A 49,801-nucleotide genomic window follows, 5' to 3' on the forward strand; every position below is an offset into this window, starting at 1 on the left:
CGGCCCCCCAAATCAATGTCGGATTACGGGCACACCGAGCCTAGGCGAGGTGCCGAGTGTTGGGGCAAGAGCCCTTTGGTTACTTTGGGGCTTTTCCAAAGTGACGCGCCGTAAGGGCGCAACCAATAGCAGCCGTTACCCAAATAAAAGAATGCAAACCCGACCGTCACCCCGGCAACGGAATAACCCGCAACGCCCGCACCGACTTGTAGGAAAAACTCGAATAAATCTCCTTCACACAAGGCAGCGTCTGCAACACCTCCCGCGCAAACTCCCCGAACGATTCAAGGTCCCTGGCCACCACTTCAAGCAAAAAGTCATACCGCCCCGACACGTTATGACACGCCACGATTTCCGGGATTTCAAGCAGCCGCTGTTCAAACGCGCGGGCAATTTCCTGGGTGTGGCTGTCCATCATGATGCTGACAAACGCCGTCACGCCATACCCCAGCGCCTTGGGCGACAGGATCGCCTGGTAACCACTGATCACGCCGCTCTCTTCGAGGTTGCGCACGCGGCGCCAGCAGGGCGAGGTGGTGAGGGACACTCGCTCGGCCAGTTCGGCTACGGTGAGGCGCGCATTGCCTTGCAGCGCGTTTAAAAGGGCCTTGTCGGTACGATCGAGACTCACGGGCATATCTTGCCTCTGATTGTTGTTTTTATCGGGTTTTCATCCCGGTACGCGGGATTTGGCAGCAAACTTTGCAACGTTCATCTTTGGTTATGAGCATAGCATTGTAGGAAATAAGGAGCGTCCGACATGAACAATAAACACAATGCATTCGGCTTTTCCACCCGCGCCATCCACCACGGCTACGACCCCAAGGACCACCACGGCGCGCTTGTCCCGCCTATTTATCTGTCGGCGACGTTCGCCTTTCCCACCGCCGAATACGGCGCCGCGTGTTTTGCCGGCGAAGCCAACGGGTACTTCTATACGCGTATTTCCAACCCGACCCTGGCACTCCTGGAAGCGCGCATGGCCAGTCTGGAAAACGGCGAGGCGGCAGTGGCCTTCAGCTCGGGCATGGGCGCGATTGCCGCGACGTTCTGGACCCTGCTGCGCCCCGGTGACGAGGTGATCGTCGGCCAGACCGTCTACGGCTGCACCTTCGCCCTGCTGCATCACGGCATCGGCGAGTTCGGCATCAAGGTACGGCACGTCGACCTGACTGACCTGGCCGCCCTGCAAGCGGCAATCAGCCCGGCCACGCGCATGATCTACTGCGAGACCCCGGCCAACCCCAACCTGCAACTGGTGGATATCACTGCCGTGGCCGCCCTCGCCCACCAACATGGCGATATCACCGTGGTGGTCGACAACACCTACTGCACGCCCTACCTGCAACGCCCCCTCGACCTCGGCGCCGACGTGGTCGTGCACTCGGCCACCAAGTACCTCAGCGGCCACGGCGATATCACCGCCGGTATCGCCGTGAGCGGCCAGGCACTGGCCCAGCGCATCCGTCTGCAAGGCCTCAAGGACCTGACCGGCGCGGTGATGTCGCCGCAGGACGCGGCCCTGCTGATGCGTGGCCTCAAGACCCTGGCCCTGCGCATGGACCGTCATTGCAGCAACGCCCAGGCGCTGGCCGAAGCCCTGCAGGCACACCCGGCCGTGCAGTCGGTGACCTACCCGGGCCTGCGCTGCTTCCCACAATACGCACTGGCGCAGCAGCAAATGAAAATGTCCGGCGGCATGATCGCCTTCGAGCTCAAGGGCGGCATCGACACCGGCCGGCGTTTCATGAATGCGCTGAAGGTGTTCACCCGCGCGGTCAGCCTCGGCGACGCCGAGTCACTGGCCCAGCACCCGGCGAGCATGACCCATTCCACCTACACCCCCGAGCAGCGCGCGCACCATGGCATCAGCGAAGGGCTGGTGCGCCTGTCGGTCGGCCTGGAGGATGTCGCCGACCTGCTGGCGGACGTGCAGCAGGCCCTGGCCAAATGCACCCGCGCCCTGCCCCGGCAGCCGGTGTTGGCGTCGCAGTCTGTGAGATAGGGCTTACGCGGGCTGTAGGGGGTTTAATGCGGCTTTTTGCGGATTGGATCCCCATCACCCCGCCAGGCTGTACTAGCATACGTCCTGCACCCGAAACTCATGGACGAACTGATGAACTCACACCTGTTCCCACATATAGGCAAGGTCATCGCAAGCACCGGCAGTCGCCATTTCCCACGCATGCTGCATGACCTGATCCTCACCCAACTGGCAGTGGACGCCACCCATATCACCCAACTGCGCGTCAGTCACGAAGGCCACACCCGTCGCCAGATCAGCCCGGTCTATACCGACTCCGTGGCGACCCTGGGCGTGGAACAACCGGCCGCACAATTGCACCTCACCCGCCACAAAGACGACGTGCGCTACGTGCTCTCGGTGTACCGCTCGCACCAATCCGAAAGCTTTTCGCCGCAGGAACGCAGCATGCTGCAGGACTTCTCCACGCTGCTGCTGCCCATGGTCGAAAAACACATCACCGCGCTCCACCCGTGCCGCCAGGACAGCGACCCGGTGCCCGCGCAGAACCAGGGCATCGACACCCTGCGCCGGCGCATCGAAGAACGGCTGGTGCAGTCGGGGTTGACCTTGTCCAACCGTGAACTGGAAGTGTGCGTGGGCCTGCTGGCCGGGCGCACGGCACCGGAACTGGCCGAGCAGTTGGCGCTGAAGGTCAACACCATCGAGAGCTACCTCAAACGCGCGGCGATCAAGCTCGGGATCAGCGGGCGGCACTCGTTGTTGCGGTGGATGTATGCCACCAAGGATGAAACGGCCCCTTAGCCCCCGACTGTGGCGAGCAGGCTTGCCCTGCCCGCCACAGATCACCGCCACCTCGGGCACTCAATCGCGCGCCAACGCCTCGATCGGATCCAGCCGCGCCGCATTCCTTGCTGGCACGAAGCCAAACACAATGCCGATCAGCGTCGAACAGGCAAACGCGGTGACGATCGAGCCCACCGAAAACACCATCTCCCACTCCTTCACAAACAGCGAAAACAGCAAGCCCAGCCCGTAGGACAGCAAGATCCCGATCACCCCGCCGATCAGGCACACCATCACCGCCTCCACCAGGAACTGCTGGCGAATGTCCGACTGTCGCGCACCCACCGCCATGCGAATACCGATTTCGCGAGTGCGCTCGGTGACCGACACCAGCATGATATTCATCACGCCGATTCCGCCCACCAGCAGGGAAATCACCGCAATCAACGACAGCAGCAACGCCAGCGAGCGGCTGGTTTTCTGCACGGTCTGCATGATGCTGTCGAGGTTGTTGGTGAAAAAATCCTTGGTGCCGTGGCGTTGCAGCATGAGCTTGTTGACGTTCTCCTCCACCACCTTGCTCGGCTGGCCGTCCTTGATGCGCACCGTGATGCTGTCCAGATGGCGCTGGCCCAGCAGCCGCCCCGCGGCGGTTTCATACGGCACCCAGACGTTCAGCGCCTTGCTGGCGGCGAACATGTTTTTATTCTCGGCCGTGACGCCGATCACCGTGCACGGCAGGTTGCCCACCAGGATCACCTGGCCCAACGGGTCGACAGTTGGCCCGAACAGGCGCTGGCGGGTGTTGTGGTCGATGACCACCACCTGGGCCTGGCGCCGTGCATCGCTTTCGCTGAAGGCGATCCCGGCCTCGAGCTTCAAGCCCTTGACCTTGAAGTAGCGATCACTGACGCCATTGACCTGCGCATCCAGGTCGATGTTGCCAAAGCGCAGCAACAGGTTGCGGCCCACCACCGGGGTCGCGCTGTCGACGTAATACAGCTGGTTCAACGCGTCCACATCCGACGGCATCAGCGTCTCGATGGCCGACGCGCGGCTGTCGCCAAAACTGGTGCCGGAAAAGATATCGATGGTGTTGCTGCCGATCGCCTGGATGTCCTTGAGCACATAGCGCTTGGCGCCCTCGCCGATGGCCGAGATCGACACCACCGAGGTGATGCCGATGACAATGCCGAGCATGGTCAGCAACGTGCGCATGCGATGGGACACCAGCGCGACCCACGCCATGTTGAAAGCTTCCTTGAACAACCCCAGGCTCGCCACCAGGCGCCGCGCACCGCTGCGCCGTGGCTCGACGGGCGCTTCCGCGGGCAGCTCCAGGCCGCTGCTCTGGTTGGCCTTGTCGCTGACAATCTCGCCATCGCAGACCTCGACGATGCGCTGGGCATTCGCCGCCACCTTGGGGTCGTGGGTGACGATAATCACCGTATGCCCGGCGGCGTGCAGCTCGGCGAGGATGCGCATCACCTCCTTGCCGCTGTGGGTGTCGAGGGCACCGGTGGGCTCGTCGGCGAGGATCACTTCACCGCCGTTCATCAAGGCGCGGGCAATGCTCACCCGTTGCTGCTGCCCGCCGGAGAGCTGGCTGGGCCGGTGGCTGGTGTGGCCGGCCAGGCCCAGCCGTGCGAGCAGCTCCCCCGCGCGGGCGTGCCGCTGGGTTTGCGCGGTACCGGCATAAATCGCCGGCATTTCCACGTTGTGCAAGGCACTCAGGTGCGCAAGCAAATGGTAGCGCTGGAAGATAAAGCCGAAGTAGTCGCGGCGCAGTTCGGCCAGTTGCTCATCGCCGAGTGAGCGGGTCTCGATGCCGTTGATCCTGTAACTGCCGGCAGTCGCGTAATCGAGGCCGCCGAGGATGTTCATCAGGGTCGATTTGCCCGAGCCCGAGGCCCCGATGATCGCCACCATCTCGCCAGCTTCGATGGTCAGGTCGATGCCCTTGAGCGCAATGAATTCACGCTCGCCGGCGATAAAACTGCGGGTAATGCCCTTGAGTTCCAACAGTGGCTGGGTCATGGCTCAGTTCCCCGCCACGGCCGGCGAGGCATCGCCGATCACGACTTTATCGCCCTCGGCCAGGCCCTCCAGGATCTGCACCTTGACGTTGTTGTTGATGCCGGTCTTCACCTGCCGCGACAGCGCCTTGCCGTTGGCGTCGAGCACCCGCAGCGGGTAGCTGCCATCGGGGTTGCGCGGGCCCAGCGCGGCCACCGGCACCATCAGCGCGGCCTCGGCGGTGTCGAGCACGATGCGCACCTGGGCGGTCATGGCGATGCGCAGGCGATGGTCAGGGTTGGGCACGTCGAACAGCGCGTTATAGAACACCGCCGTGTTCTGCTTGGGGGTGCCGGCGGTCTGGGTCTCGAGGAAGTTCTGCGGCGCCGGCTCAGTGCCGCGCAGCTTGGCGTAGTAGCGCTTGTCGGCCTCGCCGAGGATGGTGAAGTACACCTGCTGGCCGGGGCTGATATGAATCACATCGGCCTCCGAGACCTGGGCCTTGACGGTCATGGTGTCCAGGTCCGCCAGCTTGAGCAGCACCGGCGCCAGTTGGTTGGCAATGACCGTCTGGCCTTCCTGGGTGACGATGCCGACCACGTCGCCGTCGATGGGCGCGACGATGCGCGTGTAGGCCAGGTTGACCTTGGCCGTGTCGATCTGGATATGCGCACTCTTGATCTGCGCATCCAGGGACAGCAGGTTGGCCTGCTGCACCTGGAACGTGGACTCGGCGTCTTCGAAATCCTGGCGCGACACCGACTCATCATCCTGCAGGCCCTTGTAGCGTTCATACACCGACTTGGCCTGCTTGAGCTGGGCCGCCGTGGCACGGCGCTGGGCCTGCAGGTTTTCTTCGTCGACCTGGGCCTTGCGCAGGGTGTTCTGCAGGATCAGCGGGTCGATCTCGGCCAGCCACTGGCCCTTTTTCACCTTGTCGCCGACCTTGACTTTGAGCGACTTCAACTGGCCCGAAACCTGGGCGCCGACGTCGACCTGCTTGATGCCTTCAAGCACGCCGGTGGCCAACACGGCATTCTCGATATCGCCGCGTTCGACGCTAGCCGTGAGGTATTGGGGGGCGTCGGCGGGAGCCTGGACGGCATACACCACCAGGCCAATAGCGGCCGCCAACGCCAGGCACATACCGGTTTTGCGCCACTTCACGACACCACCTCCGCAACCACCACACCGTCCAGCCACCAACGTGCCAGCCCGTGAACATTCGGGGCCTTGAGCAACGTGAAGTGATTGCCGCCGCCGTACCACACCTGCAACCCGTTGCCCTGGCGTCGCCACCCTTCAATCATCAGGCCCTGCTCACGCTGATTGCCCGCTGCATCCAGCGCCGGGTCCTGGGCCAACACCAACCGCACCACCCCCTCGAACCGCCGCGCCGGCCGATACACCGTGCGCAACGCCGCCGCATAGGTACGCGCCGGACCGTCCATCGCGTCCACACTGGCCCGCGCCGGCAGCAAGCCGACGCCGACCATGCCCGCGTGCAGCCATTGCCGTTGCGCGATGTCATCGCGCGCGGCGAAGTCCAGGGGGTCAATGCCCAACGACTTGCCGGCCGACAACTGCATCGCTTCGATCAGGCGCAGCAGTGCCGCCGTGGTGGTATACGGCTTGCCCGCGCCGCCTGGCGCCTCGCTGTCGATCACCGTCAACGACGCCACTTCACGTCCGGCCGCCTGCAACTGCAGCGCCAGCTCCAGCGCCACCCAGCCACCGAAGGAATGCCCGGCCAGGTGCACCGGCCCGTGCGGGTACTCCTGCGCCAGCGCCGCCAGGTAACAGGCCGCCGCCGCTTCGACCTGGCTGTGCGGCACTGCCTCACCGTCGAGGCCACGTGGTTGCAGGCCGAACAGCGGCCAATCGCGCCCGAGCGCGTCGCTCAACCCCACGAAGCCGGTGACGCTGTCCCCCGCCCCCGGCACACAGAACAGCGGCGCATGCCCTTCCCGCCCGCTCTGGATGCGCAGCAGCGGCTGGTGCGGCGCCTGCTTCTGTGGCGAACAGGTCGCCAGGGCGGCGCTGATCGCCGCGCCCAACGTGCGGATATGCGGGGCCTGCATCATGCTCTGGTGATCGCCAGGCACCTCGATGCGGCGCAGTTGGCCCGGCGCCAGTGCGTCCTCCCAACCCAGCGATTCACTGCGCCGCGACAACTCGGTCGGGCGCTCCAGCGCGCTGAACAGATGCACCGGAATCGGCAGCGGGAACAGGCTGTAATGCGCCAGCGCATGCCCATGCCCGACTTCGCGCTCGATGAAGTTCAAGAGGTCCGCGTCCGTCGCCGCCGCCATTTGCGCGTACAGCAGACCTTGATCGCGACAGCGTTGCAGCAGGCCTGCAAAGTCCAGCTGTCCAATGCCCGCCGCCAACTGTTCAAGACTCGCCAACTCATGTGCACCTCCCTGTGCGTTCCAATAGGCCGTGCACTGCAACAACAGGTGCCGCTTGAGCGCGTCCGGCCCGCTCCAGCGCGCCTTGCCCTGGTCGGTCATGCGCGGCACGTAGCTGTCGATCAAGCCGAGAAACGCCACGGGCTCATCCAGCCCCAGCAATTGCATGGCGACCTCATAAGCCAGTACGCCGCCAAACGACCAGCCCGCCAGCCGATACGGCCCGTGGGGCTGGCGCTCGCGAATCAGCCCGACCATGCGCGCCGCCAGGCCTTCCATGCTGTGCAGATGCGCTTCACCCAAGGGCACGCCGGGCAGGCCGAAAATCGGATAATCACCGGGCAGGTGCTGGCCCAGCGCCGGGAAATAGACGTCCATGCCACTGAACTCATGGATCAGGAACAACGGCGGTTGCGTACCGCTGCTGCGCACCGTGATCACGCCGGTGTCGCGCAGCGGTGCCTGGGTGCGTGCGCGCAACAGCGCGGCGACGCACGCCACGCTGGCATGCTGGAACAGCTCGGCGAGGGACACCGGCAGACCCGCTTCCTCCAGCAGGTTTACCAGCCGAATCGCCAGCAGCGAGTGTCCGCCCAATTCGAAGAAGCTGTCATGCCGGCCCACCTGTTCCAGTTTCAACACCTCGGCCCACAGCCGCGCCAGGGTGTGCTCCAGGGCATCGCTGGGGGCTTCGAAGTCGCGGCGGTTCAAGGCGTCCCACTCAGGTGCCGGCAGCGCCTTGCGGTCGACCTTGCCGTTGGCAGTCAACGGCAAGTGCGCGAGCGCCACATAGGCCGAAGGCAGCATGTATTCCGGCAGTTGCGCCTGCAGGTGTGCACGCAGGGCGTCGATGGCGGCGGCACCGGTAAAGTACGCCACCAGGCGCTTGTCCCCCGGCGCGTCTTCGCGCGCCAGCACCACCACCTCCTGGACATCGGCAAAGGTTGCCAGGCGCGCTTCAATCTCGCCCAGCTCGATGCGGAAACCGCGGATTTTCACCTGGTCGTCATTGCGCCCGATGCACTCCAGCAACCCGTCCGCCGTCCAGCGGCCGAGGTCGCCGGTGCGGTACATCAGGGCGCCTGGGACAAAGGGGTCCTGGACAAATTTTTCCGCGCTCAGCTCAGGGCGATTCAAGTACCCCTTGGCCACGCCATCGCCGCCGATGCAGATTTCACCGCTGACCCCCAGCGGCACCGGCTGCAATTGCGCATCCAGCACATGGATCCGGGTGTTGGCGATCGGCCGTCCCACCGGCACGCTCTCGGCGTCATCGGCCAGCGCGCGCACTTCATAAGTGCTGGCATAGGTGGTGGTTTCCGTCGGCCCGTAACAGTGCACCAGCCGCAGCGCGGGGGCCGCGGCCAGCAGGCGGCGAAACGCGGCCGGGTCGGCCCGCTCGCCGCCGCACAACAGAATGCGCAGGCCCGCCAACGCCTGGGGAATCATCTGCACGTATTGGTTGAACAGCGCCGTGGTCACGAACAGCACCGTCACCTCCTGCAAGGCCGCGCCGAACGCGCTCGGGTCGAGCACGGTGGCATGGTCGATGACCTGCACCTGGCCGCCGTTGAGCAATGCGCCCCAGACGTCCATGGTGCTGGCGTCGAACGCCGGGTTCGAGGCGAAGGCCACGCGGTCGCCGGCATTGAAATCGGCATAGCCGTTGTTGAGCACCAGCCGTGTGATGCCGCGATGGGGCACCAATACGCCCTTGGGCGTGCCCGTGGAGCCGGAGGTGTACATGATGTACGCCACGCTGTCCGAGGATTGCGACACGTCCGGGTTATGGCTCGGTTGCGGGTCGAGCACCAGGGTGTCGAGGTCCAGGCGCCGGACCGGGTACCCGACCACCGCATCGCTGTGGGTCAGCAGCCAGCTCGCGCCGCTGTCCTGCACCATGAAGCCCTGGCGTTCGGCCGGCGCGTGGATATCCAGCGGCACATAGGCGCCCGCGCACTTGAGCACTGCAAGCTGGCTGACGAGTAAATCCAGGCAGCGTGGCAGCAGGATGGCCACGCTGTGCCCAGGCCGCACGCCAAGCTCGATAAGGTGATGGGCCAGGCGGTTGGCGCGGCTGTTCAGTTCGCCGTAGCTCAGGCTGTGTTCGCCCTGCAGCGCCGCCACGGCGCCGGGCCGTGCCTGCGCCTGGGCTTCGAACAAGCGCTGCACCGTGTGCTCACGCGGGAATGCCCGGGCAGTGGCATTCAACGCCAACAGCTGCTGGCGCTCGGCAGCGGGCAGGATCGGCAAGCGGCCGATGGCAATCTCCGTCGCCCCTTCCAGCGCCTGCACCACCTGCTCCACGGCGATCTGCAGGTAGTCGCACAACCGCCGCGCGCCCGGCCCCACGGCCTTCAAACCGAAGCTGTCGCCGAGGTCGTCCACACTCATCGACAAGCCATAGTTGCTGGACTCCTCGGCCTTGAGCAGTTGAATGCCCTGCCACGCCTCGGCCACACCCGCGCCGCGCGGCGCGCTATGGCGATAGTTGAACAACACGCTGAACAAGGGCGTGCTCGCCGGTACCGCGCTGCACCGCTGGGCCAGTGCCAGCGACGCATGCTCGTGGCTGAGCAGTTCGGTGAGGCGCACATGCGTGGCCTGCACGGCAGTGCGTACCGACTGTTCACCGAGGTCGACCCGCAGCGGCAAGGTGTTGATAAACACCCCCATGGCGCGCTCGGCACCCTCGCCGCCTTGCAGGCGGCCCAGCAGCACGGTGCCGAAGACCACCGACTCACGCCCACTGACCTTGCCGAGTACATGGGCCCACGCCAGGTGCATCAGGCTCGCAGTGCTGACCCCTGCCTGGCGCGCCTGGGTACGCAGGCGTTGACCCAACGCAGCGTCAAGCGTCACCCGCGCCGGTGCAGCGGGGCCCAGGTCCTGCACCACCGTTGGCTCATCGATGTCCCCCAGCATCGCGCGGAAAAAATCCTCGTGGGTCTCGGCGCCCACGCGGGTCTGCGCCACGTAGTTGCGATATGGCACCGCCGCACCCAGCTGATCCTGGGCACCCAACAGGAAGGCCTGCAGTTCATGCTGCAGGATCTCCAGCGCCAGGTGGTCCATTACCAGGTGGTGGAACAGCAAGGTCGCGACCAGCCGCTGCGGCGTCTCGGTATACACCAGGCGCATCAGCGGTGCCTGCCCGAGGTCGAGGCGCGGCGGCACCGGCCCGTTTTCGACGCGCAGGCTCGCCTCACGCCACACCACTTGCAACGGTTCCTCCAGGCCTTGCCAATGGAAGGAAGAGCGCAAAATGTCGTGCCGCTGGATCACCGCCTGCAAGGCCTGGGCAAACGCGTCGAAGCGCTGGCGACTGTCGAAGGCAAATTGCGCCTGCAGCAGATAGGCATCGGCGGCCTGCTCGGCGCGATGGTGATAGAGCATGCCGGCCTGCAACGGCGCCAGCGGGTAGAGGTCCTGCACATTCGCCACGCCACCGGGGATGCCGGCGACAATACGCGCGATGGCTGGCGAGTCCAGCGGGATCGGCGGCAACTGCGCGACTTGCGCGCTACCGCCCAGTGCTGCGGCGAAGGCACACAAGGTGGGTTGGCCGAACAGCACTTTCACCGGCGCCGCCAACCCCAGGTGGCGCAAACGGCCCATCAGGCTGACCGCCAGCAGCGAGTGCCCGCCCAGTTCGAAGAAGTGATCATGGCGCCCCACGCGCTCTACATCGAGCAGCTCGGCCCACAGCGCGGCGATGATCATTTCGCGCTCGCCCTGAGGCGCTTCGTACGCGCGCACCGCCACCGCATCCGCCCCCGGCGCCGGCAGCGCCTTGCGGTCGAGCTTGCCGTTGGGGCTCAACGGCAGCGCCTCCAGATGCACGAACACCGCCGGCACCATGAACGCCGGCAGGTGCCGCAGCAGCTGCGCGCGCAGTGTGTCGATCGGCGTGCGCACGCCGGTGTAGTACGCCACCAGGCGTTCATCGCGGGCGATCACGGCGGCTTCGCTGACCGCAGCACATTCGGTCAGCCGCGCCTGGATTTCCCCCAGTTCTATACGCAGGCCACGGATCTTCACCTGGTCGTCGTTGCGCCCCAGGTATTCGAGGGTGCCGTCCGGCCAATAACGGCCGACGTCGCCGGTGCGGTACATGCGCCCCTCGGTAAACGGGTCTTGCAGGAAGCGCTCGGCGGTTAGCTGCGGACGGTTCAAATAGCCACGCGCCACTTGCACGCCGCCAATAAACAGCTCGCCGACCACGCCCAGGGGCACCGGTTGCAACTGCGCGTCGAGCACGTACAGGCGTGTGTTGGCAATCGGCTTGCCGATCGGCGTGTTGTCCGGCGTCACGGCTCCCGCGCAGTTCCAGGCCGTCACGTCGACGGCGGCTTCGGTGGGGCCATACAGGTTATGCAACTCGCTGCCGGGCAACTGCTGCTTGAAGCGCCGCACCAGGCTGCCGGGCAAGGCTTCGCCGCTGCACATCACCCGCACCACGCCGGCGGCCTGGCTCACGTCGCCATGGGCGAGGAAGACGTCGAGCATCGACGGCACGAAATGCAGCGTGGTGATCTGCTCAGCCGCGATCACGGCGCACAAATAGGCCGGATCCTTATGCCCTTCAGGTCGCGCCATCACCAGGCGCGCGCCGGTGGACAGCGGCCAGAAGAACTCCCACACCGACACGTCGAAGCTGAACGGGGTTTTCTGCAGCACCGCGTCGTCGGCCGTCAGCGCATAGGCGTCCTGCATCCACAACAGGCGGTTGACCACCCCGGCATGCTCATTGATCACGCCTTTGGGCTGGCCGGTGGAGCCGGAGGTGTAGATCACGTAGGCGCTGACGGCCACAACCGTCGGGTTGTCGAGCGGCTGGTGCTGCCAGCACGGCTGGTCGAGGTCGACCACCGCCACGTCCCCCAGCACCCCACGCGTTGCCGCCTGGGCCAGCACGGCGACCGGCGCGCTGTCCGCGAGCATGTAGGCAAGGCGCTCCAGCGGATACGCCGGGTCCAGCGGCACATAGGCGGCGCCGGCCTTGAGAATCGCGTACAGGCCGATGACCATGTCCAGGCCGCGCTCCACGCAGATCGCCACCCGCGAACCGGGCTGTACACCCAGCGCCAGCAAGTGATGCGCCAACTGATTGGCCCGCGCATTCAGTTCGGCATAGGTCAGTTGCAGCTCGCCGGCCTTGAGCGCAATCGCGTGCGGAGTGCGCGCCACCTGCGCTTCGAACATCCCATGCAGGGTCTGTTCGAGGTCGTAGTCGACCGCCGTGGCATTGAAGTCGAACAGCAACTGCTGGCGCTCGCGCTCGTCCACCAGCGGCACCTGCTCAAGGACCGCCTGGTCGTTGTCGACCATGGCCCGCAGCAGGCGGGTGAAGTAGCCGACATAACGACGCACCGTCGACTCATCGAACAGTGCCACGGCGTATTCCAGCGCGCCGATAATCGTGCCCTGCACTTCGCCCAGGTCCAGCGACAGGTCGAACTTGGCAAAGTGGCTGTGTTCGACAATGCGCTCCAGGGCCAGGTCGCCGAGGGCCAGGGTCGGCGCACTGCTGTCCTGCCAGGTCAGCAGGGTCTGGAACAGCGGGCTGTGGGCCAGGCTGCGCAGCGGCCGGGTGATTTCCACCACCTGCTCGAACGGCAGGTCCTGGTGGTCCTGGGCCGCCAGTGTCAGGCCCTTGACCCGTGCCAGCAACGCCTCGGTGCTCAACGCGCCGGAGGTGTCGATACGCACCGCCAGGGTGTTGACGAACAGGCCGATCAAGCCTTCCACCTCACCTCGCGTGCGGTTGGCCACCGGCGAGCCGATCACCACGTCGTGCTGCCCGGACAGCCGCGAGAGCAAGGCAGCCCAGGCGCTCATCAAGGTCATGTACAACGTGCTGCCGTGGCGTTGGCTCAAGGCCTTGAGACCAGCGGTGAAGCGTTCATCCAGGCGTACCTCGACGCTGCTGCCGGCGTAGTCCTGCAGTGCCGGGCGCGGGCGGTCGGTGGGCAGTGTGAGCAAGGCCGGTGCACCGTCCAGGGCCTGCTGCCAATAGCGGCTCTGGCGCTGCAGCACTTCGCCGCTGAGCCACAGGCGCTGCCACACGGCGAAGTCACCATACTGGATCGCCAGCGCCGGCAACGGGTCTGGCAGGCCGTGGCTGAACGCCTGGTACAACGCCGTCAGCTCACGGGTCAGCACGCCCATGGACCAGCCATCCGAGACGATATGGTGCAGGGTCAACAGCAGCACGTGGTGATCGTCGGCCATCACCACCAGGCGCCCGCGCAGCAGCGGGCCGCGCTCCAGGTCAAAGGGGGCCGAAGCCTCGCCCTGGATCAATGCATCCAGCGCCTGCTGGGGTTGCGGGTGGCGACGCAGGTCCTGCACTTGCAGGGGCAGCACGTCTTCGGCCGGCACACTGAGCACCTGGGCCACGTCACCGTGCTGGGCAAAACGGCTGCGCAGGGTGGCATGCCGCGCGACAATCCGCGCCAGCGCGCGTTGCAACGCCTCGACGTGCAGCTGGCCGCGCAGGCGCAGGCCGATGGGAATGTTGTAGGCGGTGTTGGCGCCTTCCATCAACGCCAGGAACCATAGGCGCTGCTGGGCAAAAGACAGCGGCACCGGCTCATCGCGGTTGGCCGGCAGGATCTGCGGCAAGGTACTGCGGCCGGCCTGGGCCAACCCCTCGGCGACAGCGGCCAGTTCGGCATTGGCGAACACGTCGCTGAGCAGCAACTCCACGCCCAGGCGCTGGCGCACCTGGGAGACCATGCGCATCGCCAGCAACGAGTGCCCACCCAGCTCGAAGAAATGATCGCGGCGCCCCACGCGCTCGACCTGCAGCACCTCGGCCCAGATCTGCGCCAGCACACTTTCGATCTCGCCCTCGGGGGCTTCGTATTCACGGGTAAACACCGCGGCCATGTCCGGGGCCGGCAAGGCCTTGCGGTCGAGCTTGCCGTTGGCGGTGAGGGGCAGCGCGTCCAGCTTCACGTAGGCGACCGGGACCATGTAGTCCGGCAGGTGTGTCACCAGGTGGGCGCGGAGGTCGGCCACGGTCAGTGGGTCGAGCTGCGGGTTTTCCGTGTAGTAGGCGACCAGGCGCTCCTCACGCACCAGCACCACCGCTTCCAGGAGACTCGGGAGATGGTTGAGCTGGGCTTCGATCTCGCCCAATTCGATCCGCACGCCACGGATTTTCACCTGGTCATCGTTGCGCCCCAGGTACTCGAGGGTGCCGTCCGGCAGCCAGCGCGCCATGTCGCCGGTACGGTACATGCGCCCCGCGTTGAACGGGTCGTGCAGGAAACGTTCGGCCGTCAGCTGCGGGCGGTTCAGGTAGCCGCGCGCCACGCCCTTGCCACCCACATACAGCTCGCCCGCCACGCCCAGCGGCACCGGCCGCTGCTGCGCATCCAGCAGGTACACGCGGGCATTGGCGATGGGCTTGCCGATGTGCAGCGGCTGGCCGGCCTCGACCTTGCCCGAGGTGGCGACCACCGTGGCTTCGGTCGGGCCGTAGTTATTGATCAGTTCAAAACGTTGCGCACGCGCGAACTGGCGCAGGCGGTCGCCGCCGATCAGCAGCGTGCGCAAGGTCGGGTGTTCGATCTGCTGGCTGAACGCGTACTCGGCCACCGGGGTCGGCAGGAAGCACACGTCCAGCGGCTGCGCGCACCACCAGGCCAGCAGCGCATCAATATCCTCGGCGCCGTCCGTAGCCGGCGGCAGGTGCAGGGTCGCCCCCACACACAGGGCCGGCCAGATCTCCCAGGCCATCGCATCAAAGCCAAACCCGGCGACGCTGGCGGTGTGGCGCCCGGCGCACAGGTCAAACGTGCGGCAGTGCCAGTCCACCAGGTTGGCCACGGTGTGGTGTTCCACCATTACGCCCTTGGGCTGGCCGGTGGAACCGGAGGTGTAGATCACATAGGCGAGGTTCGACGCGGTCATCGCGACCATCGGGTTGCTCGCCGAATGATGCTGCCAGGTGTAGCGATCAAGGTTGATCACCGGCACGTCGAGCGCCGGCAGGCGGGCAAGCAACGCGTGCTGGGCCAATACCGCGACCGGCGCGCTGTCACTGAGCAGGTACTCAAGGCGCTCAGCCGGGTGGGACGGGTCCACGGGCACATAGCAGGCGCCAGCCTTGAGGATCGCCAGCAACCCGGCCAGGGTGTCCAGGCCCCGGCGCGCGACAACCGCCACGCGGTCATCAGGCTTGACCCCCAGGGCCAGCAGGTGATGCGCCAGCAGGTTGGCCTGCTGGTTCAGCTCGGCATAGGTCATCTGCCGCCCCTGGTGCACGGCGGCGATGGCGTCGGGCGCCAGCGCGGCCTGGGCTTCGATGCGGGCATGCAGCGTGGTGCCTTGGGGGAACTCCGCCTGGGTGGCATTGAACTGCTGCAACAAGCGCTGCTGCTCGGCGAGCGGCAGCACCGAAACGCGGTTGAGCGCGGTGTCCGGCGCCTGCTCCAGCGCGTCCAGCAGGTTTTCCAACGCGGTCTGCAGGTAGGCACAGACGCGGTGCGGGTCCACCAAGGTGCTGGCGAGCAGGCTCAGGCCGAAGCCTTCACCCAGGTCATCGACACTCAGGGTCAGCGGGTAGTTGGTGCGTTCCTCGGCACTCAGCGCGGCGATACCGTGCCAGGCCGAGACCGCCTCGGCGCTGGCGGCCGGGGCGCTGTGGCGGTAATTGAGCAACGCACTGAACAACGGCGTCGGCGCCACCACGCCACTGCAGCGCTGGGCCAGGGCCAGCGGCGCATGCTCATGGCGCAGCAACGTGGTGAGCCTTGCGTGGGTGGCCTTGACCCCGGCGCGCACGCCCTCGTTGCCCACGTCCACGCGAAACGGCAGCGTGTTGATGAAGATCCCCAGCGCCCGGTCCGTGTCATGGCTGCCCTGCAGGCGGCCCATCAACACGGTGCCGAACACCACTTGCTCCTTGCCGGACAACACCCCCAGCACCTGCGCCCAGCCCATATGGAACAGGCTGGCGGCGCTCACCCCTAGTTGCCGCGCCTGCGCCCGCAGCCGTTGCGACAACGCCGGCGCCAGTGCCAGGTGAACCTCGGCAATGCCGCGTGCATCGCCTTGTACATCGTGCAGGCCAAACGGCAAGGTCGGTTCGCTGATGTCGCCGAGCATCTGGCGGAAAAAGCTTTCGTGCTCCTCTTCGCGGGTCCCCAGCCGCGCCTGGGCCACATAGTTGCGAAACGGCACCGCCTGGCCGAGTGCCGCGCCCTGCCCCAGCAGGCACGCCTGCATTTCATGGCACACCACTTCCAGGGCACTGTGGTCGAGCGCCATGTGGTGGAACAACAAACTGGCGACGATGCGCTGGTTGGCCGGATCATCCGCGCGCACCAGGCGCAGCAGCGGCGCCTGTGTCACGTCGAGACGATAGTGGCGGGCATCGAACAGCGCATGCAATTGCGCGGCGATATCGCCCTCGGCCGCCGGCAATTGGAGGGCCTGCACCGGCAGGCGCGCGGTGCGCCACACCACTTGCGAGGGCTCTTGCAGGCCGTCCCACACCACGCCGGTGCGCAGGATATCGTGGCGATCCATCACCGCCTGCAGCGCCTGGGCAAAGGCGTCGAAGCGCTCCAGGCTGTCGAACGCGAATTGCGCCTGCATCACGTACGGATCGCCGTGCTCGGCGCTGACGTGGTGAAACAGGATGCCTTCCTGCAACGGCGCCAGCGGGTAGATATCCTGGATATTCGCCACGCCGCCGTCGACGCTGGCGACGACTCGGTCGATCTCCTCCTGGCTCAGGGTCGACAGGCTCAGCATGTCCGGTGTGATGCGCTCGGCGCCGGCCGGGATGCCATTGGCCGGTACCTCGACGGCGCCCGCCTGCGGCGCCGAGTACTCACCGGCCTGGATCAGCGCGATCAACGCCGGTTTGTGTTCACGCAGCGCGGCGATAATCGCCGGGTCACTCAAGGCTTGCCTGTTGCCCTGCACCGACAACTGATCGCCCTTGAGCGCCAGTTGGATGTCCTTGGTTTTCAGCGTCGCCAGCAGTTGGTTGATGCTCACAGGACGATCTCCATTCGTTCGGTCATTGCGGCGTAGCCGGCCAGTGTCGGCTGTTCGAACAGCGCGCGCACATCGGCTTCCATGCCTTCCTGGCGCAAGCGCCCGATCAAGCTCACGGCGAGCAGCGAGTGCCCGCCCAATTCAAAGAAATTGTCCTGGCGACCGACCCGCTCGACCTTGAGCAGTTCGGCCCACAGCCGCGCCAGGAGCTTCTCGGTGTCACCTTCTGGCGCCTCGTACTCACGCGCCACCAACGCGTCCAGGCCCGGGGTTGGCAGGGCCTTGCGGTCAAGCTTGCCGTTGGGACTCAGCGGCAGCGCGTCGAGGTGCACAAACAACGCGGGCACCATGAAGTCCGGCAAGTGCCGCAACAGCTGTTCACGCAAGCTGTCGACGGGCGTCTGCGTGCCGGTGTAATAGGCCACCAGGCGTTCTTCGCGGGCCACCACCACGGCGTCCTTGACCGCTGCGTGCTCGATCAGGCGCGCCTGGATTTCCCCCAGCTCGATGCGCAGGCCACGGATTTTCACCTGGTCGTCGTTGCGGCCCAGGTATTCGATATTGCCGTCGGCCAGGTAACGCCCCACATCCCCGGTGCGGTACAGGCGCCCGTCGCTGAACGGGTCCTTGATAAAGCGCTCGGCGGTCAGCTGCGGACGGTTCAGGTAACCCCGCGCCACCTGCACGCCGCCGATGAACAGTTCGCCGACCACGCCCAGCGGCACCGGCTGCAATTGCTCATCCAGCAGGTACAGGCGCGTGTTGGCAATCGGCTTGCCGATCGGCGTGTTGTCGGGCACCTCGGGGCGCGCGCAGTTCCATGCGCTCACGTCCACCGCGGCTTCGGTCGGACCGTACAGGTTGTACAGGCCGAGGCCCGGCAATTGCTGCTTGAAGCGCCGCACCAGGCTGCCCGGCAAGGCTTCGCCGCTGCACATCACGCGCCGCAAGCCGGCGGCCTGGCTGACGTCGCCATGCGCGAGGAACACGTCAAGCATCGACGGCACGAAGTGCACGGTGGTGATCCGCTCGGACTCGATCACCTCGCACAGGTACGCCGGGTCCTTGTGCCCGCCCGGACGCGCCATGACCAGGCGGGCGCCGGTGAACAGCGGCCAGAAGAACTCCCACACCGACACGTCGAAGCTGAACGGGGTTTTCTGCAACACCGCGTCCTCGGCCTTGAGACCGTAGGCGTCCTGCATCCACAACAGGCGGTTGACCACCCCGGCGTGTTCGTTGATCACGCCCTTGGGCTGGCCGGTGGAGCCGGAGGTGTAGATCACGTAGGCCTGATGGCGCGCATTGAGGTCGGCGACGTGGGGATTGGTCGCGGGCTGGTGCTGCCAGGTGCAATGGTCGAGATCGATCACCGGCGCGTCCCCCAGCAGCGCCAGGGTCGCGCCCTCGGCCAGCACCACCACCGGCGCGCTGTCCTGCAGCATGTAGGCGATGCGTTCCTGCGGGTAGGCCGGGTCCAGCGGCACATAACCGCCACCGGCCTTGAGGATCGCAAACAGGCCGACGACCATCTCCAGGCCACGCTCCACACAGATACCTACCCGCGCGTCTGGTTGGACGCCGCGTTCACGCAGGTGATGGGCCAGGCGATTGGCGCGCTCGTTGAGTGCCTGATAGGTCAAGTGTTGCTCGCCGGCGGTGACCGCCACGGCCTGCGGTGTGCGCACCACCTGGGCTTCGAACAGACTGTGCAGGGTCTGGTCGAGGTTGTACGGCACCTCGGTTGAGTTGAACTCGACCAGCAGCTTTTTACGCTCCTCGGCGTCCAGCACCGGCAGGCGGTCAAGCGCCCGCTGCGGCGCCTGCTCCAACGCGTCGACCAGGCCGGACAAGGCCACTTGCAGATAGCCGCATACCCGCTGCGCGTCGGTACGCGCCAGGGCGGTGATGGCATAGCCATCGCCCAGGTCATCCACGTTCAAGGTCAGCGGGTAGTTGGTGCGCCCGTCGTTGACCAGGGTCTGCATGCCTTCCCAGGCCTGCTGCGCCTCCTGCGAGCGCGTGGCCGCGCCGCGATGACGGTAGTTGAGCATCGAGCTGAACAGCGGCGCCGGCGCGGCCACCCCACTGCAGCGCTGGGCCAGCGCCAGGGACGCGTGCTCATGCCCGAGCAAGGCGCTGAGGCGCTCATGGGTGGTACGCACGGCAGCGCGGGCGCCCTGCGCGTCGATATCCAGGCGCAGCGGCAAGGTATTGATAAACACACCCAGCGCGCGGTCGGCACCCTCGCCGCCCTGCAGGCGGCCGACCAACACGGTGCCGAAGACTACGCTGCGCCCACCCGAGGTGGCCGCCAGCACCTGCCCCCAGGCCAGGTGGAACAGGCTCGCGGTGCTCACGCCCAGCAGCCGGGCCTGGGCGCGCAGGCGGCGGTTGAGGTCGCTGTCCAGGCGCAAGCTGTGTTCCTCGATGGCGCTGCCGTCGCCGCGCACATCCTGCCAGCCGAAGGGCAAGGTCGGCGCGTCGACATCAGCGAGCATGCCGCGAAAGAACGCCTCGTGTTCCTGCTCGCTCACCCCCAGGCGGGCCTGGGCCACGTAGTTGCGGTACGGCATCGGTGCCGTCGTTGGCGCGGGGTGACCCAGCAGGTAGCCCTGCATTTCGCGCAGCACCACGTCGAAGGCGGTGTGGTCGAGGACGATATGGTGATAGAGCAACACCACGACCACACGTTGGTTGGCCGGGTCCTGTGCATACATCAGGCGGATCAGCGGGGCCTGGCTGATATCCAGGCGATAGCGCCGCGCGTCGAAACGCGCATGCAACTCGGCCAGTACGTCGCCGTGCAGGTGCAGTTCCTGCAAGCTCAATTCGGCGCTGCGCTGCACCACTTGCAGCGGCTGTACCAGACCTTCCCAGACCACCCCTGTGCGCAGGATATCGTGACGGTCGATCACCTGTTGCAGTGCCTGGGCGAAGGCCTGCAGGCGCTCGACGGTGTCAAATGCCAGGTGCGATTGCAGCAGGTACGGGTCGCCCTGTTCGGCCGTGATGTAGTGGTAGAGGATGCCCTCCTGCAAGGGCGCCAGCGGGTAGATGTCCTGCACATTGGCGGCACCGCCGGGCACACGGCTCACCACGTGATCCAGCGTGGCCTGGTCCAGGCTCACCAACGTGAGCATGTCCGGGGTGATGCGTTGGCAGTCGACGGCAATGCGATTGGCCGGCACCGGCACTTCGCGGCCACTGCCGACGGCGGCTGCCAGCGCCGCCAGGGTGGGTTGGCTGAACAGCACCCGTACATCGGCGCTGAGGCCAGCCTGGCGCATGCGTTCGATCAGGCTCACGGCCAGTAGCGAATGCCCGCCCAGTTCGAAGAAGTGATCATGCCGACCGACCTGCCCGACCTGCAGCACTTCGGCCCAGATACGCGCCAGGGTGGTTTCGACCGCGCCTTGGGGCGGCGCATAGTCACGGCTCGACAAGGCGTTGTGATCGGGCTCCGGCAAGGCCCTGCGGTCGAGCTTGCCGTTGGCGGTCAGCGGCAATGCCTGAAGTTTCACGTACGCGACCGGCACCAGGGCTGCAGGCAATTGCGCTTGCAGCTGCGCACGCAGTGCGTCGATATCCAGCGGCTGCTGTTCGGTGAACCAGGCGATCAAACGGCCCTCGCGCACCAGCACCACGGCATCACCCACGCCGGGCAGCGCAGCCAGGCAGCTTTCGATCTCGCCCAGCTCGACGCGCACGCCGCGCACTTTGACCTGGTCATCATTGCGGCCCAGGTAGTCGAGGTTGCCATCCGGCAACCAGCGCACCCGGTCGCCGGTGCGGTACATGCGCCCCTGGTTGAACGGGTCCTGCAGGAAGCGCTCGGCGGTCATCTGCGGACGGTTCAGGTAGCCCCGCGCAATGCCGCTGCCGCCGACATACAGCTCGCCGGCAACCCCCACCGGCACCGGGCGCAAGTGCGCGTCCAGCACATAGGCGCTGGCATTGGCGATCGGCCGGCCGATATGCAGCGCCTGCCCGGCGCGCACGCGGCCGGAGGTGGCGACCACCGTGGCTTCGGTGGGACCGTAGTTGTTGATCACCGCAAAGCGTCGCTCCTGGCTGAACTGGCGCAGGCGATCACCGCCGATCAGCAGGATGCGCAGGGTTGGGTGTTGCAGGTTCTGACTGAAGGCGTACTCAGCCACCGGCGTCGGCAGGAAGCTCACGTCCAGCGGCTGCGCCAGCCACCAGGCCAGCAGCGCGTCGAGATTTTCATTGCCGACCTGTGCAGGCGGCAGGTGCAGGGTGGCGCCTACGCACAGTGCCGGCCACAGCTCCCAGGCCAGCGCGTCAAAGCCGAACCCGGCGACACTGCTGGTGTGGCTCCGCGCATCCAGGCCAAAGGCTTCGCAGTGCCAGTGCAGCAGGTTTTCGACGCTGCGGTGTTCGACCATCACGCCCTTGGGCTGGCCGGTGGAGCCCGAGGTGTAGATCACGTAGGCCAGGTGCGCCGGGGTCAAGGCACTGATGTGCGGGTTGCTGGCGGCATGCTGCTGCCAGCGCGGGTCGTGCAGGTCGATGCTGGCGACCGCGCCCAGCAGCTCGCGGGTGCTCGCCTCGGCCAGCACCGCCACCGGGGCACTGTCCTGCAGCAGGTAGGCGATGCGCTCGGCGGGGTACGCCGGGTCGATGGGTACATAGCCGGCGCCAGCCTTGAGAATACCCAGCAGCCCCACCAGCATCTGCGGGCCACGCCGGCAGCAGAGCGCGACGCGGTCGTCCGGTTGCACGCCCAGTTGCAGCAGGTGATGGGCCAACTGGTTGGCGCGACGGTTGAGTTGCGCATAGGTCAGCGATTCGTCGCCCTGCACCACGGCAATCGCCTCGGGTTGGCGTTCGGCCTGCACCTCAAAGGCGCCGTGCAGCGTCTGGCCCTGGGGGAAATCGTGGGCAGTGGCATTGAAGTCGCGCAGCAGGGTGTCACGCTCCGCCACCGACAGAATCGGCAGCCGGTTGAGCGGCGTATCTGGCGCACTTTCCAAGGCCGCGACCAACTGCTCCACCGCGCCGAGCATGTAGCTGCACAGGCGCTCGGCACCGATCTGCGGCAGCGCCAGGACATTCAGGCCAAAGCCGTCACCCAGGTCATCCACGCTCAAGGTCAGCGGGTAGTTGCTGCGTTCTTCACCGCCGAGCAACTGCACGCCCGTCCAGATGCCATGGCCGTCGCGCGCGATTTCGTCCGGCGTGGTGTGACGGTAATTGAGCAAGGCGCTGAACAACGGCGTGGAGGCCGCCACGCCGCTGCAACGCTGGGCCAGCGCCAACGATGCGTGCTCGTGACCGAGCAAGGCACTCAAGCGCGCATGCGTGGCCCTGACCGCCACGGCGGCGCTGGCCGCGACATCTACCCGCAGCGGCAAGGTGTTGATGAACATTCCCAGCGCCCGGTCGGCACCGTCGCCGGCCTGCAGGCGGCCCATCAACACGGTGCCGAACACCACGTCGTCACGCCCGGACACCAGCCCCAGCACCTGCGCCCAGGCCAGGTGCATCAGGCTCGCCGCGCTGACGCCCAACTGCCGGGCCTGCTCGCGCACGCGCCGTGCCAACGCTGCGTCCAGGGCTTGCTCGGCCTCCTCGATCGCACGGCCATCGCCCTGCACATCCTGTACGCCAAAGGGCAAGGTCGGTTCGTCGACATCGCCGAGCATGGCGCGAAAGAAGTGTTCATGCTCTTGCGCGCTGACACCCAGGCGAGCCTGGGCGACGTAGTTGCGAAACGGTGCGGGCGCCGGCAAGTCCTGCGCCTGGTTGAACAGGAACGCGCGCATTTCCTGGCCGACCACGGCCATGGCAGTGTGGTCCAGCGCCAGGTGGTGAAACAGCAGGATCGCCGCCACCCGCGCGTTGTCCGGGTCCTTGGCGTAGACCATGCGCAGCAACGGCGCCTGGGTGATATCCAGGCGGTAGTGACGGGCATCGAAACGCCCGTGCAACTGCTCGATGATGGCGCCGTCTGCCGGGTCCAGCTCGACGGCCTGCACGCTCAGCCGCGCCTCGCGCCACACCACTTGCACCGGGCTGTCCAGGCCTTCCCAGACCACGCCGGTACGCAGGATGTCGTGACGCGCCACCACCTGCTGCATCGCGCCCATAAATGCCTGCAGACGCTCGACGCTGTCGAATGCCAGGCGCGATTGCAGCAGGTACGGGTCGCCCTGCTCGGCGCTGATGTGGTGGTAGAGAATGCCTTCCTGCAACGGCGCCAGCGGGTAGATATCCTGCACATTGGCCGCGCCCCCCGGCACGCTGGCGACGATACGGTCGATGGCGTCCTGGTCGAGTTGCACCAGGCTCAGCATCGACGGGGTGATACGCGTACACCGCAATGGAATGCCGTTGGCCGGCACCCGCACTTCGCGCCCCTCGCCCACCGCTGCCGCCAACGCGGCCAGGCTCGGCTGGCTGAACAGCACGCGCACGTCGGCGCTGAGGCCGGCCTGGCGCATGCGCTCGATCAAACTGACTGCCAGCAACGAATGCCCGCCCAGCTCGAAGAAATGATCATGGCGACCCACGCGCTCCAGCTTGAGCACGTCCTGCCAGATCTGCGCCAGCAGGGTTTCCACTGCGCCCTCCGGCGCCTCGTAGCCACGGCTGAGCAGCGCGCTGTGGTCGGGCACCGGCAGGCCCTTGCGATCGAGCTTGCCGTTGGCGGTCAGCGGCAACAGCGCCAGCCAGACATAGGCCGACGGCACCATGTAGTCCGGCAACCGGCCTTGCAGATGGGCCCGCAGCGCTTCGATCTCCAGCGCCGCCTCGGCGGTGTAGTAGGCCACCAGGCGCTTGTCACCGGGCGCATCTTCGCGCACCACAACCACGGCGTCGTTCACGCCGGGGAAACTCGCCAGGCAGGTTTCGATTTCGCCGGGTTCGATCCGATAACCACGGATCTTCACTTGCAGGTCATTGCGGCCCTGGTACAACAGGATGCCGTCGGCCCGCCAGCACGCCAGGTCACCGGTGCGGTACAGCAAGCCCTCGCCGAAGGGGTTGGGGATAAATTTTTCGGCAGTCAAGTGCGGCTGGTTCACGTAGCCCGTGGCCAGGCCCGCGCCGCCGATGTACAGCTCGCCGACCGCGCCCAGCGGGAGCAAGTGCTGGTGCGCATCCAGCACAAAGGCCTGGGCGTTGGCGATCGGCCGGCCGATGGGAATACCGCCCTCGCCCGGCGCCGTGATCTCATAGGTGGTGGAAAAGGTGGTCGCCTCGGTCGGGCCATAACCGTTGAGCAGGTGTTGCGGTTTGCCGTGCGCGAGCACGCGGCCAATCACCAGCGGGTCAAGCACATCGCCGCCGACGATCAGGTAACGCAACTGGCGGAACACCGGCATCAGCGCATCGGCATACTGGTGGAACAGCCCGGCGGTCATCCACAACACGCTAACGGCCTGCTCCTGCAAGAGTGCGCCAAACGCGGCCTGGGACAACAGTTCCGCCGGCTCGACCACCACCACGCAACCGCCATTGAGCAGCGGCGCCCAGACTTCCAGGGTGCTGGCGTCGAACGCCGGGTTGGAGGCGAACGCCACGCGGTCCCGGGCGTTGAAGTCGGCATAGCCATTGTTGAGCACCAGGCGCGTGATCGCACGGTGCGGCACTTGCACGCCCTTCGGCGCGCCGGTGGAGCCGGACGTGTAGAGGATGTACGCCACACACTGGGCGGTCTGGAACAGGTCGGGATTGCGCGGCGACTGCGCGTCCAGATTCAGCTCGGCGAGATCGCCAAGCACCCGGTGCGCACCGCTGTCCTGCACAATGAACGCCTGGCGCTCGGCCGGCGCGTTGATGTCCAGCGGCACATAGACTGCCGCGCATTTGAGGATGGCCAGCTGGCAGATCAGCAAGTCGATGCTGCGCGGCAGCGCGATAGCCACGCTTTCCCCCGGCTGTACACCCAGGGTGATCAGGTGGTGGGCCAGGCGATTGGCGCGGCGATTGAGGTCGCGGTAGCTCAGCGACACACTGCCCTGCACCGCCGCCACCGCTTCAGGACGTGCCAGTACCTGGGCTTCGAACAACTGGTGTACGGTCAATTGCGACGGGTAGGCGCGCGTCGTGGCGTTGAACTCCACCAGCAGTTGGTGGCGCTCGGCCGCCGGGATGATCGACACCGCCTGCAACGGCGTGGTCGGCGCCTGTTGCAACGCACTCACCAGGTGGCGCAGCGCGGTCAGCAGGTAGTCGCCCACTCGCTGCACATCCAGGCTGGCTACGCCTTGCACCGTCAGGGCAAAACCGCTGCCGAGGTCATCGACATTGAGCACCAGCGGGTAGTTGCTGCGCTCTTCGGAACTGAGGATCTGGATGCCGCTGGCCGCAAACGGGTTATCCCCCGGCGCTTGGTCCGCAGCGCTGTGACGGTAGTTGAGCAAGGTGCTGAACAACGGCAGTGAGCCCGGCACGCCACTGCAGCGCTGGGCCAGGGACAACGACGCGTGCTCATGCCCGAGCAAGTGTGCGAGCCGTGCATGGGTGGCGCGCACACCGGCCAGCACCAAGGTGTTGCCGAGGCTGACCCGCAGCGGCAAGGTGTTGATGAACATCCCCAGCGCGCGGTCGGCGCCCGCGCCGCCTTGCATGCGGCCCAGCAGCACCGTGCCGAACACCACCTCTTGCTGGCCCGAGACCTGCCCCAACACCTGGGCCCAGGCCAGGTGCACCAGGCTTGCGGTGCTCACCCCGAGTTGCCGCGCCTGTTCACGCAGGCCCAGGTTCAAGGCCGGTTCCAACGGCAGGCGTGCCTCGAGAATGCCGCTGCCGTCGCGGTTCACATCCTGCAAGCCGAAGGCCAGGGTCGGCTCGTCAATGTCGCCGAGCATCTCAGTGAAGAACGCTTCGTGTTGCGCCTGGCTGACTCCGAGGCGCGCCTGCGCCACGTAGTTGCGGTACTGCACGGCCTCCGGCAGTTGCGCGCTGCTGCCGGACAGGCTGGCGCTCATCTCTTGCACCAGCACTTGCAAGGCGGTGTGGTCGAGCAGGATGTGGTGCAGCAGCAGGATGCCGACGAGGCGACCCGGTTCTTCGCAGTAGGCGAAATGCATCAGCGAGGCGCGCGTGAGGTCGAGACGGAAGTGCCGTGGGTCGAAGCGCTGTTGCAACTGCGCCAAGGCATCGGCGCCCAGCCCCTCTATGCGCTCGACCGCCAGTGGCGCCTGGCGACACACCACTTGCACCGGCTCGTCGAGGCCTTCCCAGAGGATGGCGGTGCGCAGGATGTCATTGCGCTCGATCACGCTGTGCAGCGCCTGGATAAAGGCATCGACCGCCGCTTGATCGTTGAAGCCGAACTGCACCTGCAACACATAGGGATCGCCTTCGCGGGTCGCCAGGTGGTGGTACAGAATGCCCGCCTGCAGGGGAGCCAGGCCGTAGATGTCCTGCACATTGCTGATGCCACCGGGCACGCGCTGGATGATGTGGTCGAGGGCGGCCTGGCTCAGCTCCACCAGCGGTACCATGTCCGGGGTGATGTGCTGCGTGGCCGCCGTGATCAGGTTGGCCGGCACCTGCACCTGCTGCTGCCCGCCGACTGCGGCAGCGAGTGCCGCCAGGGTCGGCTGGCCGAACAGCACGCGGACGTCGGCGCCCAGCTCGACCTGGCGCATGCGCTCGATCAGCTTGACCGCCAGCAGCGAATGGCCGCCCAGTTCGAAAAAGTTATCGTCCCGGCCGACGCGCTCGAGCTTGAGCAGGTCCTGCCAGATCGCGGCGATGGCGTTTTCCACCGCGCCCCGGGGCGCCTGGTAGCCCCGCCGCGCCAGGGCTGTGGCATCGGGCACGGGCAAGGCGTTGCGGTCGAGCTTGCCGTTGGCGGTCAGCGTAAAACGGTCCAGCAACACGAAGGCGCTGGGCACCATATGCTCGGCCAGACTCAGCAGCAGGTGGTCGCGCAAATCCGCGATATTCGGTGCGCCGTCGGCAATCACGTAGGCCACCAGGCGCTTGTCACCCGGTTCGTCTTCACGGGCAATCACCACCGCGTCACGCACGCCCGGAGCGCTGGCGAGGCGCGCCTGGATCTCGCCGAGTTCGATGCGGAATCCGCGGATTTTCACCTGGTCATCATTACGCCCCAGGTATTCGACGCTGCCGTCGGCGAGCATTCGGCCGAGGTCACCGGTCTTGTACAAACGCAAGCCGGTGGCCGGATCAACCAGGAAGCGCTCGGCGGTCAGCGCATCGCGGTTCAGGTAACCGCGCGCCACACCGGCGCCGCCGACGTACAGCTCACCAACCACACCGAACGGCAGCGGCTCGCGGCGCTCGTCCAACACATACAACTGCAGGTCGGGAATGCGCACACCAATCGGGCTGGCGCCGACCCGGTGCGCATCCGCCGCCTGCAATGCACGGTAGGTGACGTGCACGGTGGTTTCGGTGATGCCATACATGTTCACCAACTGCGTGCCGGCGTTGATCGCCCGGGCATACCAGGGCTTGAGCATCCCCGGTTCCAGCGCTTCGCCGCCGAAAATCACCTGGCGCAGGGAATGCGCCTGGGGGCTCTGGCCCTGGGCGGCGATCAGTTGACGGAAGGCGCTGGGGGTCTGGTTGAGAATGCTCACCCCCGCTTCACAGAGCAGCGTGTAGCACTCGTCCGGCGAGCGGCTGACCCGTTGCGGCACGATCAGCAGTTGCCCGCCATGCATCAGCGCGCCCCAGATTTCCCACACCGAGAAGTCGAATGCGAAGGAGTGGAACAGCGCCCACACGTCGGTGGGGTTGAAGCCGAACCAGTGTTCGGTGGCGGTGAACAACCGCGCGACCTGGCGATGCTCGATCATCACGCCCTTGGGCTGGCCCGTGGAGCCGGAGGTGTAGATCACATAGGCCAGGCTCGCTGGGCTCAGCGTGATCCGCGGGTTGACGATGGACTCGCCCCGCAGGCCGTTGAGATCGATCTGCGTCCGGTCACCCACCCGATGACGGGTGTTGGTCTGCACCAGCACGGCCACCGGGTCGCTGTCGGCCAGGGTGTAGGCGATGCGCTCAATCGGATAAGCCGGATCGATCGGCACATAGCCCGCGCCGGCCTTGAGGATGCCCAGCAGGCCGATGATCATCTCCACACCGCGTTCCACGCAGATCGCCACCCGATCATCCGGGCGCACGCCTTGGGCGAGCAGGCGATGGGCAACCTGGTTGGCACGTTCGTTGAGCTGGCGATAGCTGAGGCGTTGGTTGTCGAAGCGCAAGGCAATGGCTTCGGGCTGGGCGGCGGCGTGGGCTTCGACCTGCTGGTGGATCAGCGCGCTGTCGGCGAAGGTCTGCGGGGTGTGGTTGAGGGTGTGCAACAGGGCATGGCGTTCGGGGTCAGGCAGGATGTTCAGGCCGCTCAGCGGCATCTCCGGTCGTTGCTCCAGGGCTTCGGCCAGACTCGCCAGCGCCGTGTGCAGGTAGCCCGCCACACGCTGCGCGCCGATGGCCGCCGCGACCATCACCGTCAGTGCAAACGCTTCGCCGAGATCGTCCACGTTCACCGTCAGCGGGTAGTTGGTGCGTTCCTCGGCACCAAGGACCTGGATCCCCTCGGCGACGTCAATCACCTCGGCCATATCACCCGCAGCGCTGTGCCGGTAGTTGAGTATCGCGCTGAACAACGGCGTCGGCGCGGCCACGCCGCTGCAACGCTGGGCCAGCGCCAGGGACGCGTGCTCATGCTGGAGCAACGCGGTCAGCCGTGCATGGGTGGCCTTGACGCCGGCCCGCACACCCTGCGCGCCCACGTCCACGCGCAGTGGCAGGGTGTTGATGAACATGCCCAGCGCCCGTTCACCGCCCTCACCCGCGCCCATGCGGCCGAGCATCACCGTACCGAACACCACTGACTCGCGCCCGGACACCACGCCCAGGACCCGTGCCAACGCCAGGTGCAGCAGGCTTGCCACACTCACGCCCTGCGCCCGCGCCAGGCTGCGCAAGCGCAGGCCCAAGGCGGCGTCGACGGGGATGCGTACCTCGTCGATACCCTGGCCGTCGCCCTGCACATCCTGCAAGCCGAACGGCAGTGTGGGCGCCTCGATATCCGCCAGCATCTCGCGGAAGAACTGCTCATGGGCCTGCTCGCTGACGCCGTGGCGCACCTGGGCGATATAGCTGCGAAACGGCACCGGCGCCGTGGCCTGGTCCTGCTGGCCCGCCAGGTACAACTGGATTTCATCGCGCACCACATCCAGCGCGGTGTGGTCGAGAATGGTGTGGTGAAACAGCAACATGGCAACCACGCGCTGGTGGGTCGGGTCCTCGGCAAATACCAGGCGCAGCAGCGGCGCCTGGCCCAGGTCGAGGCGGAACGTGCGCGCGTCATAGCGGTTCAGCAAACGGTCGAACGCGTCGCCCCCACTGAAATGCGCCTCTTCACAGGCCAGGGTCGCCGTGCGCCACACCACTTGCAGCGGCTCGTCGAGGCGCTCCCAGGCCATCGACGTACGCAGAATATCGTGGCGGTCGATGACCCATTGCAGCGCCTCGGCAAATGCGTGCAGGCGAGGACGGCTGTCGAACACAAACTGCGCGTGCAGCACATACGGATCGCCCTGCTGCGCCGACAGGTGGTGATAGAGCATGCCCTCCTGCAACGGCGCCAGCGGGTAGATGTCCTGCACGTTCGCCGCACCACCGGGGATCGCCGCGACGATCCGGTCGATGGCCGCCTGGTCGAGGCTGACCAGCGGCAACATGGCCGGTGTGATCCGATAGGCCGGGCTCAGCCAATCACCGCCATGCTCGGCCACCAGTGCGAGCAACCGGGGTTTGTGGGCGATCAATTGATCCCACAGCGCGTCATCCAATGCCTCATCGTCACCCAGGACAATCAGGTCGTCTGCTTCCCTTTGCAGACGGATCGCGTGGGTGGAAATCGCTGCCAATAATTCGCTGAACTGCATGGAGGTAACCTGCCTGATAAGTCACGGTGGAGAAGAAAGTCCGTTTTCAGCTGCCGTTTGCAATCGTCTGTGCTGGGCGCCCGGTGAAAGAAACACGGGCACAGCCGGGGGCCTGGAAGGCTTCCGGCAGGGTTGGGAAATTAAGGGATTTGACCGCAGGGAGGTGACATGGGAAGCGGGGACAAGGGCGCCAGCCCTGGGATCGGGCTGAGCAGCAGTGTGGTTTTAACGCGCAGGCGCGCCAGCGATGGCGCGGTGTCAGGCAGCGACGAGGGTCAGGCTTCGCGCGCCTTGACCTTTAAATGCCGCGCATACCAGGGCCGCTTCGGCACGCGCTTGAACAAACCCAGCAGCGCATCGTCCTCGGCACCGAAGGTGATGCGCAGCGCGAGCTTCATGGTCTCCGGATCCATCTCCATCGACTTGCCCATCTGCAGCCCCGGCGTGGTGCTGCAGCCATGGGTGTCCGGGCCCAGCCACGGGTCACCGACTTCGACCCAGCGCCCCGGCGCAAACCAGGCCACGCCGTTGACCTGCATGCGGCTGACCTCGCCAGGATTGAAACGCTCATGGGCGCGGAACCAGTCTTCGATGCGGTCGTCGATCCAGCCGTGGAAGTGCCAGAACACCGGGTTCACGTGGGACGAAAACGGGTCGCCGAGGAAGTCGTTTTCCGCCGCATACCAGCGCGGGGCGAAGTCTGCCGGGTCGCGGGCCAGGGGCACGGGCGCACCGTTGGAAGGGTCACGGGGCACCGAGGCCCAGCGCATGTGCAGCCAGTCATGCAGGCCCAGCTCCATCTCCGAGCCCAACTGGCCGAGACTCAATCTGGCCAGGTAACGCGGGTCGCGGTACTGGGATTCCCAGACCTGGAAGTTGCTGTGGTAGGTCTCGGCGGCCTTGATGTCGCTGACCCACTGGGTGTATTCGCTGTCATCCGCGGCCCACCAGGTGGGCGGCAGGGCGAAGCCATCGTGGTTGTCGAAGTACCGCAGGAAGCCCAGGCGATCGCGCTCAAGGGGCGGTTGCGGCGCGGGGAATTGCGGCCATGAGGGCAAATCCTGCATTGAGCGCGCGGTGCCGAGCATGTGCCGGTGCATGAAGAAGAAGTCGATGCCCGAGCCGTTGCGGTCCTTGTGCTTGCCACGCGCATCACGCTCCTTGCCCCGTGGGCCGGGTTGCCAGCCGATGCCGCGCAGGGCCTCGCGCTTTTCTTCGGAGAGCTTGTGCCACTGGTCCCGGGTGGCGTGCCACAGCTGATGGAACAGGCGGTGCTCGGGCGCGATCAGCCAGGCCAGCAGCGTCGGGTTGAGGCCGATGCGTTGGCGCGCTTCGGGAAACCAGTGCTTGTGGGCAATGAAGCGGTTGTCGCGCTCGGTCAATGCCAGCGGGCGATCCAGATCAAGGATCTGCCCGCTGAGGGTGCTGCTGCCGGCGTTGGCAAAGTCCGCCCAGACCTGGTCGAGGGTCATCTTGAATTCATAGGCGGGCCTGCCGTCGGCGGAATCGCGGTCGATCAGGCGCCAATAGAGCAAGGCGCTGTCGCCGCTCACCAGGTCACCGAGTACGCGATAGCGCGGCTCGCCTTCAGCGCGCAGCTTGGCGGCAGTGTCCAGGTAGCCACGCACGCCGCGGCCACGCGGGGCAATGTCGAGCAGCAGTTCCAGGCCTTGCAACGGCAGGCCCTTGAGGCCGGCGTCGCGACCTTCCAGGCGCAGGCTCCACACGCCACGCAAGGTGTTGGCCAGGTGCTGGCCGGCAGTATCGGCCAGCGCCACCGTAGCTTCGCCGGGGGTGATGGGGAATTCTTCTTCGCGCGTCAGCTCGCGATGGGCATAAAAGGCCGCCGGCACAGCGGCGCCGGTGAGCGCCAGGCCTGCGAGGAACCCACGTCGAGAGATGGTCATTGTCTACCTTAGGAAACGGCTTTATCAGAGCTAGAACGTTTGCAGCCCGGGGAAATTTACCGCGCTGTCGGCGGCGCCTAAATTTGCGCGCCCATCACTCGTTCTTCCCTGATAGCGAAGGCCTCAACTGACTGAGATGGCAATGACAAAACCACGTTCGAAAAAGGCGCTGTATATCGGCCTGCCGCTGGCACTGGCCATCGGTGCCGGGGCCGGTTTCCTGGTCTGGGATCACTGGTTCAAGGGCAATGCCGGCTATCCGCTGGAGGTCATCAAGCAGGCCAATGAAATGCAGGACCGGCTGCTGTCGTTCGACAGCCATATCACCGTGCCGGTGGATTTCGGCACCGCCGGCAACGAGGCCGACAAGGACGGCAGTGGCCAGTTCGACCTGGCCAAGGCCGCACGCGGCCGCCTGTCCGGTGCCGCCCTGACGATCTTCGGCTGGCCGGAAATCTGGAACGGCCCCAACGCACCGCACAAACCCACCGACGGTTTTGTCGAAGCCGCGCGCAATGAACAGGAAGTGCGCTACAAAATCATCAGTGGCATGGTCCGCGACTACCCCAACCAGGTCGGCATCGCCTACACCCCGGACGACTTCCGGCGCCTGCATGGCGAGGGCAAGTTCGCGATCTTCATCAGCATGCTCAACGCCTACCCGCTGGGCAACGACCTCAACCAGCTGGACCTGTGGACCGCACGCGGCATGCGCATGTTCGGCTTCAGCTATGTGGGCAACAACGCCTGGTCCGACTCGTCGCGCCCGCTGCCGTTTTTCAATGACTCGGTGGATGCCCTCGACGGCCTCTCGGACATCGGCAAGCAAGCGGTGCACCGCCTGAATGACCTCGGCGTGATCATCGACGTGTCGCAGATGTCGACCAAGGCCCTGGAGCAGGTGGCGCAGTTGAGCCGTACGCCGATGGTGGCATCGCACTCGGCGCCACGCGCGGCGGTGGATATCCCGCGCAACCTCAGCGACAAGGAACTGCAACTGATCAAGCAGAGCGGCGGCGTGGTGCAGATCGTGGGTTTCTCCGCCTACCTGCGCCCGCTGAGCCAGCCGACCCAGGACAAGCTCAACGCCCTGCGCGCCCGTTTCGACCTGCCACCGCTGCCCAACCTCGCCGTGGCCTTGATGCCGGGTGACGCGATCATCGCCGCCTGGCCCGAACACAAGTTCGGCGAGTACGCCGGCGCGCTGTACGCGATCCTCGACGAAGAGCCCAAGGCCACCCTCAAGGACCTGGGTGACGCCATCGACTACACCGTGCGCAAGATCGGTATCGATCACGTCGGCCTGGCGTCGGACTTCAACGATGGCGGCGGCATCCAGGGCTGGAACAACGTCGGGGAAGTGCGCAACGTCACCGCCGAACTGATCCAGCGCGGGTATTCCGAAGCCGATATCGCCAAGCTGTGGGGAGGCAACTTCCTGCGTGTGTGGGACCAGGTCCAAAAAGCTGCCAAACCCTTGGCCAACCGCTAATCACCTAGAAGTATGTCCATGACCGACCGCCGTACTTTTCTCAAGCAGGCCGGTGTTTTCGCCGCGAGCTTGCCGCTGGGCACCGCCCTGCTCCCCCAGGCAATGGCTGCTGACAGCACGAACGACCCATGGACGGGATTCAAGCAACTGTTCAACCAGGACCCGAGCTACCTGCACTTTTCCAACTTCCTCGTGGCCTCGCACCCCAGGCCGGTGCGCGAGGCCATTGAACGTTACCGCGCACAGATCGACCGCAACCCGGGCCTGGCGATGGACTGGGACCTGCAGGAGACCTGGAAGCGCGAAGGCCAGGTCCGCGAATGGGCCGGCCGCTACCTGAAGGCCACGCCCGCGCAGATCGCCCTCACCGGGAGCACCTCCGAAGGCCTGGCGATGATCTATGGCGGGATCAAGGTGCGCGCCGACCAGGAGATCCTGACCACGGTGCACGAGCATTACGCCACCGAGTTCAGCCTGGATTTCCGGGTACGCAAGGAACAGACCCAGGTCCGCAAGATTCGCCTGTTCGACGATGCCCACCGGGTGTCCGCCGATGAAGTGCTGGGCAATATCCAACGCAATATCCGCCCCAACACCCGCGTGCTCGGCATGACCTGGGTACAGTCCGGCAGCGGTGTGAAGCTGCCCATCGGCGAGATCGGCAAGCTGGTCGAGGAACACAACCGCGAGCGTGATGACAAGGACCGTATCCTCTATATCGTCGACGGTGTGCATGGTTTTGGCGTGGAGAACCTCGATTTCCCGGACATGCACTGCGACTTCTTCATCGCCGGCACCCACAAGTGGATGTTCGGGCCGCGCGGCACCGGCCTGGTGTGCGCCCGCGACCCCGAGAACAAGTACGTGACGCCGATGGTGCCGACCTTCTCCGAGGACAAGGACTTCGCCACCATCATGACCCCTGGTGGCTACCACGCCTTCGAGCATCGCTGGGCGGCGGACGAGGCCTTCAAGCTGCACTTGCAACTGGGCAAGGCACAGGTGCAGGCGCGCATCCATGCGCTGAACAGCGAATTGAAAGATCAACTGCTAACGCACCCGAAGATCGAACTGGTTACCCCACGCAGCCCCGAGCTGTCGGCCGGCTTTACCTTCTTCCGGGTCAAGGGCCAGGACAGTGATGCCGTGGCGGCCTACATGATGAAAAACCGTGTGGTCATCGACGCGGTGGACCGCGATGTCGGCCCGGTGATCCGTACCTCCCCGGGCCTGCTCAATTCCAGCGAAGAGATCCAGCGCTTCATGACCCTGCTGAACCAGCGGGCCTGAGGCCCGCCCTTTTTCCTTTGAACGAGATGCCCACATGAATCCATCCCGACTCAAGCCCCTGGGCGCCCTGGCGCTCACCGCCCTGTGCGCCACGCTGCTGCCCAACCTGGCCCAGGCCGCCACGCCGCAACCCGGCAAAGTATTCAAGGACTGCAAGGACTGCCCGGAAATGGTGGTGCTGCCCGCCGGCACCTTCACCATGGGCACGCCGGAAGATGAAGTCGGCCGCGAGCCGGATGAAGGCCCGATGCACGACGTGACCTTCGCCAAGCCCTTCGCCATGAGCCGCTTCCATATCACCGCCGGCGAATGGGACAGCTATATCCGCCAGACCGGGGTGAAGATCGCCGATGGCGACACCCGCCCCGGCCGCGAATGTATCGCCAGCAAGCCACGCTACCCGCAGGGCCCGCGCCAGCCGGCGGTGTGCATGGACATGGACGACATCAAGCACTACGTGGCCTGGTTGTCGAAAAAGACCGGCCATCAATACCACATGGTCAGCGAAGCCCAGCGTGAATACGCTGCCCGCGCTGGCTCCACCGGGCCATTCCCCTTCCCGTTCGATGAAGGCAAGGGCTACAGCATTGCCGAGCACGCCAACACCTACGGCCCGGCAGATGGCTACAGCTATTCTTCGCCGGTGGGCAGCTATCCTCCGAATGCATTCGGCATGTACGACATGCACGGCAACGTGTACGAACGGGTTGCCGACTGCGAGCACCCCAACTACATCGGCGCGCCGACCGATGGCAGTGCATGGATGGAGCCGAACTGCGAGGGTTATCAGATTCGCGGCAATGACTGGGGCGAGGCGCCCGTGTTCTCGCGCTCGGGCAACCGCAACAACATTTTCCCGCAGACGCGCGGAGACTGGATCGGTTTTCGGGTAGTGCGCGATCTCTGACAACACAGGAGATCCAGTGTGGGAGCGGGCTTGCCCGCGAAGGCGGTGGGTCAGCCACCCTCTTCGGCGACTGACACACCGCTTTCGCGAGCAAGCCCGCTCCCACAGTTTTGATCGGTGTTCGGGCTGGAGGCCGAGGTGCTGCACGGCATTTGAGCTGAAGGCACAACTCGGCTCCAACCTTGAAATACACCCCAAATGTGGGAGCGGGCTTGCTCGCGAAGACGGTAGATCAGCCACCCTCTTCAGTGACTGACACACCGCTTTCGCGGGCAAGCCCGCTCCCACAGTTTTGATCGCTGTTTGGGCTGGGATTCGGGGTGCTGCACGGCATTTGAGCTGAAGGCACAACTCGGCTCCAACCTTGAAATACACCCCCAAATGTGGGAGCGGGCTTGCTCGCGAAGGCGGTGGGTCAGCCACCCTCTTCGGCGACTGGCACACCGCTTTCGCGAGCAAGCCCGCTCCCACAGTTTTGATCGGTGTTAGGGCTGACGGCCGAGGTGCTGCACTGGCATTGGCGGGCGGCAAACCCAATCCAGCCTTGGAATACATGTCAAATGTGGGAGCGGGCTTGCTCGCGAAGGCGGTGGATCAGCCACCCTCTTCAGCGACTGACACGCCGCCTTTGCGAGCAAGCCCGCTCCCACAGTTGGCACCGTGTTCGCTTTAGATACCCTTCTGCGCCAACAACTCCAACCCTTCATGCAACGCCGGGAACAGGCTGTTGTTGAAGTTGTTCCAGCGCAGTTCGAGGATGGTGTCGTCCGGCGCAATCTCGGTCTTGAGCACGTCGTGGAACACTTCGCCGGAGTCGATGCCATTGTCGACGTAGTGGAACGACGCACCCGTCAGGTACAGCGGCTCGGACGGGGTGGTGGCCTTGGTGACCCAGTCCGTGACAGTCAACCCACGTGCACCGTACAGCGCATTCCAGGTGGCGTAGGCGCCACGGCGCTCGTACGGCGACTCGATGCGGGTAATCCCCGGATGAATGTTCATGATTCGACGCGCAAACGGCGCACCCGGGCGCACCAGTTCATCGAGGATCACCAGCAGCCCATCGAGCACCACGATATCGGCCTTGAGCTCCACCAGGGTGTCATGCAGGCGACGTTCGAAATCCTGCTTGCCGGCGATGTGCTCGGCGCTGCCGCGTGGCAGGCGGCGGTAGGTGGACGGCACGCTCAGCAGCAGATCGTTGACCAGGCGCCCCTGCACCCGCAGTTCGGCCGGGTACAGCCACTGGCGGCCCGGCTGGTAGGCAAAGCCGTAGTCGCTGACCAGCTGCTGGTCACGCGGGTTCTGCTCGTCATCGTCATACACCACGCCTACCAGGTTGTAGGCCTCGCCCAGCGGCGTGTCGTTGAGCGACCCCACCAGAAACTCCAGCACCGACTTCATGTAGCGCTCATGGTCCTTGTAGGCCACAGGCTGCCCGGCCTTGTCGGCGGCGGCATTGCGCAGGGACCACACGTACACCAGATTCTTTTTCGTCATTGTTTCGCTCTCGCTGGATAGATCAGGCACGCGCCCATACGCGTGCGCCTACCCAACAAGAACGAACCAGGCGCCGGGCAATTTATCCGCCGCCGTCACCGCCGGGCACGCCGAGCTAAATAGTCGCGCCAATCCTTCGTTTGTCATGGGTAAGGGTCTGTGTGCCCAGCCCCCTCTATTCACTTTCCGGGAAGTACTTATGACCGACCCCAAGCGCGGCGCCTTCAAGGGTTTGCTCGCATTGCTCAGGCCTTTTCGCACCATCGTGACGGTCTCCGTCGCCCTGGGCATGGCCGGCGGCCTGGCCATCACGTTGCTGCTGGCGACCATCAATAACGCCCTGCACTCCGCCACCGGCATGACGCACGGCGTGATTCTGACGTTTGCCGCGCTGTGCCTGCTGGCGCTGACCAGCTCGATTGTCTCGGATATCGGCACCAACTACGTCGGCCAACGCATCATTGCCGCGCTGCGTAAGGACCTCGGCGAGAAGGTGCTGTCGGCGCCCATCGAGCAGATCGAACAGTACCGCTCGCACCGGCTGATTCCGGTATTGACCCATGACGTCGACACCATCAGCGATTTTTCCTTCGCCTTCACCCCGCTGGCCATCGCGACCACCGTGACCCTGGGCTGCCTGGGCTACCTGGCGTACCTGTCGGTGCCGATGTTCCTGATGATGGTCGTGGCAATCATCATCGGCAGCAGCGTGCAATTCATCGCCGGCGCCAAGGGCATCCGTGGCTTCGACGAAGCCCGCGACCAGGAAGACGAACTGCAACGCTACTATTCGGCGATCGCCTCGGGTGCCAAGGAGCTGCGCATCCACCGGCCACGGCGCTACCGCATGAACACCCACCGCATCCAGGAGACCGCCGACCGCATCAGCGATATCCAGGTGCGCTCGGTGAACATTTATATCGTCGCCAAGACCTTTGGCTCGATGCTGTTCTTCGTGGTCATCGGCCTGGCCCTGGCGATGCAGGCCTACAACCCCAACCCGGACCCTGCGGTGATCACCGGCTTCGTGCTGGTGCTGCTGTACATGAAAGGCCCGCTGGAACATGTGGTGGGTTACCTGCCGATCATCGGCAAGGCGCGCATTGCGTTTGCGCGGATCACCGAACTGTCCGAGCGCTTCTCGTCCCCCGAGCCCCACTTGTTGATGGACGGCAGCGAAGCCCCGACTCCGGTGGTCAACAGCCTTGAGCTGCGCGGTGTGACCTACAGCCCGCCGCCGGTGGAAGGTAGCCAGCCGTTTCACCTGGGGCCGATCAACCTGAGCATCAAGCAGGGCGATATCGTATTTATCGTCGGCGAAAACGGCTGCGGCAAGACCACCCTGATCAAGCTGTTGCTCGGCCTCTACCAGCCCCAGGCCGGCGAAATCCGCCTGAACGGCGAAACGCTGACCGCTGCAGCACGCGACGACTACCGCCAGTTGTTCACCACGGTATTCGCCGACTACTACCTGTTCGATGACCTGGTCCAGGGCAGCGCCACCCAGTCGCTGGACAGCGCCGCCAAGTACCTGGAACGCCTGGAAATCGCGCACAAGGTCAGCGTCAAGGACGGCGTGTTCAGCACCACCGACCTCTCCACCGGCCAGCGCAAGCGCCTGGCACTGGTGAATGCCTGGCTGGAAGAACGTCCGGTGCTGGTGTTCGACGAGTGGGCGGCCGACCAGGATCCGGCGTTCCGCCGCGTGTTCTACACCGAGCTGCTGCCGGACCTCAAGCGCCTGGGCAAGACCATCATCGTGATCAGCCATGACGATCGTTATTTCGATATCGCCGATCAGTTGGTGCGGCTGCGTGCGGGCCAGGTGGTGCACGAAATGGCGCCGGCCTGAAAATTCTTTTCCGGTTTCTGCAGTTAGGAACGTCTCACTAGTGGTAATGAGAATTGAACTCAATAAACACCTATAAACTGCCAACCTCAAAACACAGAAGAGAACGCATCCATGTCAGTACGACTCGGTCTCAGCCCCCTGAGCAAAGCGCTATCAATGCGACGGGCACTGAACTTCAACCTCAAGCCTTGCGCGCTTGCCCTCGCGGTGTCCTTGCCCATGGCCAGTTATGTGCAGGCCCAGGAGATCGAGATCGACATTCCCGCACAGCCGTTGGGGACGGCGCTGCAGGAATTTGGTCGCCAGACCAACCTGCAGGTGTTGTACAGCCCGACAGATGTGCAAGGCAAGAACAGCACCGCGGTCAAGGGCAAGCAGGATCCCAACAAGGCCATCGCCACCCTGCTCAAGGGCGCCGGCGTCAGTTATGGCCAGCAAGGCAACACGATCACCATCAGCGCGGTCGCGTCTTCGGGGCTGGAGCTGGGGACCACGCAGGTCACTGCCAACCAGTTGGGCACCGTGACAGAAGGCACTGGTTCGTATACCCCGGGGACCATCGCCACCGCGACGCGCCTGGTGCTGACGCCACGGGAAACGCCGCAGTCGATTTCGGTGGTGACGCGGCAGGTGATGGATGATTTCGGGCTCAACGCTATCGATGACGTGATGCGCCACACCCCGGGTATCACCGTGTCGACCTATGACACCGAGCGCACCAACTACTATTCCCGTGGTTTCTCTATCGTCAACTTCCAATACGACGGTATTCCGACCCTGCGTGACGCCCAATACTCGGCCGGCCAGACCCTGACCGACATGGCGATCTACGACCGCGTCGAGGTGCTCAAGGGCGCCACCGGCCTGCTCACCGGCGCCGGCGGCCCGGGCGGTACCATCAACCTGATCCGCAAAAAGCCGACCTCCGAGTTCAAGAGCAGCATCGAGCTGGGCGCCGGCTCCTGGGATAACTATCGCTCCCAGGTCGACGTCAGCGGCCCACTGACCGAAACCGGTAACGTGCGTGGCCGTGCCGTTGCGGCCTATCAGGACAAACACTCGTTCCTCGACCACTATTCGCGCAAGACAGGTGTGTTTTACGGCATCCTCGAATTCGACCTGGACGAAAATACCCTGCTGACCGTTGGCGCCGACTACCAGGACAGCGACCCGAAAGGCTCCAGCTGGACCGGAACGCGCACCATCTTTGACGCTACCGGCAACAAGCTGGACCTGCCGCGTTCGTTCAACAACGGCCCAAAATGGGGCTCATGGGAGCAGTACAGCCGCACTGCGTTCGCCACCCTGGAACATACGTTCGACAATGGCTGGGTCACCAAGGGCCAGTACAACCACCAGATCAACGGCTATAACGCGCCCCTGGGCTACATTTCCCAGGATTCCGCCACGGCCAGCTCCATTTATGCGCGCAAATACGTCGGCGACACCACCAGCGACAGCCTCGATGTGTACGCCTCGGGGCCATTCGAGCTGTTCGGCCGCGAACACGAACTGGTGATCGGCCAGTCCCTTTCCATCTCCAAATGGAAAGCCAAGGACTACACCGCGACCACCTACTTCAACAACTCCTATGACTTCTACAACTGGCACGGCCAGGCCATAGAGCCGCTGTGGACTGCCACCAAGATCAATGACGAAACCACCCGCCAGACCGGTACCTATGTGACTGGCCGTTTCAGCCTGACGGATGAGCTGCACCTGTTACTCGGCTCACGTATCGCCAACTACCAGGTCACCGGTACCAGCGACACCCAGGAAAGCGGCAAGGTAGTGCCCTATGCCGGCTTGACGTATGACCTGAACGACAACTTCACCGCGTATGCCAGCTACACAGAAATCTTCCAGCCACAAACCCAGTACCGTACACGTACCCGTACCATGCTCGACCCGAACGAAGGCAAGAACTATGAGCTGGGCCTCAAGGGTGAATTCTTCGAAGGCCGCCTGAACTCCAGCCTCGCTTACTTCGAAGTGCACGAAGAAAACCGTCCCCTTGCCGATACCGCCTGGAACTCCCAGCCAGGCGTCGACTACTCGTACATCGGCACCAAGACCAAGACCAAGGGCTACGAAGCGGAAATCTCCGGCGAACTCGCCCGAGGCTGGCAACTGCAAGCGGGCTACACCCACAAGATCGCCCGCGATGACGATGGCAAGAAGGTTGCCACCTGGGAACCGGAAGATCAGGTGAGCTTCTATACCACCTACAAACTGCAGGGCAACCTGGACAAGCTCACCATTGGTGGCGGCGCACGCTGGCAGAGCGCCGGCTGGCAGACCGTCAACAACTGGGGCTACCCCGGTGGCGGCCGCTCCGAGAAGTTCACCCAGGACCCGTACTGGCTGGTTGACTTAATGACCCGTTACCAAGTGACCGAAAACCTCTCGGCGACCCTCAACGTCAACAACCTGTTCGACAAACACTACTACACCAACATCGGTTTCTATGACTCAGCCTACCCTGGCGATCCACGCAACGTAATGGTCACCACACGCTGGGACTTCTAAGCCCCCTCAAAAAAGCCCCTGATCACGTGATCAGGGGCTTTTTTGTACCCTTTTGCGCGTGCCTGGGTGAATGCGGTGCCTGGGTGTTTTTCGCCGGCAAGCCTGCTCCTACGAAAGAGGCGTGTACCCGAAGGAGCCGGCTTGCCGGCGAAGGGGACACCAGATAGCAAAACGCCCCTGGTCATCACTGGCCAGGGGCGTCTGTTACCGCAACCGCTTACTCCATTGCCGAGACAAAACTGCTGATGAACTCGGCGTTGTCCACAATCCGATGGTGTGTCGTGTCGATCACCACCGAACGCTGGATGCCTGACTGGCCAATCACTTCGCGCATGCCTGTCTCAATCAGCGCCTGGTGAATACCGCCTTCGCTCAGGGCGGCCCACCAGCAATTGACCGGAGCCTTGATCGCACGGTAGTCGGCGTCTTGCAGGCGCTCGTCCAGCACCTGCTTGAGCGCCCAGGAACGCTCGGTCTCGCCGCCGATTTGCAACTCATCCTTGAGTACGCGGAAGCTGTCGCCCAGGGTCAGTTCGGCCCACTCGGACACACGTTGCCACTGCTCATCCTGCTCGCCGGCAGCCATATGCCAGACGTTGCGGATCTGCTCGGCATACGCCGGGAACATCACTGCCAACAAATCCACGCGGCGTTCGGCGGCGGAAATCACTCGTTCGTCCACCCGCGCGCCCTCTTGCCAGAATGCGGTAAAGCGCGCAGGCGGCGGCGCGTCGATCCAGCCCAGCAATTCCACGGTCCGGCCAGCTTGTTCCAGGCGGTACGCCACCTCCATCGCCAGGTTGCCTCCCAGTGACCAGCCGCCCAGACGGAAGGCGCCGTGGGGCTGGGCCAGCAACAGCTGTTGGGTGTAGTCCTCGACCATCTGCGCCCAGGTCGGCACCTCAACGCCCTCTTCCACCAGGGTCCGACAAATCACACCCAACACCGGACGCTGCTCACGCAATGCCAGGGCGATAGCCTTGTAACAATGCACCGAGCCAAAGCTTGGGTGGAACAGGTACAGCGGCGTGCCCTGGGTCTGGCTGTTGAGCCTGACGATCAACGAGCCACCGACATCCCCCTCGATACAGCGCGCCTGGCCTGCGATAGTCGGGTGCAGCATCAGTTGATTGACTGCGAGCGTGACACCGCAGGCCTTGTGGATGCGGTCCTTGAGCAACAACACCAGCAACGAGTGGCCGCCCAGCTCGAAGAAGTTGTCGTGCAACCCCACACGCTCCACCTCCAGCACTTGCGCCCACACGGCGGCAAGCTGCTGTTCCAGTCCGGTCTGTGGTGCAACGTAATCGCGGTCGCTTGCTTGCGGTCTGGGCAGTGCCTTGCGATCTAGCTTGCCGTTGGGGCTCAGGGGCATCTTTTCCAGCACTACCCATTGCGCCGGGACCATATAGTCCGGCACGTGACTGGCCAGATAGGCGCTCAAACGCTCGCGCCAATCGTCGCCGGCCTGTTGCAGCACCAGGTAACCCACCAGATGCTTGCCACCGACCGCCAGCACGGTGGCCTCACGCACAACCGGGTGTTCAAGCAGGCGGGCTTCGATTTCTCCCAGCTCGATACGCAAACCGCGCAGCTTGACCTGATGATCAAGACGGCCCAGGTATTCAATGACGCCATTTGCACGCTGGCGCACGCGATCGCCAGTGCGATACAGGCGCGCACCGTTGTGGAACGGACAAGGAACGAAACGTTCGGCGGTCAGCGCCGGACGGCGGTGATAACTGCGTGCCAGGCCCGCGCCGCCAAGATACAGCTCCCCAGCGACGCCGACCGGCACGGGTGCCAAGTCGGCGTCCAACACATAAGTGCGCAGGTTGGCGATTGGCTCACCAATCGGCACCGTGTCGCGGCCTTCGTCGCGGCAGGTCCAGTGGGTCACGTCGATGGCTGCTTCGGTCGGGCCATACAGGTTATACAGGTCGGCGTGCGGCAATTTGGCGAAGACTTGCTGCTGGGCATCCACGGGCAGTGCCTCGCCGCTGCACACAATGCGCTGCAGGCTGTGACAGCTGGCAACCGCCGAATCCTGGAGGAACGCTTGCAACATCGAGGGCACGAAGTGCAATGTGGTGATCCGCTGCGCATTGATCAGCGCGACCAGCTTTTGCGGATCGCGGTGATCCCCCGGCGCGGCGACGACAAGCCGCGAGCCAGTCATCAGTGGCCAGAAGAACTCCCATACCGACACGTCGAAACTGAACGGCGTTTTTTGCAGCACGCTGTCGCGGGCATTCAAGCCGTAGGCTTCCTGCATCCAGCACAGCCGGTTGGTCAGTGCCGAATGACGGTTGCCGGCGCCTTTGGGCTGACCCGTGGAACCAGAGGTGTAGATCACGTAGGCGAGGTTTTCGCCGTGCAAAACGATGCCTGGGTTCTCTTCGCTATAGCGTTCGAACGCAGATCCGCCCAGCACCAGGGTTTCCAAACCGGATGGAATCGGTAACTGGTCCAGCAAATGCGCCTGGGTCAGCAACAGTTTCACACCGCTGTCTTCCAGCATATACGCCAGCCGCTCACGCGGGTATTCAGGGTCCAGCGGCACATAGGCACCGCCAGCCTTGAGTACTGCCAACAAGCCGATGACCATTTCGATGGAGCGCTCAACCGCCAGCCCCACCAGCACATCCGGGCCCACACCGGCTTCCATCAAGCGATGGGCGAGTCGGTTGGCGCGGTGGTTCAACTCGGCGTAGTCCAGGCACTGTTGACCAAACACCAGGGCAGGCGCATCCGGTGTGCGGACGACCTGTTCTTCGATCAACTGATGCACGCAACGTTGCAATGGGTATTCTCGCGCGGTGGAATTCCAATCGTGAACGGCTGCTTGCCGCTCCTGAGGTTCCAGCAGCGGCAACTGGCCGATACGCTGCTGGGCATCGCGGGTCATGCCATTGAGCAGGTTCAGCCAATGGGCCGCCATCCGCGCCAATGTGGCAAGCTCGAACAGGTCCGTGGCGTAAGTCAGCGAGGCGGCAAGCCCCTCGGGGGACTCGTGGGTATTGAGGCTCAGGTCAAACTGAGCGGTATGATTTTCCCACTCCAGGCCACTGACGTGCAGGCCGGGTAATTGCTCATCTTCATCGCGGCCACTGGGTTGGGTCTGATGATTGAACAGCACCTGGAACAACGGGTTGAAACTCAGGTTGCGCTCAGGCTGCAAGGCTTCCACCAACTGCTCGAAGGGCAAGTCCTGATGGGCCTGGGCGTCCAGCGCACGCTGTTTGACCTGGGCGAGCAACTGAGCAACCGTCTGTTGGCCATCGATATCGGCCTTGGCCACCTGGGTGTTGACGAAAAAGCCGATCAGCCGTTCGGTTTCCACGCGGTTGCGGTTGGCCACGGGCACGCCCACGCGGATATCCGACTGACCGCTGTAGCGATGCAAGAGGGCCTGGAACGACGCCAGCAGTAACATGAACAGCGTCACGTCCTCGCGCTGGGCCAGCGCGCGCAGCTCCGTCACCAGGGCGGGCGGCACTTGGATGTCCAGGCTCGCGCCGCGATGACTTTGCTGACTCGGGCGGGCGTGATCCAGCGGCAGCTCCAGTACCGGTTGTTCACCGCCGAGCAGGCCGCGCCAGTACTCCAACTGGCGGGTCTTCTCGCCCGCCTCCATCCACTGGCGCTGCCAAACTGCATAGTCAGCGTACTGGATCGGCAACGCTGGCAATTGCGGCGCCTGGCCCAGGCTGAAAGCGGCGTACAGCTGCACCAACTCATCGACCATGACCTGCATCGACCAGCCATCGGAAACGATGTGATGCTGCACCAGCACCAGCACATGATCGTCCTCGGCCACACGCAGCAGGCTCGCCCGCATCAACGGCCCCTGAGTCAGGTCGAAAGGCCGCGCGATCTGCGACTCCACTTCGGTACGGATCGCGGATGCGCAGATGTCGACCCGGACGACCTCAACGCTGGCCTGCTCGGCGATCACCTGCACAGCACGCTCACCGTCCTGCTGAAGGTAAGTCCGCAGGTTTTCGTGACGCGCTACCAGGGTGTCAAAACTGCGCTGCAGGGTCGACAGGTCAAGGCGCCCTTTCAGGCGCAGAGCGCTCGGCACATGGTAGGCGGCGCTACGCGGGTCCAGTTGCCAGAGGAACCATTGGCGCTCCTGGGCATAGGACAGCGGCAAGGGCTGATCGCGTCCGACCGCAACCAACGCCGGTGCCAGTGGCATGCCGCTGTCGGTCGAAAGCGCAGCGACAAACCCTTGCAGACGCGGTTGTTCGAACAGGCTTCGCAGCGCCACTTCCCTGCCCAACAGGTTGCGCAGGCGTGAAATGACCTGCATCGCCAACAGCGAGTGGCCGCCCATCTCAAAAAAGTGATCGGTCAACCCGACCCGCTCGGCGCCAAGGATATCGGCCCATACCGCTGCAACCTGTTGCTCCAGCTCAGTCACTGGGGCAACCCAGGCCTGCTGCGATTGGCTGGCGTCGGGTTTTGGCAACGCATGGCGATCCATCTTGCCATTGGGGTTCAGCGGCATGCGGTCGAGGAAAATCAGGTGCGCAGGCACCATGTAATCCGGCAGTTGTTCGCGCATGGCATTTTTGAGTGTTTCACCGTCTTGCTGCTCGGCGACCACATAAGCGACCAGTTGATTATCAGCGGCCAACACCAGCGTTTCACGTACGCCGTCCTGGGCCAGCAGCAATGCTTCGATTTCCCCCAATTCAATGCGGAAACCCCGAATCTTCACTTGATGGTCCACGCGGCCGACGTACTCAATCACACCATCGGCCCGGTACCGCGCCAGGTCGCCGGTGCGGTACAGGCGCTCGCCGGTTTCACCAAACGGATCCGGCACAAAACGCTCGGCGGTGAGCAATGCGCGGTTCATATAGGCACGCGCCAAGCCGCAGCTGCTGCCGATATACAGCTCGCCCACGGCGCCCAGCGGTGCCAGGTTCAAGTCGCGGTCCAGCACATACAGCGCACGACCTGGCAGCGAACGGCCAATCGGGCTGGCGGTGGCGCCAATCAGCTCGGAGCCTGCCGTGCAATCCAACACGCTCGACACAACGGTGGCTTCCGTAGGGCCGTAGGTATTGAGCAAGCGGACATGGCCAAGCCCGGCCTTGAGCCACTGCGCCGGACCGTCCAGCGGCATGGCTTCACCGCCGATATGGACTTGGCGCAGTGCGCCATAGGTGCGCGGGCCCGCGGCCAGGCAGTCGAGCAGGAACAGGTTCCAATAGGCGGTTGGCAAGTCGGCCAGGGTGATGCCCTGGGCAATGATTTCGTCGTACAGCCGGGCGCTGTCCCACAAATCCGGGCCACGCAGGACAACCTTGGCTCCATGGGTCAGCGCCGGGTACAGCTGCTCGACGAAACCATCGAAATTCAGGGTGGCGAATTGCAGCACGCAATCATCCTGAGTTAGTCGCGAGTAACCTGCCGCAATACTCGAGAATTCGGTGAGTGCCGCGTGGTTGATCGCCACGCCTTTGGGCTTGCCGGTAGAACCGGAGGTGTAGATCACATAGGCGAGATTTTGCGGGTCGACCGTTACCTGCGGATTGGTCCCAGGGTATGGAGTCAGGTCCGCATCACTCAGGTCCAGCGTCGCCATACCTTCGGGCAACGACATGTCGATATGTGATTGGATCAGCACCAGCCGCACGCCGCTGTCTTCGAGCATATGTAACAGGCGCTCGCGTGGGTATTGCGGGTCCAGAGGCACATAGGCGCCGCCTGCCTTGAGCACGGCCAGCAGGCTGACCACCATCTCGAACGAGCGCTCCACCGCGACGCCCACCAGCACTTCCGGGCCGACACCCTGGGCGATCAGCGCATGGGCCAAACGGTTGGCCTGAAGATTCAACTCGCCATAACGCATGGACCGCGCCCCCAGGCACAGCGCTACCGCATCCGGGCGCCGTTGCGCCTGATGCTCGAACAAGTGCTGCACGCCCTGTTGAATCGCACATGCGGGGGCGGCGCTGTTCCATTCCTGCAGTAAGTGCAACTGCTCCTGGTGATCGAGCAGCGCCAGTTCGCCGATGGGCTGCATGGCATCCCGCGCCACACCTTCCAGCAGGTTCTGCCAATGCTGCGCCAGACGCGCAATGGTGGCGGCCTCAAACAGATCGGTGGCATAGGTCAGCGACGCCCAAAGACCGTCACTCGACTCCTGGGTATCCAGGCTCAAGTCGAAATGCGCGGTATGGCTGTCCCACGTCAGCCCTTCCACCCGCAAGCCGGGCAGTTGTTCCCCACGTGGTACACGTGCCTCTGACTGGTGGTTGAACATCACCTGGAACAGCGGATTGTGGCTGAGGCTGCGTTCCGGCTGCAGCACTTCCACCAGTTGCTCGAACGGCAAATCCTGATTCGCCTGGGCATCGAGGGCGCGACGCTTGACCTGCTGCAACAGCTGGGCAAAGGTCATCTGCCCGTCGATATCAACTTTGAGTACCTGGGTGTTGACGAAGAAACCGATCAGCCGCTCGATTTCCGCACGATTGCGGTTGGCAATCGGCACGCCGACGCGGATATCCGACTGGCCGCTGTAGCGATGCAGCAAGGTCTGGAACGACGCCAGCAACAGCATGAACAACGTCACGCCCTCGCGCTGCGCCAACGCCTTGAGGCCCGTAACAAGACCGCTATCCAAACCGACTTCCAGCAAAGCACCCCGGTAGCTCTGCACCGCCGGGCGCGGATGATCCAGCGGCAACTCCAGCACCGGCTGTTCGCCGCCTAACAGTTCACGCCAGTAGCCCAATTGGCGCTGCTGCTCGCCGGCGTCCATCCAACCACGCTGCCACGCCGCATAATCGGCGTATTGCAGCGCGATCGCCGGTAGTTGCGCCGGCCTGCCCTGGCTGAACCCCGCGTAGAGTTGCACCAGCTCATCTACCATGACTTGCATCGACCAGCCATCGGACACGATATGATGCTGGACCAGTACCAGCACATGTTCCTGCTCACTCAGTTGCAGCAACTTCACCCGCAGCAACGGGCCCTGGCGCAAATCGAAAGGCCGGGCGATTTCCGCTTCGACCCGTGCCTGCACCTGTTGTGCAGACGCACCTTCCAACCGGGCAAAATCCAGCTGCAATGTGGCGATTGGCAGGATGTGCTGCAGCGTGTGCTCGCCGTCCGTGACAAACACAGTGCGCAAGGCTTCATGGCGCGCGAGCAAGACGTCAAAACTGCGCTGCAGAGCCGAGCGATCCAGCTGCCCGCTCAGGCGCAACGCATTGGGCACATGGTAGGCCGCGCTCTCGGGCTCCAATTGCCAGAGAAACCACTGACGCTCCTGGGCGTAGGACAACGCCAGCGGTCGGGCACGGGAGACTGCCACCATCGACGGTACCAGCAAGGTGTTATCCAGCGCCTGCAACGCCAGTACAAAGCCTTCCAACTGCGGCTGTTCGAACAGGGTGCGCAGGGCTACTTCACGCGCCAGTAACTGACGCAGGCGGGAAATGACCTGCATGGCCAGCAGTGAATGGCCACCCAGTTCAAAGAAGTGATCGGTGAGGCCGATCCGCTCGACACCGAGGACTTCGGCCCAGATGGCCGCTACCTGCTGCTGCAAAGGGGTAACCGGCTCGACAAATACACCTTGGGACTGGGTAACGTCCGGCTGCGGCAAGCCTTTTCGATCGAGCTTGCCGTTGGGGGTCAGCGGCATCTGCGCCAGGAACATGAAGTGCGTCGGCACCATGTAATCCGGCAGGTGGGTTTTCAGGGCGCGGCGCAAGGTCTCGCGAAACTCGGTTTCGTTGGTCAGCGGGCCATCGGCCGGAACCACATACGCGACCAGTTGCTTGCCGGTCGGGCCTTCGTGGGCCACCACGACGGTTTCACCGACGTTGTCCTGCTCACGCAAGCGCGCTTCGATTTCGCCCAGTTCGATCCGGAAACCGCGGATTTTCACTTGATGGTCGACGCGACCGAGGTAGTCCACCACGCCATCCGGACGCCCGCGGGTCAGGTCGCCGCTGCGATACACGCGGCTGCCCGGCTTGCCGAATGGGTCCGGCACGAAGCGCTCGGCGGTCAGTGCTGGACGCTCCAGATAACCGCGCGCCACGCCCTCCCCACCCAGGTACAGCTCGCCGGCGACACCGACCGGCTGCAGGTTGAGCTGCGCGTCGAGCACGTAGCCGCTGCGATTGCCCAGCAAGGTGCCAATCGGTGCGTAGACGGCGCCGCACG

At 64.8% G+C, this 49,801-nt stretch carries 15 protein-coding genes; 7 read left to right on the top strand and 8 right to left on the bottom strand.

Going from position 1 to position 49,801, the window contains the following annotated elements; all coding sequences use genetic code 11:
• Nucleotides 1-166: 166 nt before the first annotated feature.
• On the bottom strand, nt 167-637 hold the full coding sequence (locus AC07SI_RS29655; protein WP_065910374.1) for an Lrp/AsnC family transcriptional regulator: 471 nt from the start codon (nt 635-637) through the stop codon (nt 167-169).
• Between the two features lie 123 nt (nt 638-760).
• Here AC07SI_RS29655 and AC07SI_RS29660 point away from each other — a divergent pair, with 123 nt between their 5' ends.
• Both AC07SI_RS29660 and AC07SI_RS29665 read left to right on the top strand, forming a co-directional pair.
• On the top strand, nt 761-2,005 hold the full coding sequence (locus tag AC07SI_RS29660; RefSeq protein ID WP_495007070.1) for a methionine gamma-lyase: 1,245 nt from the start codon (nt 761-763) through the stop codon (nt 2,003-2,005).
• 111 nt (nt 2,006-2,116) lie between these two features.
• Nucleotides 2,117-2,788, top strand: coding sequence for a helix-turn-helix domain-containing protein (locus AC07SI_RS29665; protein ID WP_177410338.1), 672 nt, complete (start codon nt 2,117-2,119; stop codon nt 2,786-2,788).
• Between the two features lie 60 nt (nt 2,789-2,848).
• On the opposite strand, the gene AC07SI_RS29670 is transcribed toward AC07SI_RS29665, so the two are convergent.
• The 5 genes from AC07SI_RS29670 to pvdP form a co-directional block, all read right to left on the bottom strand.
• On the bottom strand, nt 2,849-4,807 hold the full coding sequence (locus tag AC07SI_RS29670; protein ID WP_495007071.1) for a MacB family efflux pump subunit: 1,959 nt from the start codon (nt 4,805-4,807) through the stop codon (nt 2,849-2,851).
• A 3-nt stretch (nt 4,808-4,810) separates the two neighbouring features.
• Nucleotides 4,811-5,932: a macrolide transporter subunit MacA gene (macA, locus tag AC07SI_RS29675; RefSeq protein WP_495007080.1), complete on the bottom strand. Its 1,122-nt coding sequence runs from the start codon at nt 5,930-5,932 to the stop codon at nt 4,811-4,813.
• Between the two features lie 17 nt (nt 5,933-5,949).
• The gene (locus tag AC07SI_RS29680; RefSeq protein WP_495007072.1) at nt 5,950-17,217 is read right to left on the bottom strand and encodes an amino acid adenylation domain-containing protein; all 11,268 of its coding nucleotides are present in this window, start codon (nt 17,215-17,217) and stop codon (nt 5,950-5,952) included.
• A complete protein-coding gene (locus AC07SI_RS29685; protein WP_495007073.1) occupies nt 17,214-30,125 on the bottom strand; it encodes an amino acid adenylation domain-containing protein in 12,912 nt (4,303 codons plus the stop codon). Before AC07SI_RS29685 ends, AC07SI_RS29680 begins: the two co-directional genes overlap by 4 nt.
• A gap of 275 nt (nt 30,126-30,400) precedes the next feature.
• Entirely contained in the window at nt 30,401-32,032 is a 1,632-nt protein-coding gene (pvdP, locus tag AC07SI_RS29690) for a pyoverdine maturation tyrosinase PvdP (RefSeq protein ID WP_495007074.1), read from the bottom strand.
• A 142-nt stretch (nt 32,033-32,174) separates the two neighbouring features.
• Here pvdP and pvdM point away from each other — a divergent pair, with 142 nt between their 5' ends.
• Genes pvdM through pvdO form a run of 3 tightly spaced genes read left to right on the top strand, consistent with a single transcriptional unit; the run spans nt 32,175 to nt 35,721 of the window.
• Nucleotides 32,175-33,524, top strand: coding sequence for a pyoverdine-tailoring dipeptidase-like protein PvdM (gene pvdM, locus AC07SI_RS29695; RefSeq protein WP_065910363.1), 1,350 nt, complete (start codon nt 32,175-32,177; stop codon nt 33,522-33,524).
• Between the two features lie 18 nt (nt 33,525-33,542).
• A complete protein-coding gene (pvdN, locus tag AC07SI_RS29700; RefSeq protein WP_495007075.1) occupies nt 33,543-34,814 on the top strand; it encodes a pyoverdine-tailoring periplasmic protein PvdN in 1,272 nt (423 codons plus the stop codon).
• Between the two features lie 34 nt (nt 34,815-34,848).
• The gene (pvdO, locus tag AC07SI_RS29705; protein ID WP_106804290.1) at nt 34,849-35,721 is read left to right on the top strand and encodes a dihydropyoverdine dehydrogenase; all 873 of its coding nucleotides are present in this window, start codon (nt 34,849-34,851) and stop codon (nt 35,719-35,721) included.
• Between the two features lie 669 nt (nt 35,722-36,390).
• Here the strand turns inward: pvdO and AC07SI_RS29710 are convergent.
• Nucleotides 36,391-37,221, bottom strand: a complete 831-nt coding sequence (locus AC07SI_RS29710) for a N(5)-hydroxyornithine transformylase PvdF (RefSeq protein ID WP_495007076.1) — start codon at nt 37,219-37,221, stop codon at nt 36,391-36,393.
• Nucleotides 37,222-37,420: 199 nt separating this feature from the next.
• On the opposite strand from AC07SI_RS29710, the gene AC07SI_RS29715 reads away from it, so the two are divergent.
• Nucleotides 37,421-39,073 carry a cyclic peptide export ABC transporter gene (locus AC07SI_RS29715; protein ID WP_495007077.1) on the top strand — a complete coding sequence of 551 codons (1,653 nt, stop codon included), beginning with the start codon at nt 37,421-37,423 and terminating at the stop codon, nt 39,071-39,073.
• A 156-nt stretch (nt 39,074-39,229) separates the two neighbouring features.
• Complete coding sequence (locus tag AC07SI_RS29720) at nt 39,230-41,602, top strand: TonB-dependent siderophore receptor (RefSeq protein ID WP_495007078.1); 2,373 nt, start codon at nt 39,230-39,232, stop codon at nt 41,600-41,602.
• A gap of 217 nt (nt 41,603-41,819) precedes the next feature.
• On the opposite strand, the gene AC07SI_RS29725 is transcribed toward AC07SI_RS29720, so the two are convergent.
• A partial coding sequence (locus AC07SI_RS29725) for an amino acid adenylation domain-containing protein (protein WP_495007079.1) occupies nt 41,820-49,801 on the bottom strand: 7,982 nt, incomplete at its 5' end.

The sequence above is a fragment of the Pseudomonas sp. GW821-FHT05D12 genome, assembly GCF_059419825.1.

Excerpts from the sequence above, each read along its gene's own strand:
- AC07SI_RS29655 (WP_065910374.1), bottom strand. The coding sequence starts at position 637 with ATGCCCGTGAGTCTCGATCGTACCGACAAGGCCCTTTTAAACGCGCTG.
- AC07SI_RS29660 (WP_495007070.1), top strand. The coding sequence starts at position 761 with ATGAACAATAAACACAATGCATTCGGCTTTTCCACCCGCGCCATCCAC.
- AC07SI_RS29665 (WP_177410338.1), top strand. The coding sequence starts at position 2,117 with ATGAACTCACACCTGTTCCCACATATAGGCAAGGTCATCGCAAGCACC.
- AC07SI_RS29670 (WP_495007071.1), bottom strand. The coding sequence starts at position 4,807 with ATGACCCAGCCACTGTTGGAACTCAAGGGCATTACCCGCAGTTTTATC.
- macA (WP_495007080.1), bottom strand. The coding sequence starts at position 5,932 with ATGTGCCTGGCGTTGGCGGCCGCTATTGGCCTGGTGGTGTATGCCGTC.
- AC07SI_RS29685 (WP_495007073.1), bottom strand. The coding sequence starts at position 30,125 with ATGCAGTTCAGCGAATTATTGGCAGCGATTTCCACCCACGCGATCCGT.
- pvdP (WP_495007074.1), bottom strand. The coding sequence starts at position 32,032 with ATGACCATCTCTCGACGTGGGTTCCTCGCAGGCCTGGCGCTCACCGGC.
- pvdM (WP_065910363.1), top strand. The coding sequence starts at position 32,175 with ATGACAAAACCACGTTCGAAAAAGGCGCTGTATATCGGCCTGCCGCTG.
- pvdN (WP_495007075.1), top strand. The coding sequence starts at position 33,543 with ATGACCGACCGCCGTACTTTTCTCAAGCAGGCCGGTGTTTTCGCCGCG.
- pvdO (WP_106804290.1), top strand. The coding sequence starts at position 34,849 with ATGAATCCATCCCGACTCAAGCCCCTGGGCGCCCTGGCGCTCACCGCC.
- AC07SI_RS29710 (WP_495007076.1), bottom strand. The coding sequence starts at position 37,221 with ATGACGAAAAAGAATCTGGTGTACGTGTGGTCCCTGCGCAATGCCGCC.
- AC07SI_RS29715 (WP_495007077.1), top strand. The coding sequence starts at position 37,421 with ATGACCGACCCCAAGCGCGGCGCCTTCAAGGGTTTGCTCGCATTGCTC.
- AC07SI_RS29720 (WP_495007078.1), top strand. The coding sequence starts at position 39,230 with ATGCGACGGGCACTGAACTTCAACCTCAAGCCTTGCGCGCTTGCCCTC.